Source organism: Paraburkholderia ribeironis (genome assembly GCF_900019265.1).
In the GTDB taxonomy this organism is placed as follows: domain Bacteria; phylum Pseudomonadota; class Gammaproteobacteria; order Burkholderiales; family Burkholderiaceae; genus Paraburkholderia; species Paraburkholderia ribeironis.
Genome location: NZ_CYGX02000045.1, coordinates 115,135 through 162,326, shown reverse-complemented (window position 1 = coordinate 162,326; position 47,192 = coordinate 115,135). Strand labels below are relative to the sequence as shown.

Annotated in this window: 36 protein-coding genes and 1 pseudogene (1 of these 37 running past the window's edge); 11 read left to right on the top strand and 26 right to left on the bottom strand. The window is 61.1% G+C overall.

Annotated elements, in window-relative coordinates; genetic code table 11:
• Positions 1 to 319 precede the first annotated feature (319 nt).
• The 5 genes from prpR to BN2475_RS20540 all read left to right on the top strand — a co-directional run bounded on the left by prpR (position 320) and on the right by BN2475_RS20540 (position 7,145).
• Positions 320 to 2,287: a propionate catabolism operon regulatory protein PrpR gene (gene prpR, locus BN2475_RS20560; protein WP_094781332.1), complete on the top strand. Its 1,968-nt coding sequence runs from the start codon at positions 320 to 322 to the stop codon at positions 2,285 to 2,287.
• Between the two features lie 105 nt (positions 2,288 to 2,392).
• The gene (locus BN2475_RS20555; protein WP_094781331.1) at positions 2,393 to 3,475 is read left to right on the top strand and encodes a tartrate dehydrogenase; all 1,083 of its coding nucleotides are present in this window, start codon (positions 2,393 to 2,395) and stop codon (positions 3,473 to 3,475) included.
• 266 nt (positions 3,476 to 3,741) lie between these two features.
• Positions 3,742 to 4,578 (top strand): class I SAM-dependent methyltransferase, encoded by an 837-nt coding sequence (locus tag BN2475_RS20550; RefSeq protein ID WP_159444590.1) that lies wholly within the window; start codon positions 3,742 to 3,744, stop codon positions 4,576 to 4,578.
• Between the two features lie 581 nt (positions 4,579 to 5,159).
• A complete protein-coding gene (locus BN2475_RS20545) occupies positions 5,160 to 6,518 on the top strand; it encodes an MFS transporter (protein WP_094781329.1) in 1,359 nt (452 codons plus the stop codon).
• Positions 6,519 to 6,815: 297 nt separating this feature from the next.
• The gene (locus BN2475_RS20540) at positions 6,816 to 7,145 is read left to right on the top strand and encodes a hypothetical protein (RefSeq protein ID WP_094781328.1); all 330 of its coding nucleotides are present in this window, start codon (positions 6,816 to 6,818) and stop codon (positions 7,143 to 7,145) included.
• Positions 7,146 to 7,205: 60 nt separating this feature from the next.
• Here BN2475_RS20540 and BN2475_RS20535 read toward each other — a convergent pair whose 3' ends face one another.
• The 6 genes from BN2475_RS20535 to BN2475_RS20510 form a co-directional block, all read right to left on the bottom strand.
• Positions 7,206 to 8,366: a glycoside hydrolase family 53 protein gene (locus tag BN2475_RS20535; protein ID WP_094781327.1), complete on the bottom strand. Its 1,161-nt coding sequence runs from the start codon at positions 8,364 to 8,366 to the stop codon at positions 7,206 to 7,208.
• Between the two features lie 150 nt (positions 8,367 to 8,516).
• Positions 8,517 to 10,481: a beta-galactosidase gene (locus tag BN2475_RS20530; protein WP_094781326.1), complete on the bottom strand. Its 1,965-nt coding sequence runs from the start codon at positions 10,479 to 10,481 to the stop codon at positions 8,517 to 8,519.
• A gap of 38 nt (positions 10,482 to 10,519) precedes the next feature.
• A complete protein-coding gene (locus tag BN2475_RS20525) occupies positions 10,520 to 11,371 on the bottom strand; it encodes a carbohydrate ABC transporter permease (protein ID WP_094781325.1) in 852 nt (283 codons plus the stop codon).
• A gap of 28 nt (positions 11,372 to 11,399) precedes the next feature.
• Positions 11,400 to 12,305: a carbohydrate ABC transporter permease gene (locus tag BN2475_RS20520; protein WP_094781324.1), complete on the bottom strand. Its 906-nt coding sequence runs from the start codon at positions 12,303 to 12,305 to the stop codon at positions 11,400 to 11,402.
• Between the two features lie 65 nt (positions 12,306 to 12,370).
• Positions 12,371 to 13,624: an ABC transporter substrate-binding protein gene (locus BN2475_RS20515; protein WP_094781323.1), complete on the bottom strand. Its 1,254-nt coding sequence runs from the start codon at positions 13,622 to 13,624 to the stop codon at positions 12,371 to 12,373.
• Positions 13,625 to 13,747: 123 nt separating this feature from the next.
• On the bottom strand, positions 13,748 to 14,899 hold the full coding sequence (locus tag BN2475_RS20510) for an ABC transporter ATP-binding protein (RefSeq protein WP_094781322.1): 1,152 nt from the start codon (positions 14,897 to 14,899) through the stop codon (positions 13,748 to 13,750).
• A 204-nt stretch (positions 14,900 to 15,103) separates the two neighbouring features.
• On the opposite strand from BN2475_RS20510, the gene BN2475_RS20505 reads away from it, so the two are divergent.
• Positions 15,104 to 16,120 (top strand): LacI family DNA-binding transcriptional regulator, encoded by a 1,017-nt coding sequence (locus BN2475_RS20505; RefSeq protein ID WP_094781321.1) that lies wholly within the window; start codon positions 15,104 to 15,106, stop codon positions 16,118 to 16,120.
• Positions 16,121 to 16,256: 136 nt separating this feature from the next.
• Here the strand turns inward: BN2475_RS20505 and BN2475_RS20500 are convergent, their stop codons facing one another.
• From BN2475_RS20500 to BN2475_RS20455, 10 genes are all read right to left on the bottom strand, one after another.
• The gene (locus BN2475_RS20500) at positions 16,257 to 16,988 is read right to left on the bottom strand and encodes a haloacid dehalogenase type II (RefSeq protein WP_094781320.1); all 732 of its coding nucleotides are present in this window, start codon (positions 16,986 to 16,988) and stop codon (positions 16,257 to 16,259) included.
• A 74-nt stretch (positions 16,989 to 17,062) separates the two neighbouring features.
• Positions 17,063 to 17,272 (bottom strand): hypothetical protein, encoded by a 210-nt coding sequence (locus tag BN2475_RS20495; RefSeq protein WP_094781319.1) that lies wholly within the window; start codon positions 17,270 to 17,272, stop codon positions 17,063 to 17,065.
• A 139-nt stretch (positions 17,273 to 17,411) separates the two neighbouring features.
• A complete protein-coding gene (locus BN2475_RS20490; RefSeq protein WP_094781318.1) occupies positions 17,412 to 17,735 on the bottom strand; it encodes a hypothetical protein in 324 nt (107 codons plus the stop codon).
• Positions 17,736 to 18,047: 312 nt separating this feature from the next.
• Positions 18,048 to 19,430, bottom strand: coding sequence for an undecaprenyl-phosphate glucose phosphotransferase (locus BN2475_RS20485; protein WP_094781317.1), 1,383 nt, complete (start codon positions 19,428 to 19,430; stop codon positions 18,048 to 18,050).
• A gap of 41 nt (positions 19,431 to 19,471) precedes the next feature.
• Positions 19,472 to 20,986, bottom strand: coding sequence for a mannose-1-phosphate guanylyltransferase/mannose-6-phosphate isomerase (locus tag BN2475_RS20480; protein ID WP_094781316.1), 1,515 nt, complete (start codon positions 20,984 to 20,986; stop codon positions 19,472 to 19,474).
• A 668-nt stretch (positions 20,987 to 21,654) separates the two neighbouring features.
• The gene (locus tag BN2475_RS20475; protein WP_094781346.1) at positions 21,655 to 22,845 is read right to left on the bottom strand and encodes a glycosyltransferase family 4 protein; all 1,191 of its coding nucleotides are present in this window, start codon (positions 22,843 to 22,845) and stop codon (positions 21,655 to 21,657) included.
• Positions 22,842 to 24,212: a lipopolysaccharide biosynthesis protein gene (locus tag BN2475_RS20470; RefSeq protein ID WP_094781315.1), complete on the bottom strand. Its 1,371-nt coding sequence runs from the start codon at positions 24,210 to 24,212 to the stop codon at positions 22,842 to 22,844. The genes BN2475_RS20475 and BN2475_RS20470 overlap by 4 nt, the downstream gene beginning before the upstream one ends.
• A 25-nt stretch (positions 24,213 to 24,237) precedes the next feature.
• Positions 24,238 to 25,248 carry a glycosyltransferase family 2 protein gene (locus tag BN2475_RS20465; RefSeq protein WP_094781314.1) on the bottom strand — a complete coding sequence of 337 codons (1,011 nt, stop codon included), beginning with the start codon at positions 25,246 to 25,248 and terminating at the stop codon, positions 24,238 to 24,240.
• A gap of 83 nt (positions 25,249 to 25,331) precedes the next feature.
• Positions 25,332 to 26,447 carry a glycosyltransferase family 4 protein gene (locus BN2475_RS20460; RefSeq protein WP_094781313.1) on the bottom strand — a complete coding sequence of 372 codons (1,116 nt, stop codon included), beginning with the start codon at positions 26,445 to 26,447 and terminating at the stop codon, positions 25,332 to 25,334.
• A gap of 69 nt (positions 26,448 to 26,516) precedes the next feature.
• Complete coding sequence (locus BN2475_RS20455; protein ID WP_174641998.1) at positions 26,517 to 28,856, bottom strand: polysaccharide biosynthesis tyrosine autokinase; 2,340 nt, start codon at positions 28,854 to 28,856, stop codon at positions 26,517 to 26,519.
• 1,154 nt (positions 28,857 to 30,010) lie between these two features.
• Between BN2475_RS20455 and BN2475_RS20450 the strand changes: the two genes are divergently transcribed.
• Both BN2475_RS20450 and BN2475_RS20445 read left to right on the top strand, forming a co-directional pair.
• Positions 30,011 to 30,973 (top strand): GlxA family transcriptional regulator, encoded by a 963-nt coding sequence (locus BN2475_RS20450; protein ID WP_094781312.1) that lies wholly within the window; start codon positions 30,011 to 30,013, stop codon positions 30,971 to 30,973.
• An 88-nt stretch (positions 30,974 to 31,061) separates the two neighbouring features.
• Complete coding sequence (locus tag BN2475_RS20445; RefSeq protein ID WP_174642004.1) at positions 31,062 to 32,027, top strand: ATP-grasp fold amidoligase family protein; 966 nt, start codon at positions 31,062 to 31,064, stop codon at positions 32,025 to 32,027.
• Between the two features lie 42 nt (positions 32,028 to 32,069).
• Here BN2475_RS20445 and BN2475_RS20440 read toward each other — a convergent pair whose 3' ends face one another.
• The 8 genes and pseudogenes from BN2475_RS20440 to BN2475_RS20405 all read right to left on the bottom strand — a co-directional run bounded on the left by BN2475_RS20440 (position 32,070) and on the right by BN2475_RS20405 (position 41,940).
• Complete coding sequence (locus tag BN2475_RS20440; protein ID WP_094781344.1) at positions 32,070 to 32,777, bottom strand: substrate-binding domain-containing protein; 708 nt, start codon at positions 32,775 to 32,777, stop codon at positions 32,070 to 32,072.
• A gap of 14 nt (positions 32,778 to 32,791) precedes the next feature.
• A complete protein-coding gene (ligK, locus tag BN2475_RS20435; protein WP_094781310.1) occupies positions 32,792 to 33,475 on the bottom strand; it encodes a 4-carboxy-4-hydroxy-2-oxoadipate aldolase/oxaloacetate decarboxylase in 684 nt (227 codons plus the stop codon).
• A gap of 2 nt (positions 33,476 to 33,477) precedes the next feature.
• Positions 33,478 to 34,503, bottom strand: a complete 1,026-nt coding sequence (locus BN2475_RS20430) for an amidohydrolase family protein (protein ID WP_094781309.1) — start codon at positions 34,501 to 34,503, stop codon at positions 33,478 to 33,480.
• A gap of 76 nt (positions 34,504 to 34,579) precedes the next feature.
• Positions 34,580 to 35,938 (bottom strand): MFS transporter, encoded by a 1,359-nt coding sequence (locus BN2475_RS20425; RefSeq protein ID WP_094781308.1) that lies wholly within the window; start codon positions 35,936 to 35,938, stop codon positions 34,580 to 34,582.
• Positions 35,939 to 36,526: 588 nt separating this feature from the next.
• On the bottom strand, positions 36,527 to 38,293 hold the full coding sequence (locus BN2475_RS20415) for a tannase/feruloyl esterase family alpha/beta hydrolase (protein ID WP_094781306.1): 1,767 nt from the start codon (positions 38,291 to 38,293) through the stop codon (positions 36,527 to 36,529).
• Between the two features lie 529 nt (positions 38,294 to 38,822).
• Positions 38,823 to 39,035 carry a hypothetical protein gene (locus tag BN2475_RS33715; RefSeq protein ID WP_143325830.1) on the bottom strand — a complete coding sequence of 71 codons (213 nt, stop codon included), beginning with the start codon at positions 39,033 to 39,035 and terminating at the stop codon, positions 38,823 to 38,825.
• A gap of 42 nt (positions 39,036 to 39,077) precedes the next feature.
• Positions 39,078 to 39,413, bottom strand: a pseudogene (locus BN2475_RS20410) (gallate dioxygenase); the annotation flags it as partial.
• A gap of 316 nt (positions 39,414 to 39,729) precedes the next feature.
• Positions 39,730 to 41,940, bottom strand: coding sequence for a beta-glucosidase (locus BN2475_RS20405; RefSeq protein ID WP_094781305.1), 2,211 nt, complete (start codon positions 41,938 to 41,940; stop codon positions 39,730 to 39,732).
• Positions 41,941 to 42,732: 792 nt separating this feature from the next.
• Between BN2475_RS20405 and BN2475_RS20400 the strand changes: the two genes are divergently transcribed.
• Positions 42,733 to 43,134 (top strand): DUF3597 domain-containing protein, encoded by a 402-nt coding sequence (locus BN2475_RS20400; protein WP_094781304.1) that lies wholly within the window; start codon positions 42,733 to 42,735, stop codon positions 43,132 to 43,134.
• A gap of 172 nt (positions 43,135 to 43,306) precedes the next feature.
• On the opposite strand, the gene BN2475_RS20395 is transcribed toward BN2475_RS20400, so the two are convergent.
• Both BN2475_RS20395 and BN2475_RS20390 read right to left on the bottom strand, forming a co-directional pair.
• Complete coding sequence (locus BN2475_RS20395) at positions 43,307 to 43,579, bottom strand: hypothetical protein (protein WP_094781303.1); 273 nt, start codon at positions 43,577 to 43,579, stop codon at positions 43,307 to 43,309.
• 316 nt (positions 43,580 to 43,895) lie between these two features.
• Positions 43,896 to 45,587 carry a Na/Pi cotransporter family protein gene (locus BN2475_RS20390; protein ID WP_094781302.1) on the bottom strand — a complete coding sequence of 564 codons (1,692 nt, stop codon included), beginning with the start codon at positions 45,585 to 45,587 and terminating at the stop codon, positions 43,896 to 43,898.
• Between the two features lie 545 nt (positions 45,588 to 46,132).
• On the opposite strand from BN2475_RS20390, the gene BN2475_RS20385 reads away from it, so the two are divergent.
• Positions 46,133 to 46,654 carry a YqhA family protein gene (locus tag BN2475_RS20385; protein ID WP_245841438.1) on the top strand — a complete coding sequence of 174 codons (522 nt, stop codon included), beginning with the start codon at positions 46,133 to 46,135 and terminating at the stop codon, positions 46,652 to 46,654.
• 88 nt (positions 46,655 to 46,742) lie between these two features.
• A protein-coding gene (locus BN2475_RS20380; protein ID WP_245841436.1) for a hypothetical protein crosses the window boundary here: on the top strand, positions 46,743 to 47,192 show its 5' portion. Its footprint extends 255 nt past the window's final position; the window shows 450 of its 705 coding nt (coding positions 1–450); it begins with the start codon at positions 46,743 to 46,745; its stop codon lies beyond the right edge, outside the window.

The window sequence follows — 47,192 nt, the reverse complement described above, 5'->3', positions numbered from 1 at the left end:
CCGTGCACAGCGCGGTGTTACCCGCTGTCACGCCGGACAGCGCGACGGATTTCTTCGGCTTGAATGCGCCCGCGTTCGGCGTGCTGTTGTCTGCTTCGCTCATGTGAGTCGTCTCCAGTGCAAGGTGAGTTTTTTGGCCGACACCTTAAACGCAAGGAATGGGCCAGCCTTCCCAATGCGCGCTAAGTGCCTGATTTGACGGGGGACCACGGTTGCGCGCAACGCGCCGCTCATTTCATAAATGAAATGCCAATTTCAATTTGGCAATGGATGCGCGCATAATGAGCGGACTTCCCAGGTTCGCCGCGAGTCCTCCGCTTTGAGCACACCACTCTTCGAAACAGCCCAGCGTCCGCGCATCTGGGCGCTCAGCATCAGCCGCTTGCGCGATCTGTATTTCGACATCGCCGGCGAATATGTCGAACGCGCGGACCTGCGCATCGTCGCGCACGCTTTCGAGGACGCGGTGCGGGAGATCGAGAACGCAGGCGCGGAGCGTCCCGATGTCGTGATCGCGGGCGGCTCCAACGGCGCGTATCTGAAGACGCGCGTCACGGTCCCGGTGGTGCGGATCACGCCAACCGGCTTCGACGTGATGCACGCACTCGCCCGTGCGCGGCGCGACGGCGCGAGGGTGGCGCTCGTCACGCACGGCGAGCCGCCCGACGAAGTGCGGCGCTTCACGGCCGCCTATGGGCTCGACGTGACGTTCGCCTCGCATCAGTCCGCGCAGGACGCCGAGAGCGTCGTGCTCGATCTGCGCGATCGCGGCATCGACGTCGTGGTTGGCCCCGGGCTGGTCACCGATCTCGCCGCGCATGCCGGCATGGGCGCCGTGTTCCTCTACTCGCGCGCATCCGTGCGCGCCGCCTTCGATACCGCGATCGAAGTCGCGCAGGCCACGCGCCGCGAAACCATCCGCCGGCAACGGCTCGACAACTTGCTGCAACATCTGCGCGATGGCGTCGTTGCGCTCGATGCGCAAGGACGCGTCGAAGCGATGAATCAGCGCCTCGCCGGCGTGCTCGGCATCGATGCGGCCAAAGCCGTGGGCCGCGCGTTGCTCGAGCTCGCGCCCGATCTGGCCGGCAGCCTGCCCGACACGGACGGCGATACGTTCTGCACCGTGCGCGGCGCGAGCTATGTCGTGCATCGCGGGCCGCTTGCGAGCAGCAGCGCGGCGGCCGGCACTGTGCTGACGTTTCAGGAATCGCGTGCGGTCGAGCGGCTCGATCGCACGTTGCGCTCGCGCCAGCGCGTCCAGCAGTTCAGCGCGCGTTACCGGCTCGACGATATCGTCGGCGCGTCGGCATCGATCGCACGGGTCCGCACGCTGGTGCAGCGCTACGCGAGGTCCGACGCGACCGTGCTGATACTCGGCGAAAGCGGCACCGGCAAGGAGATGGTCGCGCAGAGCATGCATCAATTAAGCGCGCGGCGTGACTTCGCGTTCGTCGCGATCAATTGCGGCGCGTTCCCCGAGGCGTTGCTCGAAAGCGAGTTGTTCGGCTACGAGGAAGGCGCGTTCACTGGCGCGCGCAAGGGCGGCAAGGCGGGGCTGATCGAAGTCGCGCATCGCGGCACGCTGTTTCTCGACGAGATCGGCGAAATGCCGCTGTCGTTGCAAAGCCGGTTGTTGCGCGTGCTGCAGGAACGCGAGGTGGTGCGGCTCGGTTCGACGGAGCCCACGCGCATCGATATCCGCGTCGTCGCCGCGACGCACCGCGCGCTGACCGAGGCCATCGAAGCGGGGCGCTTTCGCGCCGACCTCTATTACCGCCTCAATATTCTGAGCATCGCGTTGCCGCCGCTGCGCGAGCGTCCCGACGATCTGCTGCCGCTCGCCGCCGAACTGCTGCGCCAGGCCGCGGCGCGTGAGCCGAGACTCGCGGCGCGCGTGCCCGACGCGGCGTCCGCCGCGCACGTGCTGGCCGGTCTCGGCGCGTCATTGCGGCGCTACGCGTGGCCGGGCAACGTGCGCGAATTGCAGAACGTGATTGAACGGATCGCCGTGGAACTTGCCGACCCCGATGCCGACGCAGACCTGCTAGCCGAAGGCGCGAGCGTCGTCACACGCGAGATGCTGCGCAGCGTTGCGCCGGAGATCGTCGAGCCCGCTGCGCGCGCAAAGCCGGCCGCGCTCACGCTGCGCGAACGCAGCCGTCACGTGGAAGCCGATCAGATCCGCGCCGCGCTCACCGCTCACGACGGCGATCGCGACGCGGTCTGCGAGGCGCTCGGCATCAGCAAGACGACGTTATGGCGCAAGCTGAATGCGGCGCGGTAGGTGTCACAGGAGTGGCTAGACCCAAACCGCCACTTTGGGCCCAGACCGCGGGAATAGAATACGCGTCGTTCAATCGTCGAAATCCCCAAACAGGAGAAGTACACCATGTCGAGACCCTATCGGATCGCTGTCATACCCGGTGACGGCATCGGCGTCGAGGTCATGCCGGAAGCCATTCGCGTGCTGGACGCGGTGCAGCAGCGCTTCGGCATCGAGCTCGAGTACCAGCACATCGAGTGGGCGAGCTGCAACTACTACGCGATGCACGGCAAGATGATGCCCGACGACTGGAAGGCCCAGTTGCAATCGGCCGACGCGATCCTGTTCGGCGCGGTGGGCTGGCCAGACACCGTGCCCGATCACATCTCGTTGTGGGGCTCGCTGCTGAAGTTCCGGCGCGAGTTCGATCAGTACATCAACCTGCGCCCGGCGCGGCTCTTTGCCGGGGTGCCCTCGCCGCTCGCGGGCCGCAAGGCGGGCGACATCGACTTCTGGATCGTGCGGGAAAACACCGAGGGCGAGTATTCGTCCGTGGGCGGTGTGATGTTCGAAGGCACCGAGCGCGAATTCGTGCTGCAGGAATCCGTGTTCACGCGGCACGGCAGCGAGCGCGTGCTGAAGTTCGCATTCGATCTTGCGCAGCGGCGCGAGCGCAAGAAGATCACGGTTGCCACGAAGAGCAACGGCATCGCGATCAGCATGCCGTGGTGGGACCGATGTGCGACCGGCATCGCAGCGCAGTACCCCGACGTAACGTGGGACAAGCAGCACATCGACATTCTCTGCGCACGCTTCGTGCTGAATCCGGATCGCTTCGACGTGGTGGTGGCGACCAATCTGTTCGGCGACATCCTGTCCGATCTCGGCCCCGCCTGCACCGGCACGATCGGCCTCGCGCCGTCGGGCAACCTGAATCCCGACCGCAAGTTTCCGTCGCTATTCGAACCCGTGCACGGTTCGGCGCCCGATATCGCCGGCAAGAACATCGCCAATCCGATCGCGATGATCTGGTCGGCTGCGATGATGCTCGACTTCCTCGGCCACTCCACCGGCAAGGAACGCACGGCGCACGATGCGATTCTCGCGGCGATCGAAGCGACGCTGATCGAAGGCCCGCATACCGGCGACCTCGGCGGCAAAGCGAACACGACCGAAGTCGGCAAGGCGATTGTGGCGAAGCTACGCTGAGGCAACTGGCGCGCCGGTGGTAGGCGAACTGCCGGTGCGCTTTCGTATGATCTGTCTTCGCATCAACGCGTGCTCCTGCGAAGACTCCTGTAATGGGCATGACATAACATCCCGCGTGTCCATTTGAAACGCCATTCACGTTTCTCCTTTTGCCAACGCTCGACCGCCGTCGCGTCGTCGCTTATGATTGCCCAGTCGCTTTCATGATGCGACCTTGCATCTTCGATACCAGCTCAATCGCGCCCGGCGATCATCGAACGACCGTCTTGTCGACCTTAAAGGGAGAAGGTGAAATGGTCTCAGTCACTGGTGCAGTCTCCGCCCGCGTTTCTCAGTTTCAGGCTGCTCTGCAGCGCAAGTCCTTTTCGCACTACCGTGAATCGTTTGCGGAAGACCTGAGCTTCACCGAGGCGGTCGGGAAGTATCCGGACCGCAACGCGCTGTACGCTTACATGCATCACTACCTGAAGTACCTGGCGCCTGAGGAGCTGCGCGAGCACCGGTCCTACTTCAGCAGTCACCGGCGCGGATTCGGCGAGGACGCATTCCATGCGATGTGGTGGCTCCTTCTGCGCGAGTATCAGCCCCGCTATTGCCTTGAGATTGGCGTATATCGCGGACAGGTCACTTCCCTCGTCGGGCTGATTGCGAAGCTGTGCGCATTCGAGTGCGAGGTCCACGGCATCTCGCCGTTTTCTCCTGCCGCAGATACGGTGAGCAAGTATCTGAAGAATATCGATTATCTGGAAGACACGCTGGCGTCCAATCGGCGCTTCGGCTTACCCGATCCGCAGTTTCTCAAGGCTTTATCGACGGATACGGTTGCCGTTCAACACATTCGTTCCAAAGTGTGGAATCTGATCTATATCGACGGCAATCACGATTACGAAGTCGCCTTGGCGGACTACACGCTGTGCCGGGACTCGCTCGCGCCAGGCGGTCTGCTGGTCATGGACGATTCAAGCCTGTACACCGACTATAGGCCCGCGAAATTCTCGTTTGGCGGACATCCGGGGCCGTCCCGGGTGGTCAAGGAATTGGCCTCTTCCGAGTTGCGTTTTCTGGGAGGCGTCGGCCATAACAACGTCTTCTCGAACAGATGATTGATCCCGTTACGCGCAGACGTTCCCGCATGAGTCGCGACGAACTGCTGCGCCGTGATCGGCCGGTCACACGGCGAGGCGGTGCGCACGCCCCAGACGGTTGCATGCTCGTGATGCGGTCGCTGCGACGGTGACGGCCCAGTGTTACCTTCGTGCGGCCAAGGCGGATTGAGCGGACGATGGAGAATCCGGGCGTGGCGGGCTGACAGCCCTCACGCGCCCTTCCTTTCGCCCCGGCGCGTTGCCACGCCATGCGCCGATGCTCCGGGGCCTCGCCACAGCTTCCCGCCATCCCGCGCATTCGCGCGGCCGCGCCCGCTCGCCTATCTCGGGTAATCCCGCGTTGACCCGCTGCCATCGAATTGCTTACAGTGGCGCGCGTTCGCGTGAAGAATCGACGTTCTATACGCGAACAAATCGCCACCCCGGCACGGTTCGAGCAACTCGACCGGTCCGGGTATGATTCATTGCCGCAGCGCAGCCAGTTTGGCCGGCCACAAGCAACGTACACCGCTGCCAGACGGCGTACGATCTCGAGAAAAACTTGTCGTGGCAGGCCCTTTCACAGTCAGGAGACCATCATGAGCCGCAGCACTGCTGTGAACATTCAAACCTTCATCAACGAACATCCCTTTTCGCCGTTCCAGTGGCTGGTTTTTTTCATGTGCTTCATCATCGTCCTGCTGGACGGTTTTGACACGGCCGCAATCGGCTTCATTGCGCCTTCGCTGATCGGCGAATGGGGCATCGCCAAACCGGCGCTCGCGCCGGTGCTGAGCGCCGCGCTGTTCGGTCTCGCATGCGGCGCGCTCGGTTCGGGTCCGTTGTCCGACCGCCTCGGACGACGCGTGATGCTGCTCAGCTCGGTGTTGCTGTTCGGCGTTGCGTGCCTCGGCTCGTCCTTCTCGACCAGCATCGAGGAACTGACCGTGCTGCGCTTCATTACGGGCGTCGGCCTCGGCGCGGCGATGCCGAACGCCGTGACGATGATGGGCGAGTACTGCCCGGATCGCCGTCGCGCGACCGTCATCAATCTGATGTTCTGCGGCTTTCCGCTCGGCGCCGCGTTCGGCGGTTTTCTCGCCGCGTGGATGATTCCGCATTTCGGCTGGCGCAGCGTGCTGCTGCTCGGCGGCGTCACGCCGCTGCTGCTGCTCATGCTGCTGCTCGCCAAAATGCCGGAATCGGTTCGCTACATGGTCGCAAACAACAAGCCGGTCGAACGGATTCGCGCGGCGCTCGCGCGCATTTCAGGCGACGCAGTGCAGGCGAGCGCCTTCACGATGACCGAAACCGCGCCGCAAACCGGCAGCAAGGGTCTGGGCGTGGTGCTGTCGCGCTCCTACATCATCGGCTCGGTGATGTTGTGGGTGGCCTACTTCATGGGCCTCGTGATCTTCTACGCGTCGATCAACTGGATGCCGATCCTGCTGAAGGACGCCGGCCTCACGCCGCAACGCGCCACGCTGATCTCGGCGCTGTTCCCGCTCGGCGGTGTCGGCGCGGTGCTGTGCGGCGTACTGATGGACCGCTTCAACGCGAACCGGATCATCGCGGCCTGCTATGCACTGACCGCCGTGAGCGTGTACTTCATCGGCCAGGCGGCCGGCAACGTGGGCGCGCTGGTGTTCATCGTGTTCGTCGCCGGCGTGCTGATGAATACCGCGCAATCGTCGATGCCGGCGCTCGCCGCCGCTTTCTACCCGACCCAGGGCCGTGGCACGGGCGTCGCCTGGATGCTTGGCGTCGGCCGCTTCGGCGGGATTGCGGGTTCGTTCCTCGTGGCCGAACTGACGCGCCGTCACTTCACGTTCGGCGGCATCTTCGCGACGATCGCAGTAGCGGGTGTGCTGTCGTGCGTCGCGCTGCTGATCAAGCAGGCAGCACGACCGCACGCGACGGAAGCGAATGCGCCCAAGGCGCAGTCGTTCGGACATTGAACGCACGACGCAGCGGCGCTGCCCGGCAACGGGCACGCCGGATGATCTGCTGAGCCTGAAGCCGCCCAAACGGGCGGCTTTTTCTTTGCCCTCTACTTTGCCCTCTACTTTGCCCTCTACTTTGCCCTCTACTTTGCCCTCTTCTTTGCCCTCTTCTTTGCCGTCACGCTCCGGCAAAAAAGCGTGGCGCGCCACTTCCCGATAAACTACGCCGTTGCTTACCCGTGCGTGCGCTTGCCCCGATGGTGAATGCCACCGTTGCCGCAACGCCGCTCATCTACAGTCAGGATTCCGGTGATGAAACGCGTAGTCGTATCCGCGCTGCTGGCGCTGTGTCTCGCGCAACCGGCCGCCCAGGCCGTCGCGCAGACCGTCAGCGAACAATGTTTTGCGATCGGCGATATCGCCGCCCAGGTCGCTTCATGGCGCGCGCACAAGAAGACCAAGGCACAGGCGCTCGAACAGGCGGCCAAGTACTACAAGGACGACGCCGATCTGCAGGCGGTCAACGCCATCATCGAGAAGATCTACAGCGCGGACGCGCCGCGCATGACGCCCGATCAGGCCAGCATGGCGTTCACGTCGGACTGTGTGACGCGGCAGAAGAAGCAGGCACCCGCGCAGTGATGCCTGATGCCTGCGGTTAGCGCGGCCCGCCCGCCGCGCTAACCGGTTCACGCGCACCGCCTAACGTCGGCGAAACGCATCCAGCGACGTCAGCGCGTTGCCGTGAAAATCGAACAACGTGTTGTTGTCCCACTGATCGCCGGCGCCGATTTTCCATCCGACATTCGGCGTCGGAATCCATTCCGGCTCCCACCAGAACACGCCCTTGCCGTGGCCGTCGGGGATCGCCTTCACGATGTCCGTCATCGCGCCGAGGAACTGCGCCTGGCCGGCCGGGGTCTGCGGAAAGGTCGAGGTGCCCACGTTGGTCATCGCGTTCGGTTCCGAATCGCCATCGCTGGTCGTCCACGGATACGCGGTCTCGACCACCATCACGTCCTTGTCGTAGCGCGTCGCGAGGTCGTTCGCGTTGTTCTGCAGGTCGCTCAGCGAACCTTGCCACTGCGGATAGTAGGACAGGCCGATCACATCGAAGGTCACGCCGCGCTGCGTCGCGCTGTCGAACCACCAGCGGCTCGTCGCGTTGTTGCCGCCGCTGTCGATATGCAGCATGACCTTGATGCGCTCGTCAACGGACTTGACCGCGTCGTGCCCGGCTTTCAGCAGCAACGCGAGATTGTCCAGCTGGTCGTACTTGCCGAGCGGCCACAGCATGCCACCGGTGATTTCATTGCCGATCTGCACCCACTCGGGATGCACGCCGTCGCGCTTGAGCATCGTCAGCACGTTCGACGTGTATGCGGACAGCAGCGCGCACGTCTCGGTGATGTCCTTGCCGGCCCACTCGTGCGGCGGATACTGCTTCCCCGGATCGGCCCACCAGTCGCTGTAGTGGAAGTCGATCAGCACACGCAAGCCGAGCGCGGCGGCGCGACGCGCCAGCGTCCGTACGTGTTCGGCATTGTTATAGCCGGCGGCCGGACTTTGATTGGCGGGAAAAAAGTCAGGATTGCCAGGATCATTCCAGACCTTGATACGAATCGAGTCGACACCGTGGTTCTTCAGAATCCGCAGACAGTCGTGCGGCACGCCATGCTCGTAGAACTTCGCGCCGTTCGCCTCCAGCTCTAGCAACGTCGATACGTCCGCACCCATCGCAAAGCGGCCGCCCCGCGCCGACGATTCCCGCTCGCCTGCCATGGCCGGCGTACCAAGCGTCGCGCCGACGCCCGCCGCGGCTGCGGCGGAGGCCAGCCATCCCAGCATTTCTCTTCGGTTCATGCGTCATCCTCCATCTGTTGAATGGCAGCTCTCTGGCAGAGCTGTCTGGTCCGGTTTGAAGCTCCTGCGATTCAACGAACGACTTTCAACCTGCGGCTTTCACCCTCGAACAACCCCTCTCTTCCCACTCATTCAAACGGCCACGCCCGTTCATGCGTCTTGCCACGCGCAGACGTCGCCGCTATTCAGACGCGCCTGCCCGAGCACGAACGTCGCGTTGGCTGGCGCAGGCGCGTGCACCGGCTGCGCGCCGAAGTTGAACGCAAAGCTCAGACCGTCGCGCCGGCGCACGCGCAAGCCGTCGGGCAGCAGTTGCGTCTCGATGCCGGCATCGCTCGCGGCCTGCTGCAACACCGTGCGGTGCAACGCGTGAGACAGCCAACCCGCCACGTAGCGCACCGTGCCGAGCGCAACGACCGCCGGCCACGCGTCGTCGAACTGCGCGACGACGCGCGTCTCGCGATTGGCCCGCACATGCTCGCGCCAATGCAGCGCCGTGCCTTCGGTGCCGTCGATCGACAGCGCAGGCGTGAGTGTCGGCCGCAGCGTCTCGACTTCGAGCACCTGCATCGGCAGCACGCGCTGCAATGCGCCGGGCGGCAGGTTGCCGGGAATCGCAAACGCGTCGGTTTTGGAACCGCTGCGCGGACCGAAGACCCACTGCGCGCTGCTCCGTTCGATCTGATCCACGAACGCGTCGTCGATCACCGCGAGGCTCGGCACGACCACGAGGCGATACGCCGACAGATCCGCGCGGCTCGACACGATATCCACGTCGAGCCCGAGTTCGCGCAGCGCTTCGTAGTAGTCGAACACCAGCGTCTGGTAATCGAAGGTCTTGCCGTGACGCTGAATCTCAAACATCCATTGCGTCTCGTAGTCGAACACGACCGCGGTGGCGGCACGCGCCGGCTTGCCGAGTTTCGACAGCGCCGCGCAGTTCGCAATCTCGCGCGCCGCCTGCTGAACTTCGAGGCCGCCCGGCGACAGTTCGTTGTTCGGCAGATTGAGCCCGGAGTGCATCTGCTCCTGCGCGTACGGACACTGGCGCCAGCGGAAATACGACACCAGTTCCGCGCCGTGCGCGAACGCTTCGTAAGCCCACAACCGCACCATGCCTCTCGCGGGCACGGGATTCCACGGCGCCCAGTTCACCGGACCGGCCTGCTGTTCCATCACCCAGAAACGTCCTGCGCCGATCGCCCGATAGCGGTCGTGATCGAAGGCGGACACGTCGGGATGCGCGGTGCGTGCGTAACGCGCTTTCTGCTCTTCGGGCAGTGCGATCGATTCGGTGCGCGCAATCGGATAGCTGTCCCATGCCGCCACATCGAGTGCGTTGTCTTTGGCGAAGCGGTAGTGATCGAAAGTCGTGAAGAAGCCCATGAAGTTGTGCAGCAGATCCGCCGCGGGCGCATGCTCGCGCAGCACGTCGATCTGCTCGCGATGGAAGCTCGCGACCTCGTCGGACATGAAGCGGCGGAAGTCGAGCAGATGGATCGGATTGGCATCGGTCGGCGTGAGGTTCGGCAAGCCGATCGCCTCGAACGACGGATACTCCATGCTCCAGAACACGTTGCCCCACCTTTCGTTGAGCGAGCCGATGGTTTCGTAACGCTGCCGCAGCCACGCGTGGAAACGCGCGAGCGCCGCGGCCGAATAGCTCGGCACGGTCTCGTGGCAGCCGAGTTCGTTATCGGTCTGCCACGCCACGATCGCCGGATGACGCCCGTAACGCTGCGCCATTGCCGCGACGATGCGCACGCATTCGCGCCGGTAGGTCTCGCTGGAAATATCGTAGTGACGACGCGAGCCGAAGTTCCAGCGCGTGCCGTCGGCGCGCACCGGCAATACGTCTGGATGCGCGTCGATCAGCCACTTCGGCGGCGACGCGCTCGGCGTGCCGAGCACGAGCTTCAGACCCGCCGCCGCGAGCGTCTCGACGGCTTCATCGAGCCATTGCCAAGCGAATTCCCCGGCGCGCGGCTCCATCCGGCTCCACGCGAATTCAGCGATCCGTACATGCGTGATGCCAAGTTCGGCCATACGTTTTGCATCGTCAGCCCACATCGCGCGTGGCCATTGTTCCGGGTAATAGCAGACACCAAGTTGCATGTGAAAGTCTCGTTGTGAGTTGACGTCGAGCGGGATGCTCAACCCTTGCTGGCACCGAAGGTCAGGCCGGCAACGAAGTGCCTCTGCATCGCGAAGAACATCAGCACGGAAGGCAGCGCGGCCAGCACCGAGCCCGCCGCGACCAGGTTCCATGCGGTCGTCCATTGCCCCTTGAGGGCGGCGACGCCCACCGTGATCGGCGCGGCTTCGTCGCCCTGCGTGAGGCACAGCGCCCAGAAGTAGTCGTTCCAGACGAACGTGAACACGAGGATGCCGAGCGCGGCGAGCGCGGGGCGCACCAGCGGCAGCACGATGCGCAGATAGATGGTCCATTCGCTCGCCCCTTCCACGCGTGCCGCCTCGATCATCTCGAACGGCAACTGCTTGATGAAGTTGCGCAGAAACAGCGTGCAAAAACCGGTCTGAAACGACACGTGGAAAATCACCAGCGCCCACACGGTATTGAAGAGACCCACCTTCAGCGCCATGTCGCGCACCGGGATCATCAGGATCTGGATCGGCACGAAGTTGCCTGCGACGAACGCGAACAGCACCGCCGTATTGCCGGGAAAGCGGTAGGTGGCGAGTGCAAAGCCCGCCATCGACGCCAGTACGATCGCGCCGATCACCGAGGGCACCGTGATCAGCACGCTATTGGCGAAGTAATGCAGCATCGGCGTCTGGGTCAGCGCGGTGCCGTAGTTTTCCAGTAGTGCGAAATGCTTTGGCCAGGTCCAGTAGTCGCCTTGCGACAGCTCGTCCGACGAGCGGATCGACGTGACGAGCACGGCCAGCATCGGCAGCAGCCAGAGCAGCAGCGCCAGCGGCAGCGACGCTTTGTAGAGCGCGCGGTTGAGCGGTCTCCAGCGTTCGACGGGAAGCGGATACATGACACGTAACTCCAGGAAATCGGCAAGGTCAACGTTCTTCGCGCAGCATGCGGCGAAGATGGAACACGATGTAGACGAGCATGATGGCGAACAGCACGACGGCGATCGCCGCGGAATAGCCTTCGCGGTAGTACTTGATGGCCATGTCGTACATGTAATAGGCGAGCACGGTGGAGCTGTCGAACGGACCGCCGCTGCTCATCACCGCAATCAGATCGAAGCTCCGCAGCGCGCCGATCACGGTCAGCACGACCGCCATGAACGTGGCGGGCCGCAGTTGCGGCAGGATCACGTGCCACAGCAAACGCACGCCTTTCGCACCCTCCATGCGCGCCGCCTCCACGACCTCGGGATTGATGCCCGTCAGGCCGGTCAGGTACAGCACCATGCAGAACGGCGTTTGCGGCCACAACGCGGCGAAGACGATGCCGAACGTCACCGTGCGCGGATCGCCGAGCACGGGAATACCATGGCCGACCAGCAGGCGCAGCAAGCCGAAGGTCGGATCGTAGAACCAGCTGAACACCAGCCCGACCACCACGCCCGACAGCACGAACGGTGCGAAGAACAGCGACTTCACGACGCGCATGCCGCGCACGTGCTGGTTCAGATACAACGCGCACAGCAGGCCGAGCGGCGGCGCCAGCAGGAACAGCGCGAGCCAGATCAGGTTGTTCTTCAGCGCTGTGTAGAACGTGTCCGAGTGGAACAGTTCGATGTAGTTGCCAAGACCCGCGAAGGTCTTCGGCGTCATGCCGTCCCAGTTGTAGAAGCTGAGCGAGATGCTGCTGATGATCGGATAAATCACGCACAGGCAAAACAATGCACAGCCCGGCAGCAGGAAGAAAAACGCGGCGCGGTGCTGATGACGGCGCGTCGTCGAGACGTGACGGTGCTGGGCCGCGGGTAAGCGGCGCGCTGCGGAATAAGACATGGATCGAGCCTCGTCGGGAGTCGAAGGCGAGCGCCGGCGTTGCTACGTCGCCGGCGCCGCGAGACTTACTTCTGGTAGATGCGCTTGCGCGTCGCTTCGAGGTGGGCGAGCACGGTGTCGAGTTGCGACGGATCGCTGTAGAACTGCTGCATGGCCTTCATGCCTTCATCGGCCATTTCCTTCTGCATGTCGCGGTCGTAGAACTGCGCGATGCCGCCCTTGGTATTCGCGAGCGTCTGGAAGCCGACCTTCGAAATCGCGTCGTCAGGCTCGGCCGCCTGGCTGTTCGACGGCAGCTGGCCCCAGCCCTTCGCAAGGTCGGCGTTGATCTGCGGCTGTTCCATGAAGGCCAGCAGCTTGCGGGCATCAGCCTTGTTCTTCGCCTTCGCCGGAATCAGCAGCACGTTGACGGGACCGTCCTCGGCCATCGGCACGTTGGCGTCGACCACCGGGAAACGGAAGAAGCCGATCTGATCCTTCAGCGAAGGCGGGATGCTCGCCGAGAAGAACGTGCCCATCAGCATCATCGCCGCCTTGCCGTTCACGAGGAACGGTGCGATCGAATCGAGATCGTAGGACAGCGCGTTGTCGATGTAGTCGTGATTGTCGAGCAGCGTCTTCCACGTCGTGTAGACCTTCTTCACCCGCGGATCGGTGTACGGCACTTCGCCCGCCATCAGCTTCTGATGGAACGCGTTGCCGTTGATGCGCAGATTCAGGTAGTCGAACCACGCGGCGAGTGTCCAGCTATCGCGAGCGGCCACTGCGATCGGCGCCACGCCGATCGCCTTCAGCTTTTTGTTGGCTTCGAGAAATTCATCCCAGGTTTTCGGCTCGCTCTTGATGCCCGCCTTCTCGAACAGATCCTTGCGATAGAAAAAACCATATGCATCATAGCCGAGCGGCGCCGCGTACTGCTTGCCCTTATACGTCGATGCTTCCTTGACCGAAGCATACTGCTGCGACCAGCCGTTCTTGCTCCAGTCCGACGACAGGTCTTCGAGCAGGCCGCGCTGCGCGTAGTAGGCCATGCGTTCGCCGTCGTGCCACGACACGACATCCGGCGGATCGGTGGCGAGCCAGCCGCCCATCTGCACCTTGTACGCCTCCTCGGTGATGTAGGTCACCTTGAGATCGACGTCGGGATTGGCTTTCTTGAACTTGTCGAACGCATCCTGCCAGGTCGAGCGCTGATTGCCGCGCGCCGACACGTTGACGTTGAGCGTGGCAGCGTCGGCGCTGACGCTGGCGAATGTGCCAGCCACCAGCGCAACTGCAATCGACACCTGGGCAAGACGGCGAAGGCGAAGAGCAATCATCTTGTGTCTCCTTGACTACCTTGTTGACCGGCAGCGCACGGCTGCCAGCGAAGTAACCCGCTCTATGGCGGAATTCGGCCCGATCGACCCGGCGATATCCGATTCGCCGGACGGGTCGATCATTCAGGCGGCGACGCGTTCGGGCTCGAACGTGCTACGCCGCAATGCAATCCCTTGCGCGTCGAACAGATGGCACGCGCCAGGCGGAACGTGAATGCGGATGCGCTCGCCCGAGCCGATCGGCGTATCGCCGGGCGCCTTCGCGATCAGCGTGCCACTCGCGTGGTCCGCGTGAACATAGCTGTGCTCGCCGAGCCGTTCCGACAGCACGGTCACGCACTGGATGAACTGACCGTCGCCGTCGAGTCGCAAATGTTCCGGGCGCACGCCGAGCGTGACCGGTTGGCCGCGCTGCAGACGCTGGCCGTCGACCTGCGCGACCAGCTTTTCAACACTTGTCTCACCACTTGCCGCAAGCGCCACCGTCACACGGCCCGGCTCGATCGAATCGACCGTCGCGTCGATGAAGTTCATGCGCGGCGAGCCGATGAAGCCCGCGACGAAGCGCGACTTCGGATGGTGATACAGCTCGAGCGGCGCACCGCTTTGCGCGATGCTGCCGTGACGCTCGGCATCCGCGCCGGCGTGCAGCAGCACGATGCGATCCGCGAGCGTCATCGCTTCGACCTGATCGTGGGTGACGTAGACCACGCTCGCGTCAGCAAAACGCCGATGCAGCCGCGCGATTTCGACACGGGTCTGGCCGCGCAGCGCGGCGTCGAGATTCGACAGCGGTTCGTCGAACAGGAACACGCCCGGCTCGCGCACGATGGCCCGGCCGATTGCGACACGCTGACGCTGCCCACCCGACAGCGCTTTCGGATGGCGCTCCAGCAGACTGTCCAGTTGCAGAATGCGCGCGGCTTCGCGCACCTTGCGGTCGATTTCATCTTTGGGCGTTTTGGCGAGCTTCAGTCCGAACGCCATGTTGTCGAACACGGTCATGTGCGGGAACAACGCGTAGCTCTGAAACACCATCGCCACGCCGCGAGCGGCGGCGGGCACGTCGTTCACGAGCCGCCCGCCGATATGCAGCTCGCCTTCGCTCAGGTCTTCGAGACCGGCGATCATGCGCAGCAACGTCGACTTGCCACAACCCGAGGGGCCCAGAAACACGCAGAACTCATGCTGCGCGATCTCGAGATTGACGCGCCGGATCACCGGCGGATGATCGCCATATGACTTCTGCACGTCCGTCAGACGAATTGTCGCCATGCTGTCTCCGTCGGATTTAACCGCTTAAATTTTTCTGAAAAAGAACTGGCCGGCCCTTGTGCGGCAGGCATTTAATCGCTTAAATTCGAGTTCGACGGGAAAAGTCATGATGGGTGTCTCCGCTGTGTTTTGCAGAAAGTTATCAATGTCGCGAGTCGCTTGCAACATCTGAATCACATTCCCTAAATATGGGATAAATCGAACATGGTCACGCTGTCCGAAGTGGCGAAGCGCGCGCACGTTACCGCCGCCACTGTTTCCAACGTGCTGCGCAATCGCGAGAAGGTTCGCCCGGAAACGGCCGAACGTGTGTTGAAGGCGATTGCCGAACTTGGCTACCGGCCCAATCTGAACGCCCGCGCACTAGCCGAGGGCCGGTCGTCGACGCTCGCATTGATGCTGTCGAACATCTCGAACCCGTTCTATCCCGAGTTCGTGCTGGCCGCCGAGCGCGCCGCGCGCAAGACCGGCCACTTCCTGATGGTTTGCAATACTGACGATGATGCCGAGATCGGCCGTGCGTATCTGAACCAGATCGCGGGCACACTGGCTGATGGCGTGCTCGTGATGAACACCGACATCACGATCAACGATCTGTGCGCATCGGCCACGCACAGCGCGCCGATCCTGCTGGCGATGTGGGAGCACCCGGAATCGCCGCCCGCACTGCCCTGCATCGCGGTGGATTTCGCGCACGCGGGTGAGTTGGCCGCGCGGCATCTGCTCGAACTCGGCCATCGTGACATTGGCCTGTTGATTGGCGATGGTTGCGGCGGCTTGCAGGATGCGCGCTCAAACGGATTTCGCGCGGCCATGCACGCGGCGGGCATCGAAACGGATACTGCCGCGGTGCTGCAGATCCGCGACTCGATCGACGCCGGCTACGCGGCCTGCATGCAACTGATGGCGAACCGGCCGCATCTGAGCGCGATCTTCGCGACCAACGACCTGCTCGCGATCGGCGCGGCGCAGGCGTTGATCACGCTCGGCCGCGCGGTGCCGGACGACGTGTCGGTGATCGGCATCACCGACATTCAACTCGCGCATCAGGTGCACCCTGCCCTCACCACGGTCGCGATCCAGACGGCGGCGATCGCGCAGTTGTCGATCGACAGTCTGATCAGGTTGATCCAGACGCCTGAACAGCAGCCGTCGATGGTGCTCGCGCCGCCGCCTGAACTGGTGGTGCGCGCATCGACGGGACGACGGCGAGCGCGGTGATGCGGTGAGCGCTGAGCCCTGAGCCCTGAGCCCTGAGCCCTGAGCCCTGAGCGCAGTGAGTGAACCCGACCGCATCACTCATCGAGCGCAATCTGCACGAAGCGTCACGTTCATACCCGCACGCGGCAGCGGTCGTTTAACGCTGCGTCTGCTGTAACGCGGCCTGATGCGCTTTCACGAGATCGGCCATGCTGTTGAAGCGAAAGTCGATCTTCGGCGGCGAGCCCGGATTCATCGTCGCGCCGAAGCCCTGCTTCGCATGCCGTCGATAGATCCAGCACGACGCCAGACCGAATTCGTTGGCGGGTTGGTGATCGTGGAACAGGCTCTCCGCCGTGTGCAAAATGTTTTCCTTGCCGATACCCCGTGCGCCGAGCTTTTCCAGCATGTACTCGAAATTGCGCGGCGACGGCTTGTACGAGCCGACGTCTTCGGCGGTGATGATCGCGTCGAATTCGACCTGCAGTTTCGCGTTGCTATATGCGAAGCTTTCGTTATCGACATTCGACAGAATCACCAGCTTGTAATACTGCTTCAGGTAGCGCAATGCCGCTGCCGAATCGTCGAACGCGGGCCAGTTGCGGATGGACTTGCCATACGCAAGACAGTCAGCGAGCGTGTACGACACCCGCCATTCTTCCGCGAGCCGCTTGTAGACGATCGGCAGCAGTTCCTGATAACGCCGCCCCGGCGTGTACCTCTGCTGCGACGACTCATGCCGCGCATGCGCTTCGAGCACCTGGTCGCGCGTGAGCGGCGACTCGACGCGCTCGAGAAGCGGCCGCAAGCCTTCGAAGATGCCTGTCTCCCAGTCGATCAACGTGCCATAGCAGTCGAAGGTGAGCGTATTGAAGTCGGTCAGTTGCATACGAGTTGCCTCTCCGGATTGCGGACTCTCAGACGCTACGCAAGCAGCGCAGCACACAGGTTCACGCGACCCACTCAGGCGTGGTCGCGCTCTCCGCTCAAACGCCGCGCGAGCTCGCGACCGCGGCCGGTCAGCTTGAGTGTCGAGATATCGCCGTCGTCGCGCCAGGCAATTTCGACCAGCTCATAGCGACTCAGCGCAAGCACTTCAGAATCGACTTCTTGCAAACGCCGTTCGGCGTCCCTGAGACGCAGCAGGGTTGCAACTTCGTGATGGGTCAGCATCGGCCACCTCGTCAATGAATAGAGGACGTGCCGATATCGTAGATGGATAGCCCGACATTCAGACTACGGTTGTGTTGCGTAAAATTACCGCGTTACAGATTGCGGCGGCGGCTGCCCGACGCGCGGGCACTGCGGATCGTCACTTGCCGCGCGCCACCGACATCAGTCCCTTCACCCGTCGCGCGATATTCGACAGCACGCTGCCGTGCGGATTCGCGGATGCCTGCCTGTGCGCCATGCGCTGCAAGTCGTGCCGGTCGTCCTCGAGTGCGCGCGCATGAGCCGCTGGCGCAAACGGCCATTCGATCGCCACCGCTCGCAGGATCGCTGCGCGCGGCCCTTTCTCGGCCCGGTCGATATACGCGTTGATGGCCAACGCCTCCTGCTCTGCCGACTCGTGAGAATCGGTGGCGATGAAGTCATTCAGCCCTTCGATATGGACGCACCACAACCGTTCGCTCACGTGCTGTCTCCGTAGGGGTTCTGAATCGCCGACCGCGCGATCCGGGCTCTTTGCGTCAGCGTTATCGCCCGCTGTTATTGCCCGCTGTTATTGCCCGCTGTTATTGCCCGCTGTTATTGCCCGCTGTTATTGCCCGCTGTTATTGCCCGCCGCTATTGTCCGCTAAATGAACAACGCCGTGTTCCTCGTCGACATACCTGCTCAAAACGCGGCTCGCAGCCGTTCCCAGTCTAGATCCGAAAAGCAGGGCTCGTCTGTGGCCTAGCTGACCTTCACGTCGTTGCACCGTATGACTGGAGTCTCGACCCAACCTCAGTAGGCATTAGGATGATGAAGCCCCTTGAATACAGTCGCGACAATGATTTTCACGTCCAGTCCGAATGACCAGTTCCGCAGGTAATACAGATCGTGCGCTACGCGGCCCTCCATCTTTTCGATGCGATCGGTTTCGCCGCGAAAGCCGTTGATCTGTGCCCACCCAGTAATGCCGGGCTTGATGCGGTAGCGCTGAATATAGCCGGAGACAATGTTCTGATAGAGATCGTCGTGTTCAAGCGCATGCGGACGCGGGCCGACCACCGACATGTCGCCACGCAGCACGTTAAAGAACTGTGGCAATTCATCGAGGCTCGTGCGTCGAAGGAATCCGCCCACCGCAGTGATGCGTGGATCATCGCGAGTCGCCTGTTCGAGCACCCCTTGCTTCTGCTCGTGCAGACGCATGGTGCGAAACTTGTAGATTGTGAAGACCCGGCCGTCGGCGCCTTTGCGGAGTTGCCTGAAGAACACCGGTCCTCGCGAACTGAGTTTCACGGCAATCGCGCACGCGAGCAGTATCGGCGCTATCGCGATCAGCGTACACAGTGCGAAGAGACGATCGAACAGTTCCTTCTGCAGCATCGCATTGGGCGGTATTGGCGAGGCCGCCAGATTGATCGTCGGCACGCCTAGCAGTTCCGTCATGCTGCCCTCAAAGAGCGCAAGCGCGCGCACATCGGGCATGAACCGTATATTGATCAGATCGTTGCGAAACTCGTCGACCAGCCTGAGAATCGCGCGCTCTTCGGTGAGCGGCAACGCCAGCCAGACTTCGCCGATGCTCTGCTCGCGAACGTAACGGGCAAATGCCGCGTGCTCGCCGAACACCTGCACCGGCGAGGTCGTCGAGATCGCGCTATTGGGGCGCAGGTTATACAGCGCTTTGGCACGAAAGCCCGCGGCAGGCGACTTCTCCATCTTCCGCAAGATTTCGTCGCAATGATCGCCGCAGGCGGCCACCGCGACCTGCTGCAGATTCAAACCGGCATGGCGAACGCGGCCGAGCAGAGCGTGCGTGATCAGGCGGCCCGCGATCATCGCGGCGCCCGACATGCCGGTCCAATACACGAACCAGAGACGCGAAACGAAGTCGATCCGGTGCAACGAGAACATCAACGCCATCGCACAGGCCTGCACCACCAGCCAGCCAAACGCGACTTGCCCCGCCAGCGCTCCCTTGGAGCGGCCGCGCCATGATGCATACACGCCGAGCGCGGGAAACACCGCAAGCGCAAACGCTGCCGCAAAAGCCACGAACGCCAGATAGAAACCGCGTTGCGGACCCGAATCGAAACGAATCTGCGAAGCCACGAGTGCGCCTGCCAGGATCATCGTCACATCGAAACATCTTGCAAGTAGACCGGTAATCAATCGCATTGCAACCCCCTGAGCGCACGCATTCGTTCGATACGATTGAATCAGCCGCAACGCCCATACTTGTCATCGAACCTGACGATGTCGTCTTCGCCAAGATAGGCTCCCGATTGAACCTCGATGATCTGCAGCGGCACGCGGCCGGGATTTTCCAGGCGGTGGCGGATTCCTATCGGGATGTAGGTCGACTCGTTTTCGCCGAGGAGAAACTGTTCATCCCCGCGCGTGACGAGCGCGGTTCCGCTCACGACCACCCAATGCTCGGCGCGGTGGTGATGCATTTGCAGCGACAGGCGCGCGCCCGGCATCACGACGATCCGTTTGACCTGAAAACGGTCACCGTGATCGATCGAGTCATAAAAGCCCCACGGACGGCGCACCTTTCTGTGTGCATCGGCTTCCGGCGACTTGTCCCGCTTGATACGCGACACGAGGCTCCTGATCTCCTGCACGTGCGAGCGGTCCGCAACCAGCACGGCATCATCGGTCTCGATCACGATCAGATTGTGCGTGCCGACACAGGCCAACAGTCGACCGCCGTCCGAGCGCGCATACGTTGCGCTCGCGCCTTCGAACAGCACGCGGCCATTCGATGCATTGCCGCACTCATCCTTCTCCATTGCCTGCCAGACCGCATCCCACGAGCCGAGGTCCGACCAACCCGCTTCGAGCGGCACCACTACGCCGGCGAAAGGCGAGTCGGGCTTGCCCAATTGCTCCATGACCGCGTAGTCGATCGAATCGGATGGCGAGCGCAGAAACTCAGCGGCTTCTGGAACGACGCACTCATCGGATTTTTTTGCGCCACGATAGGCCTGAATGCAAGCTGCGTGTATCTCCGGTTGAAACCGCTCGACGGCTGAAAGCCAAACGGACGATCGAACCACCACCAGCCCGCTGTTCCACCAGTAATTGCCCGACTCGACATATTGAGCCGCGAGTTCCGCCGCAGGCTTCTCGATGAAACGCTCGATGTGGCGCGCGCCATTCCCTATCTCGCTGCCGAGGCGGATGTAGCCGAAGCCGGTGTCGGCGCGATCGGGCGGAATGCCTAGCGTGGCGATGGAACCCGCCTGCGCATGATGGGCTGCAATGTCGATTGCGTGATGAAGCGCGTCGAGATTCGCAATCACATGGTCGGCGGGCATCGCGACCAGGATGGCGTCCTGGCCATCCGCACAGGCGGCTAGCGCGGCGAGCGTGAGAGCGGGCGCGGTATCGCGGCGAGCCGGCTCCGCCACGATGCGCGCATTGACGCCGATTTCCCGCGCCTGTTCGTAAGTGGCGAAGTAGTGTTCGGCGCCACAAACTATCACGGGATCCGCGGCGACGTCCCATGCGCTGCTAAAACCTGCCATGCGCCCCATCGTCGCCTGAAGCAAGGTCTGGTTGCCTATCACGTCGATCAGCTGCTTCGGAAACTGCTCGCGCGACACTGGCCACAGGCGGGTCCCCGAACCACCGGCGAGAATCACCTGCACGAGCGGTGGATAATCCGGCAGCAGCTTATCGATCGCATCGCTATCCGCGTCGCCTGCAACCACCGTCACTTTGCTCATACAAAGCTCCTTTTCACTGCAGCCGGCCTGAGAACGATCAATCCGACGTCCACGCATAACGCGTTGCGTCGTGAAGCACGCCGGTGCTTTCTCATGTGAGTATTGACAGGACGTCCGCATGACGCGAACAGCGCCAGCCGCCAGGTTCGCAGCGACGCAAGAAGCGCGCTCGGCAGCGAATCCGGCTCGGCCGGGAAATATGCGTATCACTGTGATCGGATCACGGCATGGCGCGTAGTGGCAGCGACACGCATCGACGTCGTGCTCACAGGCAAATGCTCACGAGCGTCGTACCCGATGAAATCGATCATAGTCATACCGCGTTGCAGCACAGTATTTGTGGCGCGAACAGTTGAAGTTTTGGCCCTGCTCGTCGGACCTCTTTGGCAACTACCGGGATGTGTGCGAATTCGACGCGCGACGCAGCTGCAGAGCTTGGAAATCAGTGATGACACGCGATTCCGTTCACGTGATGGTGCCGATACATGAGCCACGCAAAGGTAGGACACCCAGGTAGGACATCCGATATTGTCCGTTGTCGATAAAACGCTGCTTTTCTTGAGGCCGCCATGCTGGTTTTCAGCGCGTGGGAGGGTTTTCAAAGACTGTGCGCCATTCGTCGCCGAACTCGGCATAGTCGGGCTCGCGCTGATGCTGAGTTCCCAGAGTCACGATGCTACATCGGCGAAATGACGTTCTTTGGCAGGCAGTGGCTCGCGAACCGGGTACGGAAGAAACTGCTCGACGCACGCGTACGGAAACCGGGCGTCGATGAAATTCGTCAGCGCAGCCTTGAAGTTCTCGGACGAAAAACGCTCGGCGTTTCTGCGGCATTGCCGTGGATCGAACAGAGCTGCATTGCTTTCAAACCGGTTTATCGCTTCCAGCAGAGACTCCGGTGTCTGCTCGCCGAAGAACACACCTGTCGGGCGCTCAAGCGGCAACCCGACCACGGACTCGAGCGCGCCGCCCCGGCCGAACGCGATGACCGGCGTTCCGCAAGCCTGCGCCTCCACTACCGAAATACCGAAGTCTTCTTCCGCGGCAAACACGAACGCGCGAGCGCGCTGCAGATGGTCGACCAGAACCTCGAACGGTTGATGACCGAGAATCGTCACGTTCTCCCCGGCGCCGGACTTGATCCTTTTCATCTCGGGACCATCGCCAATCACCACCAGTCGCCTTTCAGGCGTCTGCGAAAAGGCCTGCACGATCACATCGATGCGCTTATAGGGCACCATGCGTGATGCCGTCACGTAAAAATCGTCTTTCTGCGTAGACACCACCATGTTGGCCAGATCGACCGGTGGATAGATGACGGTTGCCTCGCGTTGATATACCTTCCTGATCCGCCGCGCGATGAACTGCGAATTCGCGACCAGGTAATCGACCCCGTTGGCCGAGCGTGAATCCCACCCCCGAATGTAGTGAAGCAGCACGCGGGCCATCGCGGATCTGATTCCCGAGTCCAGATGGGATTCCCGCAGGTATTGATGCTGCAGGTCCCACGCATAGCGAATCGGCGAATGAATGTAACTGACGTGCACCTGATTCGGCCCGGTAAGAACGCCCTTGGCGACTGCATGCGAACTGGAAATGACGAGGTCGTAGCCGGACATGTCGACCTGCTCGATGGCGATCGGCATGAGCGGCAGGTAGGCACGATAACCTCTGCGCGCAAAAGGCATCCGCTGGATAAACGACGTGTTGACGGATTTACCCATGACGCACTCGCGATCTTCCAGGAAATCGACAATCGAGAAGAGGTCCGCGTTCGGGAAGCACTCGATGATATTCTTCAAAACCTTCTCTGCACCACCCGACACGACCAACCAATCGTGAACTATAGCGACTTTCACTTCGACCTCCTGTGAGATGACACCGGGACCTGCGTGTCCAACCTTCTGCGCCATTCGTCTTCTGCCGCACGTGCCTGAGGTCGCACACCGAATACCATGCGAACCATCCCCAGCGCCCGCCCGGCGCCCGGTACCAAACCAAGCAGTTCCAGGCGAATCATGACGCCCATCAGCAAGGCCGCGAGTGTCGCTTCGCCAATCACCCGAGCAGACGCCATGCCGAGAGCACCATATCGGGGTGCGAGAAAGAGTGCCGTTGCGAGATTGAGCAGTCCGGACACAACGCCTGCAATCGCAAGCAGCCGGTCTTTCTTTCGCGGCACGAATACATAGAGCGCGACGAACCCGTTAAACGCAACGAACGGGAACATCCACGCAAAAACCTGCAGTACCCTGGCACTTGGTTCAAATGCAGCCCCGAGGATCCAGGGCACTACGAAAGGAGCAAGCGTTAGTGCGCCGCATAGCACCAGGAATCCGTAGCCCATCAGCAACATGGCGCCGCGCCGGGTCGTGGCATGCGCGCCGTCGTTGTCTGCCTGTGCCAGTTGCCGCGATATGGTGGGAATGAACACCTGCGCCGCCGGCCCCATCAGGCTCAACCCGACCATCGCGAAGCGTTCGGCCGCGCCGAAATAGCCCACTTGCACGGGCGTCGACAGTAGCGTCAACAGATAAGTTGACGACATCGTCAGCATGATCGAGCCGGACGAGTAGCAGAACAGCGCCGTCGAGCCTCGTACCAGAGGAACGACGCCGGCCAGCTTGAGACGCGGCAATCCCAGTTGATAAGTCGTCAGACCATATGAAATGATTGACGATGCGATGGCGGAGATCAGAAGACTGCCGAGCACCCACACGGCATCGTCGGGCCCTTTGACGAGGCTCAGAACCAGAACGAGACTCAATGCGAAGCCGAATACCTCGATCATGACAGGCGTTCGAAAGTGCTGACGCCCCTGAAACAACCAGCCAAGGTTCAACGCCGACACGATTCCCAGCAGCGTGGCGAGCAGCCCGATGAGCGGGCGCTCCGACAAGACCGGCGAGCTCATCGTGGCCACGATGCCGATAACGGCGCCCAGCAGTCCAAGCAGAAGACGCGCGCTGACGTGCAACGAAAAGATCGCATTACATTCCGCTACCGATTGCGCTTTCGACACTTCGCGCATGCCGACGAACGTGAATCCATAGCCGACGAGCATCCATATCACGTTCATCAGGGACATCGCCGCCAGCACACGGCCGTACTCGGTTACACCAAGCACTCTTCCGTAAAACGGCACCACGATGATGAGGTAGACGTACCTCATCAGATATCCGCCATAGACAAACGCAATAACGTTAGCGCTCGCTCGTCTATCCATAGTGCCTCCGTGCGCGTTCTCGACTTCAGCGCCCGGCCACGCGACGACGGGCGAGCGGGTTGGCGATGTAACGCACCACAAAGTCCGACAGCGGCGAGTAAGGCACGAGACACAGACTCGACAGCGCGAGCGTGCCGAGCTTCTTCTTGAGGCCCCAGAACGGATTCGCAACAATCGCGTGCAGATATCTGCCGGAGTCTCGCAGCATCCAGTGCCAGCGTGTCAGAAACGTCGCGTGATAGATGTTCGAGCAGAAGAAAGCCTTCTCATGCGAAAAGTCGTGGAATGCCGGCGGAAGCTCCATCTGCAGCCGGTCCCTGACAATAGTCCTCAGTATCGTCCAGCGCTTGTTGAAGGCCTTCGGCGCTCTTGTCATCTGCTCCGAGTTGGCGAATGACACCGTTGCGCTCCCAGCGTTATGCACGCGATAACCGCCGAGCGACTTCGGCACGGTTGCGATGGGACCTGACAACGCCACGCCATAGATCGCGTAAAAGTCCGCGCCATAGCGGTTGACACCCTCTTCCGGCACAGGAAACACACGCCTGAGCGCACTCACGCGATAGGCATTGCCGGACGCAGGCGGCGACGGATAAAGCCAGCCATCCAGCAACAGTTTCCTGCAATCGTGCGGCGGTTCGCTGTGAGGTACGTATGCACCGGTGAGTGCTCCGGCGGCGTTCATCACATCCAGTCGAAACTGCACCTTCGCCCAGTCACGTTCCATGAAGCACCGCATCACTTCGGAAACAGCACTCCGGTAGAGGACGTCATCTGAATCGAGGAAAATCACGTACTCCGTTTCCAGCACTTCGATCGCCAGGTTGTACGCAGAGACCTGGCCACCGTTCTTCTTGAAGATCGGTGAAATCAGTGTTCCGTACTTTTCTATGATCGGCCGCGAGCCGTCGGTCGAACCATCGTCGATGACCATCACGTGCGTTGCCGGATAGTCCTGTGCCAGCGCCGAGTCGATTGCGGCGGCCAGATAGCGCTCGTAGTTGTAGTTGCAAATCACTACAGTGACGTGGTTCATGATTTCTCGGCGTTATTCAAGAGGTTCGGTCAGCCGGACTCCGGCAAGCCAGTCAGCGCGTCACCGGGCGGTCCGCACACGCGCTAGCTCACCGACGCACGGGCCGTCAAATCCGGCAACCGGTCGCAGCTCTGGCCATACAGGATCTCGAGTACCTTTTGCGCCGAGCGCTCCCAGCGAAACTCGCGCGCATGAGCCAGACCCATGATTCGGTAGCGCTCCCGCAATTGCGCATCGCTCATCATCCGCAAGATCTTCGCGGCGATGTCGTCCGCCGAAATTGCGTCGCAATACATTGCGGCATCGCCGCATGCTTCCGGTATCGACGTGCGCGACGATGCGATCACCGGACAGCCGCAGTACATCGCCTCGAGCGGCGGCAGTCCGAATCCTTCATATAACGAAGGAAAAATGAGGCAGCCGGCGTTCTCGTACAACGACTTCAATTCGCCATCCGATACGAAACCCGCCCACCGTATCTGCTCCGAATACACCGGCCGCTGCGCATCCTCACTGTGGAAAATGCGTGGATTCCTGCCGCCGACGATGACGAACTTCACTGCTGTCAGACGCTCGAGCTTGCCAATCGCTTCGAGAACCCGCAGCAGGTTCTTGCGCGGATCGAGGCTGCCGACAATCACGCAATAGGCGTCTTTCACGAGTCCAAGGCGGCTCACTACAGCCGGATCCGAGACCACGCGATCGAGGTGATCGGCACCCGGAGTTATGACCGTTACACGCGATTCGTCGATCTTCAGGTGATGGCAGATGCGCATCTTCGAATAGTTCGACACCGTCAGGATCCTCGGCTGCATTCTCGGCAGTAGCAGAAAGCAAATGCGGTACCAGAGCAGGAACCGTTTGGAAAATCCTTGCGGCACGTCGTAGACCGCCATGTCATGAACCATGACGACCTGCCTGCGTTTGAAGATCGGATTGGTATTGCACAGATTGAGCAGCGTCATCCCCCGCGCCGCGATGGGCAGCGTGATCTGCTCCCACAGCGTGCCGCGCAGCCACGGAAACCGCCGTTGATGCTTGAGCAGCGCCCCTGGCTCGACCGTGTTTTGCGGCACGAAAACTTCCAGGTCGTCGGCTGGCGTGGCGTACATCTGCATTGCTCTCGTCAGTTCATAGGCCACCCTTTGAACACCGGTGACGGACTGCGAAGTGAACTTTCCGTTGATTGCAAAGGCCATCGGGGGTTCTCCGTATGACGCCGCCACGACACATCCGCTTGCTACCCGCTCCCTGACGACCTGTCGAATTCAATGCGTGGGTGCGTGCTCGCCAAAATCGCTTGCGTAGTTCGTCTCGTAACCGTAATTCCGTGTACTGCGCCGCAGCGGGATGCCATTGAAAACTGCGCCGGCAATCCGTCCCTCGGCGCGCTCCATCTTCTTGACCGTATCGACGATTTCCTGCTCGCTCTGCATACCCGAGCGCAGCACCAGCAACGAAGAGCCAGCTTCATTCGCAATAATCGACGCGTCAGTGACGGCGAGAAACGGCGGCGTATCGATGATCACCAGATCGAACTGGCCGGCGAGCCGGTCCAATACATCCTTGAAGCGGGGTTTCATCAGCAGTGCCGCGGGGTTCTCCGGACGCACGCCACACGACAGAAACGTCAGCCCATCGATGCCGGTCGTCCGTAACGCGTTGCGCAGCGGCATCCGCTCGGAGAGCACCTCCGAGAGACCGCCACGATTGCTCTCATTGAATAGCGACGCGAGATGGCCGCGTCGCATGTCAGCGTCGATCAGCACGACTCGTGAACCGATCTCCGCATGCAGAATCGCAAGGTTGGCCGCGACGAAACTCTTTCCCGCCGAAGGCGTCGGTCCGACGACCATCAGAACGTTGTTGCGCGCGTGCGCCAGATCGCGAGTCACCGCGGTGCGCACGGCGCGAAGTGCCTCCACCGAGGTGTCGTGCGGGAAACATGCGGCAAGAATCCGGCTGCTATCGCTGCTCACGGAAGCGGCCGCGCCGACGCCGGCTGCGCGGCCGCGAAACTGCATATCGGGCGCGGCCTTTTGTAATGGCGGACTGAGTCGCTCACCCAAAGCCGGTAGCGAGTTTTGTCGGCCTGCCGCAAAACTTCGGTCGAGCAACAACTGCTGCTGACTGAACAGCACCTCGCCGACGACTGGCACGCTCATGCAACGTTCCACATACCTGGGGTCCGTTACGCCGGTCATCACGTGGCGGCGCATGAAGACCAGCACGACGCCAGACACGATACCGAGTATCAAGCCGGCGCCTAGCACCAGGACGGGCTGCGGTTTGACCGGGCGATGCGGCCTGATCGCCCGGTCGAGGATATGCGCGCCGCCCGTCGTGCTGGCGCGCCGGACCTGCAATTGCTCGGCCTTCTGGACCATGCCGAGATAGATCGTTTCCGCAACCTTCTGCGCGCGGAGAAGGTCGACGCTTTCGCGTTCCGACGACGGCATGCCACTGAAATGGTCGCCGAACTTCGCCCTCGCGTCCTGCAATTGCGCGAGTTGCGTGTCGATATTCTGCACCCAGCGGCTACTGGCCGTATAACGTTCGAGCAGTTGCGTACGCTGCAACTGCAAGGCCGCGATCTGTTTGTCGAGGTCCAGGCCACCTTGCAGATAGGCTTGCGCCTCGCTGGTTGGCTGCATGGACTGCACTGTCGAGCGGTAACGCTTGAGTGCGTCTTCGGCCTTCCTGAGATCCACGAGCAAACGAGGCAGTTCCCCATTGATGAACGCGAGCGTGGTCGTGTCGTTGAGTTGCCGGCTGGCAATGGCTGAAGCAAGATATTGTTGCGCTAACTCGTTTGCGACTTCGGTGGCCCGGTCCGCACTGTGATCCGTGTACTCTATTTGCAGAAGACCTGAGTCCTTTACCTTGTCGCTAACCTTGATCGCGTCTTCGAAGCGCTTGATTGCATCGAGCTCGTTCCAGCGAATGACTTCAAATTTAGTGCCCGGCCGTGCGTCGAGTTCCTTCACCAGAATTGATACGCCATTGTCCGTCGTGGGCGTGCCGACCACGCCCTTCACAAGGAACTGATCCGATGGGCCGCGCAACTCGAATGCACCATTCTCGAGCGCGGTCAACGTCAGTTTTTCTTCCTCGAGTTCCCTGGGTACATCCATGGAACCAATCCGGACACGCTCGCCTCCCCAGCCGAATGACTTCAGCCCCAGCCAGGCAGCCGAAGGCTTTCCCGGCGTGGCAAATTTTTCAGCGATGTCGCCAAGGACCGGAATCTTGTGCGGCGTCAACTGCACGTCGAACCGGAATTTGTCCATTACCGGATCAAGTACCGAGCGGCTACGCATCACGCCCATCTCCGTCACGGGAGACGGCGCGGCCGGCGGCAGCATTTCCTGCTGCAGCGCCAGCCCAAGTGCATTGGGCTCCGGCGGGTCGACGCGCACGAGGACATCGGCGGAATAGATCGGCGGTGCAATGAGCAAATAGGCGACTGCCAGCGTCAGAACGACCACCGTCGTGACTACGATCTCCCAGATGTGATCCCGCATCAGCGTCAGCATCGCGCTTGCGCTGAGTTGGCCACGCTCCGTTTCGGCAGCGGGAGAAAGCGAATTCGCAGGGTAGTAGTCCACCGGTTTGATCCTTCCATGTTCGATGGGCAAAGTATCGAACCGATACTGCGCTACTGCACCACCGATTCGCGATCTGCAACTGCCTCCAGCCAACAAAAGCAAATCCTGGGCAGGCGGCGCCTCGCAGCGACCTGCCAGCTCGGGTCGGGTCGAACAACCGTGTTCGGAAATTCCTGAACGACGGACGGCGTCACGACCAACAGTTCATCATCGGCGGCGGTGCCGATCGTATCGGAATCGCCCTATCTTGCTGATCTGAGTACATCGAGAACGAATAGTCAAATACATGCAACCTCCATATTTAATTTGTAATACGAAATATTAGTGTTCAATCTATCTGGATAGCAGAGCTCCAGGCTTGACGAAAACGCGTGCGCCCCTGCTGAATGACAGGAGAGGCGCATTGACCTATCTGATATGACGGTGTGCAGTACCGGCGGAGCTACGCGAACACTGCTTCACACAATTGCGAACTTGCTCTATTGCGTCGTGCTTCGCGCCCGAGAATCCGACCAACGGTCCTCGAGAATGGCAATTGACGAGTCCGTCGCCCGCTACAAGCTCGCAGCACGTTTGAGCAAATTAGTCTTCTTACGGAATTCGAAAACCGGCCTATCGCGCCTGCAATATATCTATACATGCTGCGCTGAAGCATAGTCTGCGCACAAAGCACGAAATCGTAGTGGGCATAAATTCGGGTATTAATGGCCGATTACGTAGAGGCGATTACAAATGCAGTGCCCACAGAAAGCATTGTTGCGATCTGCAATTAATGTAACAGAGTTATACGGGCGGGGTCGTAACACCGCATCTGCACTTTACTCACAGTTCATGGGCAAAACACCTCAGCGTTAGCGATCGCCAGGCCGCAGCTCTGTCGTGAGCCTTTATCGCTCGTCTGACCAATGTTCGCCATGGGTGAAATGCGCGCGCATTAGTCAGGAAAAACTTTCTGGCAGGAATTCATATTAGAACGCCTTCTATCGAATAGCGAGGTAAGAATGCCTCCGATCATGACTATTACGCCAAAACACCGCCTGATGTCAGCCAAGTGCGTCGTGAAAACTTCGATGCGCTAATCTCGGTAGTGCGGCAAATCGCCTTGTGGAAAGTGGCATGACGAATTCCGCCGATTTCCTTATGGACTGAAAGTTATGAAACGCATTGGGCTCTTTGTTTTTCAGGACTGCTCGATGGCAACCACGGGCGCTATCGGCGATGCTTTCCGCCTTGCCAACGAGTTCGCAAACGCCAACGGCGACGAACCTCCTTATCGGTTCTCAGTGCTGTCCGACGCGGGAGGTCTGGTGAACAGTTCGTCCGGCATCTCAATCTGGACGCAGCGCCTTCAACGATACAGCCTGGCCGATTTCCACGCGTTCTTCGTAGCTTGCCGCGATGTTACTGAAGCTGCGGAAGCCAATGACCGTTTTCTGTCGTGGATTTCGCTACAGGGATCTATTGCGTCGTTTGGGATTCAGCATGGCGCGAATCTGGCAGTCGTTTGCAGAGACCCGTTGCAGTCGACAGTGCCGATATTTCTTTTTGATGACAGCAACGGTAGCGCACGCACGAACAGCAGCGCGACGCCCACTGAGCTGGCGGTCGCACAGATAGAACGCGACCTCAACTCCGATATCGCTCGCAGAATCGCCCGCATTCTGCAGACCGGCTACGTCGAGCAGAACAAGCCTGAGCTGGATGATGCTAGCATCACCACGACAACCGACAAGATCCGCGAGTCGGCGCGCTGGATCAGAGAGAACTACAGCAAGGCCATTTCGGTCGCCCAGGCAGCGGAATCCGCGGCGATGAGCAAGCGCAATTTCCAGCGCCGCTTCAAATGCGAGTTTGGCATGACACCACTCGAATATCTGCTGCGCACGCGATTTGAAGTCGTGAGCTCAATGCTGAAGAACACCGACTTGCCCGTGGACAAGATCGCACGGCGGTGTGGCATGGGCGACGGCAATCGCCTCGGGCGCCTGTTCAAGGAACGATACGGCATGTCGCCCACGCAATTTCGCGCGCAACAACGCATCGAGTCTGAAGATCGGTGGCCGACACCCGAGGAGAGCTTGAGTGCTGCGACCGAGACATTGCGAGAGACGCCCTGAATCTTCGAGGGCGGCTTCGTGATGTCACCGGTTATGGATTAAAAACATGACGACAACCAAATGCGACCGGTCGGATCGCAAAGATGCCATGTCAGCTCCAACGCGCAGACCGGTCACCCTGCCCAGCGACTATGACGTTGTCGCTCGCGAACGAGTATCAACCGATCCTCGTGGTTTTCCGCAACAGCCCGTATCCACCGTCAGAAAGATCAAGGAGGCGGCGAAAACCCTGCTACCCGATTCGATCTTCCTGAGCCTGTTACACCATAAGTGCATCGGGCGCTATCCGCATCTCATTCATCCCGTCACGTTCAACGAAAAGATTCTGCAACGTAATCTCAGGCCCGACCCCCGCTATATCGCGCTGACCGACAAGCTTCTGGTGCGGGAATACATTGCTGGGAAGATAGGCGAAGAACATTTGATTCCACTTGTCGCGGTACCGGATATGTTCACGCGCGAGGTGTTCGACGCGCTTCCGGACGCTTTCGTGATGAAGGCGAATCACGGCAGCAATTTCGTCGAGGTAGTGAGAGACAAGTCAGCGACGTCTTTTGAAAAATTGCAGCTTCTCGCCGCGCAGTGGTTGTCTACCGAGTTTTACGACATCGCACGGGAGCGCCACTATCGTTCGATCAAGCCAAGAATCTTCTTTGAACATCTGCTTCTGGACAAACACGGCCAGATTCCAGCGGACTTCAAATTGCACTGCTTTAACGGCCAACCAGGACGGCCGGTCATCTACATACTGGTGATATCGGACAGATTCGGCACGGCGACGCATGGCGATGTGTACGACGTCGACTGGAATCATCTCGACATAGCGATTGGCTACTACAAACGAAGCCCCGTGCCCGCGCCTCGCCCGAAGCATCTGACTGCCGTGCTGAACACCGCCGTGACCTTGTGTGAGGACTTCGACTATGTCCGTGTGGACCTATACGCACCGGATAACGAGGTCTACTTCGGCGAGCTAACGTTCACGCCTGGCGCTGGCGTCTTGCCCTTTACGCCAGACCACATCGACTACGAATGGGGAAAACTGCTCCGCTGAACGGCGCGCCGCCAGAAGACGCGGCAGCCTGACCATCTGCTATCAGGCCGGCTCCATGCCGTTGCCTGCCTTGGCGCCATCGGCTTCGCGCGAGGTCAGGAACGACAGCAGCGCCTGCGCCGCCTTGCGCTGAGTGGCGCTCGTGCAGACCGCGGCCGCGAAGATGGTCGTGGCCTGGATGTCCGGCGGCAATGCGCCGACCACGTCGATACCCGGCAGATGAATCAACTCGCTCAGCTGCTGGAACCCCAGCGCGACATCGCCGCGTGCGACCAGCGCCCCCACCGGAACACCAGGCGGCGCCTGCACGATGCGTGGCCCGATGATCCCGGCGATACCCCAACGCTCGAACAACCGGGTCAGGTGCGCCCCGCTAGGTCCCGTCGAATAACCAATGCTGCGTGCGCCCAGAATGGCGTCGCGCAGCGCCGCTTCGGTACCGATGTCCGGTCGCGGCTGCCCAGCCGCTACAGCAACCGCGATGCCCGAGCGCGCGAGATCGACGCGGCTCGACGGATCGATATGCCCGGTGTGCGCCAGACGGTCCAGCGCATCGGCAGCCAGCACGACGATATCGAATGTTTCGCCGTCCTGAACACGCCTCGCCGCATCGACGCCGCCGACCGATTCGATGGCAACCGGTTGCCCCGACGAACGCTCGTACGCTGCGGCAAGTTCGGCCAGCATCTGGCGCGTGGCCATCGACGAAATGCCGGTGATCGGCTTGCGCACGGTGTGAGCGCTGCCCATGTTTGCCGCCTCGATCAATCTTTGTAGCGCAGTCCAGCCTGTTCCAGCTGCCCACGCATGTTGTACATATCCAGGCCCAGCACGCCGGTGGCCAGCTTCGCACGCTTCTCGCCTTCGTTCGCTTCGCGTGCGGCCGCTTTTTCGAGTACCGACTGCGCCGCCGCCGCGGGCACCACGACGATGCCGTCGTCGTCCGCGACCACCACATCGCCTGGCGTGACCAGCGCACCCGCGCACACCACGGGGATGTTCACCGAACCGAGCGTCGCCTTGACGGTTCCCTTCGCGGAAATCGCCTTGCTCCAGACCGGGAAGTTCATCTCCGTCAGCACGCTCACGTCACGAACGCCCGCGTCGATGATCAACGCATGCGCGCCGCGCGCCTTGAAGCTCGTCGCCAGCAGGTCGCCGAAATAGCCATCCGTGCAGTCCGCGGTGACCGCGGCCACGACCACATCGCCCGGTTTGATCTGCTCGGCCGCGACGTGCAGCATCCAGTTGTCGCCCGGCTGCAGCAGCACTGTGACCGCCGCGCCGCTGGCGCGCGCTCCGACATAAATGGGCCGCATATACGGCTTTAGCAGGCCCGTGCGGCCCATCGCCTCATGCACGGTCGCCGAGCCGAGTACACCGAGTTTCGCGGCGACGTCAACGTCGGCGCGCTGGATGTTGCGATAGACGACACCAAGTTCATACATGATTACTGCCCCTTCGATTTAAGCAATGCATCCAGGCGCGGATAGACACGTCGCGCATTTCCTTCGTAAATCTTGTGCCGTTCCTCGGCATCGACGTGCGCGGCTTCGATATAGCGCTTCGTATCGTCGAAATAGTGGCCGGTTTCCGGATCGATGCCACGCACCGCGCCGATCATTTCGCTCGCGAACAGAATGTTGTCGACGGGGATCACGCGCGTCAGCAGATCGATACCCGGTTGATGATAGACACAGGTATCGAAGAAGATGTTGTTGAGCAGATGATCCTTCAGCAACGGCTTTTTCAACTCCTGCGCGAGTCCGCGAAAGCGCCCCCAGTGATACGGCACCGCGCCGCCGCCATGCGGAATCACGAAACGCAAGGTCGGAAAGTCGCGGAACAGATCCGATGTCAGGCATTGCATGAAGGCGGTCGTATCCGCGTTCAGATAGTGCGACCCGGTGGTGTGGAAGCACGCGTTGCAGCTCGTGCTCACGTGAACCATCGCGGGAATGTCGTACTCGACCATCTTCTCGTAGATCGGGTACCAGTAGCGGTCGGACAGCGGCGGGCTGGTCCAGTGGCCACCCGACGGATCGGGATTCAGATTGATCGCCACGTTGCCGTACTGCTCGACGCATTTGACCAATTCCGGAATACACGTGGCGGTGTCCACGCCCGGGCTTTGCGGCAACATCGCGGCCGGCACGAAGTGATCGGGAAACAGTTGGCTCACCCGGTAGCACAGCTCGTTGCAAATCGCGGCCCAGGTGCTGGAGATCTGCGCATCGCCGATGTGATGCGCCATGAAGCTCGCACGCGGACTGAAGATTGTCAGATCGAGGCCGCGTTCGCGCATGAGCTTCAACTGGTTCGTCTCGATCGATTCGCGCAGCTCATCATCGCTGATCTGCAATTCCGACGCCTTGGGCATCTCGGACGGATTCTTGATGCCCGCGATCTGGAGGTTGCGCCACGTCTCCAGCGCTTTTGGCGCGGTGGTGTAGTGGCCGTGAATGTCGATGATCACCGTGATTCCTCAGAAAATTGATTTGACCCGCGGCGCGGCGACGAGACTCGCACGCGCCGCGTTCCCGCCACGTTCCTTATTGCGCGGTATTCGGGCTTGCCGCCACTTCGGCGGCGTTCACGCGCTGACTCACGACAATAGCGATCGCAGCCAGTGTGGCAGGGACTGCCAGCATCGCGAGAATCGCGCCGAATTGCCAGCCCAAGCCGAGCAATGCGCCACCGATGGCCGCCCCGAAGATGCTGCCAAAGCGGCCCATGCCGAGCATCCAGCTCACGCCGGTGGCACGCGCCACCGTCGGATAACGGCCGGGTGCATACGCGTTCAGACCAGTCTGCGCGCCGCTCATGCAGAAGCCCGCGGCGAACACCAGCAGCGCCAGCGACGAAGACATCGCGCCGATATACCCCAATGCGAGCACGCACAGACCGCCGCCCAGGTAGGCCGCGCTGATCACCGGCGCCGGACGGGTCTTGTCCATCACCCAGCCGACCAGGACCGCGCCGATCGTGCCGCCGATCTGGAACATCGCCGTGATGTTGGCGGCCGCGGTCACGGTCAGCCCAGCATCCTTCATCAGCGTGGGCAGCCAGCCGGTCAGCAGATAGATCACCAGCAGGCCCATGAAATAGGTGACCCACAGCGCGATGGTCATCGAGCCGTAGCCTTGCGAGAACAGCACGCCGATCGGCTTGCGGGTCGGCAGCGCCGGCTCGCTGGAGACGAACACCTCGTCGCCCGCAAAGCGTGCGCCGCACACGCGGCCGAGAACCGCGCCGATGCGCTGGGCCGGTGCGCCGCGCACTGCCAGCAAACGAGCCGACTCCGGCAGCAGCCAGATCTGGAACGGGATCAACACCAACGGCAGCGCGCCGCCGAAAATCAGCACTGCGCGCCAGCCATGGATCGGAATCAGCCAGCCGGCAGCGAAGCCGATCAGCGCCGAACCGAGGTTAAAGCCCGTGAACATGACGGTGATCAGTAATGCACGCTTGCGCTGCGGCGCGTACTCGGACAGCAGCGTCGTCGAATTCGGCATCGCGGCGCCGAGGCCAATACCCGTCAGCAGTCGCAGCAACGCCATGGCCGCGGGCGAGTCGGTGAAGGCGGTGCCGATCGTGAACACGCCGAATAGAAACACCGAGGTAATCAGCACCCACTTGCGCCCGATGCGATCCGATGCCGGACCTGCCGTCAGCGCACCGATCACGAGGCCGATTGGCGCCGCACTCATCACGAGCCCGAACGCGGGTCGCGAGATGCCCCAGTCGTGAATGATCGAAGGCGCGACGAACCCCATGATGGCGACGTCCATACCGTCCGCCATCACGATCAGAAAACACAGCGCCACCAGTAACCACTGGTAGGCCGAGATCGGCCGTTCGTCGATGAACGCCTTGATATCGATCCTCTTACTGCTCGTCGTTCCACTCATCAGATTTCTCCTGTCTCCTGCGCTGGTCTTCTCGCGCGTCCGAAGCCGCTGGCTCCGCGCTCCCGTTGATTGCGCCACCCGTTATGTCGATGGCGTCTCGCATACCTTCCTCAAGTAACTCGTCCGAAAGGTAGCGGTTCGCTCTCTCAGTCCAAAAGTACGGGTTAACCACATGCGCAGGGAAAGTAGCTGGATTTTTGTGTTCCGCATAGCGCAGCGGGTGCTCGGTATATTCCCGATGAGGCCCACTGGATAAGGCTCGGAGGCAAATGCGATGGCGCTGAAAGCGGCCTTGGCGAAGGTCCGCCGGAATGCATCCTCATAAACAGATCAGATGACACGGGAATGAAGTCGCATAGAAGAGGCGCGCAAGCTGCCGCTTTTGCCAGGCTTCGAAATCCCCAACTTGTGCCCGAGCAATGCGATGAACACGACGGCGCACCGCAAGATCGGAAAAAGAAAAAGCGGAAGTGCCGTTGTCACGGCAATTCCGCCCGGGAACAGGCCAGCCCTGCGGGGCCGGCCCATTGATTGAATCACGAAACCTGCTCAGGAAACCTGGTTAGGAGACCTGGTTAGGAGACCTGCTCAGGGCGCGGCGACCCCCTGCGTCTTCGCGGTGTAGGGCGTGTAGAAGCTCGAACCGGCCCATGCAGACGCCGCCGCGGTGTACAGCGGTGCGCCCTGGGTGTAGTTCGCGCCATCGTGCCAGTCGCCGGAACCGGTGAACCTGGCCACCGCCGGATACGGGTAGACGGGACGCGATGCAGTCACGTTGCTCGACGAATCGGTCTGGTACGTCATGACCGCATTCGGCACCTTGGCTTGCTCGACCCAGCCGGTGATCTGCGACACCAGGTCGATGTTCGGGAAGCCTTCACCGCCGCCGCAGTGGCCAACGCCGGGCACGACGTACAGTCGCGCGAAGTCGCTCACGATCGATGAGCCCATCGTGGACTGCATGGCCTCGTAGTAAGCGATCGTGAAGAGCGGCGAGATGTGCTGGTCAGCCCAGCCGTGCCACAGGATCAGCTTGCCGCCGGCGGCCTGGAATGCGGACAGGTCGGGGTTGGTCGCGTCGTTGAGCGGGTGGTTCGCCTTCAGGAACGTGGGATAGAAGCTCGCGTCCTGGTAGCCGAAGGTATCGATGGTCGGCATGCTCGGCGAACCCGTGAAGATCAGGTTGTATGCGCCAGTCACGATCGAGTAGCTGAACAGACCCGATGTCACAGGCGCGGGCGTGTCCGTCGAGTTCGTCGTCGGCACTTCGACGCCGATCCAGTTGGCTTCGGAACCATATTGCGGCGAACCGCCCAGCATGCGCTCACCGGTGGTGGCATCCGCCGGGCCGCTGTAGATCTTGGTGGCGGTGGCGACTTCGGCCGCGGTCAGGCAGTTGCTGGTGCTCGTCGCACCGCTCGCGCACTGGATCGTTGCCGGGTCGAAATGACAGATGCGCGGATCAGTCAACAGGCCGTCGGGCACGCCAGTTTGGCCACCACATGCGGCAACCACAGCCGTGTGCAGCAGCTTGGCCTTGTCGGCATAGAGCACGGCATAGCCCGTGCTGTCGCCGGTGGTGCTGTTCGACTTCACGCTCCAGCCGTGAAACAGCGAGTTCTGGATCTGGAAGTGAGCGGCCGGAGCGCCAGCGATGATGCCGTTGTAGTCGGTCGGGTAGCGCTGCGCGGCCATCAGGGCTTCGCGGCCGCCGTCCGAGCAACCGACGAAATACGAATACCGCTGCGTCTGCCCGTAGTAAGCCTTGATCAGCTTCTTCGCCGCGAGCGTCGTGATGTGCTGGCCACGGTAGGCGAAATCAGCCTGCTTTTGCGGGTCCGTGGTCCAGCTCGAGTCGCTGCCCGAGTGACCCATGTCCGTCGCCGCCGTCACGAGGCCGCCTTGCTGCACCAGCGGGCAAGTGTAGGTGAAGCTGAACGAGCTTTGCTGGGTGGGATCGCTCAGATGGCCGCACAGGCCACCGCAGCCGAGTTCCGCGAATCGTTGCGTCCATGTGCTGACGGGCAGCGCGACCTCGAAAGTGTTCGACGGTGCGAGCGTGCCCTTCACTGTGCAGAAGTTGACGCTGGCGCCGTTGACGGTGGCGGTGGTGACAGTAGCCGATGTGATCGAACTGCCCGCGCCACCGATGTCGGTGATGTCGATCGACGCCAGTTTGGAGCAATCGACAACCGGGCTGACGACGGCCAGGGGGACGTAGGTGAGACCACCGCCACTGCCGCTTCCGCACGCAGCGACAATCGCGGCCGTCACGCACATGGCGAGCAGCGTCAGCAGTGACGCCGTGCGCGCATGGGTGCGCGCGAGCAGTCCACGGGGATGCAGAGCGTTCATGCCTCGCCTCCCGCTTTGGTTTCTTTATTGATCATCAGACTCATCTTCATGAATTCACAGCTCCTCTTTTAATAGTTCGCTTCTGGAAATTGTCTCTTCAGATCATCCACATGATTGTTGCTTCGCAAGCGTTCGACATAACGTGACATGTACATGCGGCTACGCACGGCGGAGCCCGCGATCAAATGGGTCGCGGCACACGATGCTTCTCCGGCAGGATCACTCCACCTTATTTCGGATATCTAAATTGCGTGAATGGGTGGCTCTCTGGAATCATGTCTGCTCTTCCCTGAATAGATGCCGCGAACAACGCGTAGCCTCGAAAGGCAGCTCGTTCATCTAATGCCGGAGTGATGTGGCATGTAATCGCGTTCACTGAGTTTTGACGCGAAGTTATCCGGGCAGGCAATAGCGCGGAATTGGGGGTTAACCAGAACAACATGAATGCGACCGCGTCCGCAATGCATTGACAATGACATCCGAGCCCGACCATTTCCGCTCAAACGCCCGCCGCATCAGGGCTTGCGCGTCACGCCAGAGTCCGGATCCCACGGCGTGCAGCAGACCGCGTGACCACACGCAATAATTTTTTTAGATGGGGAAAGAAAGAAATTGAAATGCGCTGAATGGACAGCGCAATTGGCAGGCTATGCCGCGCTATCGCATCCAGCCCGGCCTGCAGTAGTGCGCGCTGTATTCGCCCGGCATTAGAAGAAAAAGCGGCAATGACCTGATTGGTCATGAGGATCGGCGCAACATTGATATGAAGCGCCCGACCCACGTATCAGTTGTTTCCTTTCTCCGCACTGTCCCAATCAAGCTTCCCGGCGGATTTTCCAGCCACCGAATACAGCGCGCCCGGCGCGTTTCGGGTGCGCTGGAACGCTTCCAGTGTTTCGCCGCGCATCGCGGCGTAAATATGCAAATTCGACACGCCGACCACCGCGCCGAGTTTTTCGAGCATGAAGAAAATCACACCGTAATGCAGCAGCCTGCGCCAATCGCGACGGCGGATCAGATCGCGTTCCTCGTCGGACAATCCGGCCGCCTCGAAGCTGGCCTCGGGATCACGAACGAACGCCTCACGGTGATCCGGCTCCACCATTCGATGCAGGTAATTGCCATGCGATGCTCCTTCAGAAGCCTGTTGAACCGGCAGCGTTGCGTGCCGGCTGATCGAAGCGGGAGCGGAACAGCGCAAATCGACAGGCGAATTTCCGCCGCGGCCATGCGCGGTCATTCACTACCCGACTCCGTCCGGAAATCTTGCCATAAGCGCAAGACATCGGAATTGATCCAGCGCTATCTGTATTTCCAACCGCGTTGCGAAATAGCGCGAACAGCTTTCTGTTTTATTTATCGGGCGTTCGATTGGCGTGATTCGATTTTTACGGGCGCGGAACGTTCCGCGCCCGGATGCATGATGAGCCTACGACCTAGCTTCCCTGGAGCCGGATATCGCGCGACGACGCCCCGACATACACGGTCCCGCCCGGCACATACCGCCAGTTATTGCGCGACGTGTCCCATACGCTCTGCATGCGCTGGGGGATCGTAATGCGCACGCGGCGAGCTTCGCCGGGGTTCAGACCGACCTTCTCCCAGCCGACGAGACGTCGCGGCGGCTCGCCGCTATACGGCACGCCGAGGTACACCTGCGGTACTTCCGCGCCGGCCACGCGGCCATCGTTGCGCACGTTGAACAACACGTCGATCGCGCCGTCAGGGCGATGAATGACGGAAAGCCCCGAGTAGGCGAAGTGCGTGTACGACAGCCCATAGCCGAACTCGAACATCGGCGCGATGTTCTTTGCGTCATACCAGCGGTAGCCCATGTCCAGTTTTTCCGCGTAGACCGGGTCCGGCTCGAACGCGCCATTTTGCCCCCAGGTCGGCGTGTCCTGATCGTGCATCGGGAACGTGACGGGCAACTTGCCAGACGGATTGACCTTGCCGAACAGCACGTCCGCAATCGCCTTGCCGCCGCCTTCGCCCGGATACCACGCTTCGACGATCGCGGCCACGCGATCCTTCCACGGCATCAGCACCGGATTGCCGCTTTCCACGATGACGATCGTACGCGGATTGGCGTTCGCCACCGCTTCGACAAGCGCGTCCTGATTCGACGGATTCGCGAGGCTCAGGCTTTGCAGATCGCCGAAGTCTTCCCCGGCGGGCTGTGCGACAACGACCACCGCGACGTCCGAGCGACCCGCGAGTGCCGCCGCCTGGTCGATCTCCTGCTGCGTGTACGCACGGAATGGCGTCTGCTGATCGCTGTTGCCGGCGAAGCTCACCTGCGCCGCCGGCGCGAGCGCATGGATCGCCGAAACAATCGGCACGTTCAGCTTCAACCACGGATTGGTCCACCAGCTGCACCCCGTCGACGTGCCGAACGTCAAGCCGCCGCAACCCGCGAATGATCCAGTGACCGGATCGCGCGTATTGCCCGAGCCGCCGCCCGTCAGCACGGCCGCATCAGCGTGTCCGCCGATTACCGCGATCCGCGAAAGCGAAGCGGCGGAGAGCGGTAACTGATTGTTGTCATTCTTCAGGAGTACCATCGATTGCTCAGCGACTGCCTGCGTAAATACGTTCGCGCCAGCGAAGTCGATCGTACTGGCCTTCGGCGGATCGTCCATCACACCGGTGCGGATCATCACGTACAACTTGCGTCGCACCATGTCATCGAGCCGCGCGGTCGACACCGAGCCGTTCGCGATCGCCTGTTTGACCGCGGCCGGCGTCAGATAGACGGTCGAGCCAACGTCTTCTTCCTCATCGAGGCCGGCATTGATCGCCTTCGCCGTGCTGTGCGCCGCGCCCCAGTCCGACTGGACCTGGCCTTCGAAGCGCCAGTCGTTCTTCAGCACGTCGTTGAGCAGGTGCGCGTTCTCGCACGCGTAGTCGCCGTTGAGCCGGTTATAGCTGCACATCACGTTGCCCGGTTGTGCACTCCTCGCGGCAATTTCAAATGGCAACAGATAGATTTCGCGCAATGTGCGCTCGTCGATCTGACTGTTGCCGCCCCCTCGATTGTGTTCCTGCTCATTGCCGGCATAGTGCTTGATCGTTGCGATGACCTTCTGACGCTGCGTGCCGTCGGTGCGCTCGGCGAGCATCTCACCGGCGAGCACCGGATCCTCGCCGAGATACTCGAATAGCCGACCGCCGCGCGGCTCGCGTGCGAGATTCGTGCCGCCACCCAGTCCCATTGCGAAGCCCTGCGCCCGCAGCTGTATCGCGACCTGCTTGCCGAATTCGGTGGACAGCCGTCGATCCCAGCTCGCCGCAAGCGCGATAGTTGCGGGGAAAGTCGTGCTCGCCTGCGAAGTGCTGCCAGAGCCCGTCGCGGAGTCGACCATATTCAGATCAGGAATGTTCAGACGCGACACGCCTTGAATGTAGCCCGCGCCGCCGCCGGGCACACTGGACATTGCGTATTCCGAATGAATGAACTGGAGCTTTTCGTCGAGCGTCATCTTGCTGACGAGGGAGCCGGCGCGCTGATGCGCAGCAGCTGCCCCGAACGCATTCACGGCAGTTGAAGTGAGCGAGAAATCGAGTGGAAAGTCGGGAACTTCCGCATGGGCGGCAACGCATACGGCCGTCGCTAATGCGACGGCCGGCCATAATTTCATCTGCATATCTGTCTCTCCGAAATTCTACTTTGGGGGACGCCGAAAAAGCGGAGCGCGTCGGATGGGGTTCACTGCGGATGCGAAGGCCCACGACGCAGGGTGACTGCGAGCACGTGTGCCTGCCAGCGGGAGAATCGGATCAGCCGGATTAGCGTTTAGCGAATCTCCGTGCTGTTTAATGTAGGAATGTAGTCTGACTACAGCATCAGTAGTTCTACTAGTACACCACTCTTTTATGCTGAATAGCGTCTACATGTTCAATATATCGGGAATTAACGCTATTCAATGCGTCATGATTCATTTGTTTAGCATTTCTAATAGATTGAATATTAGTTTTAGATATGGATACCTCATCACCCTCACCATCGACATGCCGCACCGAAGATATCAACTCGACCATGCTGATCGCCAAACAAGTCAGCAGTTTCGTCCACGCGATTGTTCGATGAAGCGGTTAGCATTCCGAATGATTAGATGTCTCGTTCGAATGTCAAAATGTCGTGCCAAACCAGAGATCTAGCACTGAGTACGCTGCCGCAGCGCAGCCGATCGCATCGCTAAACAGTTAAAGGAGACGTGCATCCGATTTGCGGCATGGTTCGTGCCGGCATTGCTTCCCTATGCACGAATGTAGGACTGCAACACGACGCGCGGCCGGCGTTGCTCGCACCCGATCAGTTTTTAAACTAATCTAAACAAATCGACCCGCTGCTGACATACGGTTCGCGTAGGATATTGGAAGTACGTCCCGCGAGCGAAGTTGGCTTGCGCCCTTAACCTATTTGCGGAGATTTTAGAATGAGCATCTTCGGCGACATCGTGCACAAGCTCTTCGGCAAAGCGAAGCCGGACCAGCCTCCGCCCGCTGCGGAGCCGACCCCGGATCCGGCTGACGCGCAAGCTGCCGCACCCGACGCATCTGCGGCGCCCGCACCACTCACCGACGTCGACGTCGCGGCGATCATGGACCAGCTCGTGAGCGAAAGCGGACAAACATTGAACTGGCGCACCTCGATTGTCGACACGATGAAGGCACTGGGTGTCGACAGCAGTCTCGATCATCGTAAGCAACTCGCGCAGGAATTGAAATACAGCGGCGACATGAACGACTCCGCGAGCATGAACATCTGGCTGCACAAGCAGCTGATGCAAGCCCTCGCGGCAAACGGTGGCAAACTGCCGCCGGACCTGGCAAGTTAGGCGCTCGTCGCGAGGTCTGCCTGAATGACCCGACACAAACGGCTCGGGCAACGCAAAGCGGCCACCTGGCGGTGGCCGCTTTGCATCCCTCTTTGTATCCCTCTTTGCATCCCGCTTCGCATCCGGCAGTCAACGCCCCGATTGACGTTGCCCCAACGTTACCCGAACGAAGCTATTGAGCCGCGGTTAGCTTGAGTCCAGGCCTCAATGGCTGTAACGGCTCTTGCGGACCTTTGCGCTCGTCGGACACCTGCTCAATACCTTTCTTCGTCACTTCCTCGAGAAAGGTCAAACGAGCCCGGTAGTAATCAGCGCGCAGCTGCGCATCCAGCACAAGTTGCTCTGCCTGAAACAGTTCCATGCGTAAGTTGGTTAACGCACGTTCAGCCTGTTTCTCGGGAGTGGGAGCGTGATGTGAAGCCCAATTAGCAAGCCACCGCAGCATGGTCAGCCCTCCTTGAGTTCGATGCACTGCCCGACAAAGGCTATCAAATTCTGAGCGGGACGTGTGTTTATTTGTCGCGGGCGTTGCGTAATGCGCAAGGTCGAATTCACCCGCCAGTCGCGCCCGCAAAACTTTCATGCTAGCGGAGCAACCGCGCGTGGTTGTCGCGATACATGACGATATCGATACTTCCCGATATGCGTAGTTCATGGCGGCCGTCTATATCGTTATCCTAATGATTTTTGCTCGGCAAAATGCTACGAGAAAATCTCGAATCAACAGTGCATCACTGTTGCCCGACGCAGGGCTCGCTGTGCTATCGGAACTCTTCGACATTCTTCGCAATGGCCCTCGCGAGTTGCGCAATCTGCCGGCCGTGCTCGATCAGGTCCATCGCCAACCGGAAAGCCAGCACGTCGGCCTTGTCCGCCAATTGAAGCCTGGCAAGCACGACCTGACGCGCCGCCGCCGCCAACCTGTCGATTTCGGCTTTCGCCGCGATGACCTGGGACGTGTCGCTCGCGTCGCCCTCACCGATCGTGTGAATCGCCTGTTCGAGATTAAGCAGCACGGCGTCGGTGAATTGCATCGTCGCCGTGTCGCGCAATCGCACGAGGTCGATCTGATGCGTCAGTCTTTGCTGGCTGGCGGATATCAGATTGGTCCCGACAATGCGGCTGATGCTCTCGAGTTTCGACACGATCTGCGTGAAGCCGACCATGTGCCGGCCTTCATCCTCCGAATGGTCCACCTGCGATAGTTGGCCCAAATAGTGAAGAATCTCCGAGGCGAGCCGGTCGGTTTCCTTGTCGCGGTCCAGCAGAAGATTGATCTCTTCGATGGTGCCGGTGGAGAACAACTGTGAGCCGCGTCGAACGGTCTCCAGCACATTCTGACCCAGCCGCGTCAGCTCGATGCGCACCCGCTCGAGTCCGACCGAAGGCACGGTCAGCGATGATTTGTCGAGGTAGAGCGGCTCGCCCGCCCGCTTTGTCCCCGGCGCCCGCTTCGGCACGAGGAACTGCGCGAGCCGCGCGATCGGTCCGGTGAACCAGATCAGGATCAGCATGCTTGCCACACTGAAGAGCGTGTGGGTATTGGCCACCTGGCGTGGCGTTTCGGCCGCCAGTCTCGCGACCCCCTCCAGCTCCGGATGGGACGGTGAAATATAGCGGACCAGGTCCGCCATTTGCGGAATGAAGAAAATCCAGAACACGATGCCCAGAAAATTGAACACCAGATGCACCACGCCCACCTGGAGTGCTTCGGGCGGCTTGCCGATCGCCGCGAGCAGCGCCGTTCCGCAGGTGCCGATGTTCGCGCCCAGAATCAGCGCGATGCCCGCTTCGAGCGGCATCAGGCCTTGAGCTCCCAGCGCGATCACAATCGCCAGGGTGGCCGCGGAGCTTTGCACGATGGCCGTAAAAACCGCACCCACGATGACGCCGACCAGCGGGTTCTTCATGTCCTGCATCGCGTCGATGAACGGCTGAAACGTGCGCAACGGACGTGTCGCGTCGCCCATCACCTGGATGCCCAGAAACAGCAGACCCAGCCCAAGGACCACACGGCCAAGCTGCCGCAGCAGTTCACGGGGGCCGAATGCATGCAGCAAAAAGCCGATCGCCAGCATGAACGGCGTGAGCTTCGAGACGTCGAACGCAATGATTTGCGCAGTGAACGTCGAGCCGATATTCGCGCCCATGATCATCGGCACCGACTGGTCCAACGTCATCAACCCCGAGGACACGAATCCGACCATCAGCACCGTGGTGATGGTCGATGAATTCAGCAGCGCTGTCACGGCAGCGCCGGCCAGCACACCGCGGATCCGGCTCGCGGTCAGCATGCTCAAGAGCGCCTGTAGTCTCGATCCGGCAATCGCCTTCAGCCCCCCCGTCAGGAACTCCAGGCCGAGAAGGAAAAGGGCAAGGCCACCGATCAACAGTCCGAATATCTCAACCAGGTTGAGACCGACCGGATCTACTCCCGCAGGAGAAGGAATCATCGCGTTGTGCCTTTGTGACGATACGCATGCATGAAAAGAGCGACCGGCGGACAGCTTGCCAGTCCTTTCCGTTTACCGCCTTGCCTGCAAGGAATCCCGGTCGTCCATACGCATCCCGGACGAACGCCTAAAAGGCTAGGACAAGAGCGGGACCGAGGTCAAGCAAGGCAAGCGCACGCCTGGTTGGAAACAGACCATGCTCGCGCATGATTGGCGAGAGCACGAGCGTTCGTTTCTGTGCCGAGCGGGCGCTGGGCCGGTTTTGATGGTGTGCACCGCACTCGATTCGCACGCTGATTCGCCGGAGCCATCCGTCGCGAGGTGGTCATTGAGCGCATCGACAGCTTGATTACGGCGGCCGCTTCACTTATAAAATTGAAGCCAGTCGCCGGGCGAGCACTGCTGTCTCGTGGCTCGTGGCTCGTGGCTCGTGGCTCGTGGCTCGTGGTTAAGCGATGCGTTGAGTCTGGAGACGATCTCACGCAACTCAGGGAGCCCAATTCATCTATCCGGCGTTCAGAAGCAGAGTGTGAGCTGTCTTCGACTTGCCCGGTCAACGCTTACCTGGATTACCTGGAAAGGTTCCTTCGATGCTGCGACGTATCCTGGCTTCCAGCCGCTACATCATGATCGTTCCCGTCATCGCGACGTTTCTGGGTTCCCTGGCGCTGATTCTGTATGAGACGGTCGTCCTGTTCCTGACTGCTCTCAGTGTGGTCGAGGACCGCTCACTGTCGCCCAAGTCGGTAAAGATATTTGCGGTGGGAATAGTCGAGGCCGTCGATGTATTTCTGATCGCGATCGCCGTCTACATTATCAGCATCGGTCTCTATTCGCTGTTCGTCGATGACAAGCTACCGTTGCCGAAATGGCTGGAAATCGACAATCTCGAAGACCTGAAGGGGAATCTGATCAGCGTCGTCATCGCTGTGCTCGCCGTGCTGTTCCTGCGCGAGGCCGTCGCCTGGGACGGTGAGCGCAACATCGCGGCATTTGGCGGCGCGCTGGCACTCGTCGTGGCCGCCCTTGCATTCTTTCTGACGAAGATCAACGCACACAGGCAATGAGGCTCGCCGCCGAGCGCCGAAATGAGCGCGTGGAATCGTTACAATCCCGCAGATGGACCACCCTCTTCAACAGCATCGCATGCGAGACATGCTGACTTCCTATTTCTGGAGTGGCGACGCCATCCGCAGTCGATGTGTCAGTGACATCGTGCTATCCGGCACGGTCGAAGTGCCCGCACCTCCTGCACGTCTGCTCGCAGACTGGCAGCGGGAGTTGTCGTCGCACGTGGTGCTGGAGATCGGGGACGTCGAGGTCATGCCGCTGGCGCGAGCACGGGCGCGCTGGCCGGACTACACGCGCTGTGTGCAGGCTATCGGCGACTGGACGCGCGAGCTTGGCCTGCCGGGCGTGCTTGCGTCCAGTGACGTGGCGCTCATGGCCTGCCGCGGCGCGAGATACCACCACGACGGCGAGCAATACGGCGACATGGCTTTCTGCAATCTCTTCCTGAGCGAAGACCGCGGTCTGGACTTGCATTTTCCGTCGACGGGACATCGAATTCCCCTGACGCGGGGAACGGCTGTGATATTCGATACT

Bases quoted from the DNA above. Each gene is read 5' to 3' on its own strand.
- BN2475_RS20555 (WP_094781331.1), top strand. From the start codon at position 2,393: ATGTCGAGACCCTATCGGATCGCTGTCATACCCGGTGACGGCATCGGC.
- BN2475_RS20545 (WP_094781329.1), top strand. From the start codon at position 5,160: ATGAGCCGCAGCACTGCTGTGAACATTCAAACCTTCATCAACGAACAT.
- BN2475_RS20540 (WP_094781328.1), top strand. From the start codon at position 6,816: ATGAAACGCGTAGTCGTATCCGCGCTGCTGGCGCTGTGTCTCGCGCAA.
- BN2475_RS20535 (WP_094781327.1), bottom strand. From the start codon at position 8,366: ATGAACCGAAGAGAAATGCTGGGATGGCTGGCCTCCGCCGCAGCCGCG.
- BN2475_RS20530 (WP_094781326.1), bottom strand. From the start codon at position 10,481: ATGCAACTTGGTGTCTGCTATTACCCGGAACAATGGCCACGCGCGATG.
- BN2475_RS20525 (WP_094781325.1), bottom strand. From the start codon at position 11,371: ATGTATCCGCTTCCCGTCGAACGCTGGAGACCGCTCAACCGCGCGCTC.
- BN2475_RS20520 (WP_094781324.1), bottom strand. From the start codon at position 12,305: ATGTCTTATTCCGCAGCGCGCCGCTTACCCGCGGCCCAGCACCGTCAC.
- BN2475_RS20515 (WP_094781323.1), bottom strand. From the start codon at position 13,624: ATGATTGCTCTTCGCCTTCGCCGTCTTGCCCAGGTGTCGATTGCAGTT.
- BN2475_RS20510 (WP_094781322.1), bottom strand. From the start codon at position 14,899: ATGGCGACAATTCGTCTGACGGACGTGCAGAAGTCATATGGCGATCAT.
- BN2475_RS20505 (WP_094781321.1), top strand. From the start codon at position 15,104: ATGGTCACGCTGTCCGAAGTGGCGAAGCGCGCGCACGTTACCGCCGCC.
- BN2475_RS20500 (WP_094781320.1), bottom strand. From the start codon at position 16,988: ATGCAACTGACCGACTTCAATACGCTCACCTTCGACTGCTATGGCACG.
- BN2475_RS20495 (WP_094781319.1), bottom strand. From the start codon at position 17,272: ATGCTGACCCATCACGAAGTTGCAACCCTGCTGCGTCTCAGGGACGCC.
- BN2475_RS20485 (WP_094781317.1), bottom strand. From the start codon at position 19,430: ATGCGATTGATTACCGGTCTACTTGCAAGATGTTTCGATGTGACGATG.
- BN2475_RS20480 (WP_094781316.1), bottom strand. From the start codon at position 20,986: ATGAGCAAAGTGACGGTGGTTGCAGGCGACGCGGATAGCGATGCGATC.
- BN2475_RS20470 (WP_094781315.1), bottom strand. From the start codon at position 24,212: ATGGATAGACGAGCGAGCGCTAACGTTATTGCGTTTGTCTATGGCGGA.
- BN2475_RS20465 (WP_094781314.1), bottom strand. From the start codon at position 25,248: ATGAACCACGTCACTGTAGTGATTTGCAACTACAACTACGAGCGCTAT.
- BN2475_RS20460 (WP_094781313.1), bottom strand. From the start codon at position 26,447: ATGGCCTTTGCAATCAACGGAAAGTTCACTTCGCAGTCCGTCACCGGT.
- BN2475_RS20450 (WP_094781312.1), top strand. From the start codon at position 30,011: ATGAAACGCATTGGGCTCTTTGTTTTTCAGGACTGCTCGATGGCAACC.
- BN2475_RS20445 (WP_174642004.1), top strand. From the start codon at position 31,062: ATGTCAGCTCCAACGCGCAGACCGGTCACCCTGCCCAGCGACTATGAC.
- BN2475_RS20440 (WP_094781344.1), bottom strand. From the start codon at position 32,777: ATGGGCAGCGCTCACACCGTGCGCAAGCCGATCACCGGCATTTCGTCG.
- ligK (WP_094781310.1), bottom strand. From the start codon at position 33,475: ATGTATGAACTTGGTGTCGTCTATCGCAACATCCAGCGCGCCGACGTT.
- BN2475_RS20425 (WP_094781308.1), bottom strand. From the start codon at position 35,938: ATGAGTGGAACGACGAGCAGTAAGAGGATCGATATCAAGGCGTTCATC.
- BN2475_RS20415 (WP_094781306.1), bottom strand. From the start codon at position 38,293: ATGAACGCTCTGCATCCCCGTGGACTGCTCGCGCGCACCCATGCGCGC.
- BN2475_RS33715 (WP_143325830.1), bottom strand. From the start codon at position 39,035: ATGACCAATCAGGTCATTGCCGCTTTTTCTTCTAATGCCGGGCGAATA.
- BN2475_RS20405 (WP_094781305.1), bottom strand. From the start codon at position 41,940: ATGCAGATGAAATTATGGCCGGCCGTCGCATTAGCGACGGCCGTATGC.
- BN2475_RS20400 (WP_094781304.1), top strand. From the start codon at position 42,733: ATGAGCATCTTCGGCGACATCGTGCACAAGCTCTTCGGCAAAGCGAAG.
- BN2475_RS20395 (WP_094781303.1), bottom strand. From the start codon at position 43,579: ATGCTGCGGTGGCTTGCTAATTGGGCTTCACATCACGCTCCCACTCCC.
- BN2475_RS20390 (WP_094781302.1), bottom strand. From the start codon at position 45,587: ATGATTCCTTCTCCTGCGGGAGTAGATCCGGTCGGTCTCAACCTGGTT.